Annotated in this window: 40 protein-coding genes (3 of these 40 cut by a window edge); 14 read left to right on the forward strand and 26 right to left on the reverse strand. The window is 72.0% G+C overall.

Annotated elements, in window-relative coordinates; genetic code table 11:
• A protein-coding gene (locus ABD366_RS09850; RefSeq protein WP_324775706.1) for a M1 family metallopeptidase crosses the window boundary here: on the reverse strand, positions 1-5 show its start. Its footprint begins 1,312 nt before the window's first position; 5 of the gene's 1,317 nt are visible here — the first part of the coding sequence; its start codon is at positions 3-5; the stop codon falls past the left edge of the window.
• Positions 1-3,927 carry the 5' portion of a Pls/PosA family non-ribosomal peptide synthetase gene (locus ABD366_RS09855; RefSeq protein ID WP_324775707.1) on the reverse strand. It extends 33 nt beyond the left edge of the window, so 3,927 of the gene's 3,960 nt are visible here — the first part of the coding sequence; it begins with the start codon at positions 3,925-3,927; its stop codon lies beyond the left edge, outside the window. Before ABD366_RS09855 ends, ABD366_RS09850 begins: the two co-directional genes overlap by 38 nt.
• 127 nt (positions 3,928-4,054) lie before the next feature.
• Positions 4,055-4,705 (reverse strand): response regulator transcription factor, encoded by a 651-nt coding sequence (locus ABD366_RS09860; protein ID WP_324775709.1) that lies wholly within the window; start codon positions 4,703-4,705, stop codon positions 4,055-4,057.
• Between the two features lie 4 nt (positions 4,706-4,709).
• On the reverse strand, positions 4,710-6,134 hold the full coding sequence (locus tag ABD366_RS09865) for a histidine kinase (protein ID WP_324775711.1): 1,425 nt from the start codon (positions 6,132-6,134) through the stop codon (positions 4,710-4,712).
• Between the two features lie 156 nt (positions 6,135-6,290).
• Entirely contained in the window at positions 6,291-7,553 is a 1,263-nt protein-coding gene (locus ABD366_RS09870) for a hypothetical protein (RefSeq protein WP_324775713.1), read from the reverse strand.
• A gap of 189 nt (positions 7,554-7,742) precedes the next feature.
• A complete protein-coding gene (locus ABD366_RS09875; RefSeq protein WP_344441495.1) occupies positions 7,743-14,693 on the reverse strand; it encodes a glycoside hydrolase domain-containing protein in 6,951 nt (2,316 codons plus the stop codon).
• Between the two features lie 184 nt (positions 14,694-14,877).
• Positions 14,878-16,527 (reverse strand): thiamine pyrophosphate-binding protein, encoded by a 1,650-nt coding sequence (locus tag ABD366_RS09880; protein ID WP_344441497.1) that lies wholly within the window; start codon positions 16,525-16,527, stop codon positions 14,878-14,880.
• Positions 16,524-17,360 (reverse strand): cyclase family protein, encoded by an 837-nt coding sequence (locus ABD366_RS09885; protein WP_324769417.1) that lies wholly within the window; start codon positions 17,358-17,360, stop codon positions 16,524-16,526. Before ABD366_RS09885 ends, ABD366_RS09880 begins: the two co-directional genes overlap by 4 nt.
• 165 nt (positions 17,361-17,525) lie before the next feature.
• On the opposite strand from ABD366_RS09885, the gene ABD366_RS09890 reads away from it, so the two are divergent.
• From ABD366_RS09890 to ABD366_RS09915, 6 genes are all read left to right on the forward strand, one after another.
• Positions 17,526-18,455 (forward strand): ABC transporter substrate-binding protein, encoded by a 930-nt coding sequence (locus tag ABD366_RS09890; protein WP_324769415.1) that lies wholly within the window; start codon positions 17,526-17,528, stop codon positions 18,453-18,455.
• 89 nt (positions 18,456-18,544) lie between these two features.
• Positions 18,545-19,237 carry an ABC transporter permease gene (locus ABD366_RS09895; protein ID WP_324769414.1) on the forward strand — a complete coding sequence of 231 codons (693 nt, stop codon included), beginning with the start codon at positions 18,545-18,547 and terminating at the stop codon, positions 19,235-19,237.
• Positions 19,234-20,124 (forward strand): ABC transporter permease, encoded by an 891-nt coding sequence (locus tag ABD366_RS09900; protein ID WP_411293714.1) that lies wholly within the window; start codon positions 19,234-19,236, stop codon positions 20,122-20,124. Before ABD366_RS09895 ends, ABD366_RS09900 begins: the two co-directional genes overlap by 4 nt.
• Positions 20,114-21,742 (forward strand): benzoylformate decarboxylase, encoded by a 1,629-nt coding sequence (mdlC, locus tag ABD366_RS09905; protein WP_324769413.1) that lies wholly within the window; start codon positions 20,114-20,116, stop codon positions 21,740-21,742. Before ABD366_RS09900 ends, mdlC begins: the two co-directional genes overlap by 11 nt.
• 8 nt (positions 21,743-21,750) lie before the next feature.
• Entirely contained in the window at positions 21,751-22,509 is a 759-nt protein-coding gene (locus tag ABD366_RS09910; RefSeq protein ID WP_324769421.1) for an ABC transporter ATP-binding protein, read from the forward strand.
• Positions 22,510-22,594: 85 nt separating this feature from the next.
• Positions 22,595-23,203 carry a mycothiol-dependent nitroreductase Rv2466c family protein gene (locus ABD366_RS09915; protein WP_324769412.1) on the forward strand — a complete coding sequence of 203 codons (609 nt, stop codon included), beginning with the start codon at positions 22,595-22,597 and terminating at the stop codon, positions 23,201-23,203.
• A 15-nt stretch (positions 23,204-23,218) separates the two neighbouring features.
• Here the strand turns inward: ABD366_RS09915 and ABD366_RS09920 are convergent, their stop codons facing one another.
• From ABD366_RS09920 to ABD366_RS09935, 4 genes are read right to left on the reverse strand one after another with little or no spacing between them, the layout of a single operon-like run.
• A complete protein-coding gene (locus tag ABD366_RS09920) occupies positions 23,219-24,382 on the reverse strand; it encodes an acyl-CoA dehydrogenase family protein (protein ID WP_324769411.1) in 1,164 nt (387 codons plus the stop codon).
• On the reverse strand, positions 24,382-25,443 hold the full coding sequence (locus ABD366_RS09925; protein ID WP_324769409.1) for an NAD(P)-dependent alcohol dehydrogenase: 1,062 nt from the start codon (positions 25,441-25,443) through the stop codon (positions 24,382-24,384). The genes ABD366_RS09920 and ABD366_RS09925 overlap by 1 nt, the downstream gene beginning before the upstream one ends.
• Positions 25,440-25,976 carry a DUF4334 domain-containing protein gene (locus tag ABD366_RS09930; protein WP_411293713.1) on the reverse strand — a complete coding sequence of 179 codons (537 nt, stop codon included), beginning with the start codon at positions 25,974-25,976 and terminating at the stop codon, positions 25,440-25,442. The genes ABD366_RS09925 and ABD366_RS09930 overlap by 4 nt, the downstream gene beginning before the upstream one ends.
• On the reverse strand, positions 25,973-27,604 hold the full coding sequence (locus ABD366_RS09935; RefSeq protein WP_344441502.1) for a succinic semialdehyde dehydrogenase: 1,632 nt from the start codon (positions 27,602-27,604) through the stop codon (positions 25,973-25,975). The genes ABD366_RS09930 and ABD366_RS09935 overlap by 4 nt, the downstream gene beginning before the upstream one ends.
• A gap of 265 nt (positions 27,605-27,869) precedes the next feature.
• Between ABD366_RS09935 and ABD366_RS09940 the strand changes: the two genes are divergently transcribed.
• Positions 27,870-29,078, forward strand: a complete 1,209-nt coding sequence (locus tag ABD366_RS09940; RefSeq protein WP_324772581.1) for an oxygenase MpaB family protein — start codon at positions 27,870-27,872, stop codon at positions 29,076-29,078.
• A gap of 36 nt (positions 29,079-29,114) precedes the next feature.
• Here the strand turns inward: ABD366_RS09940 and ABD366_RS09945 are convergent, their stop codons facing one another.
• Complete coding sequence (locus ABD366_RS09945) at positions 29,115-30,311, reverse strand: TetR/AcrR family transcriptional regulator (protein WP_324772579.1); 1,197 nt, start codon at positions 30,309-30,311, stop codon at positions 29,115-29,117.
• Positions 30,312-30,559: 248 nt separating this feature from the next.
• On the opposite strand from ABD366_RS09945, the gene ABD366_RS09950 reads away from it, so the two are divergent.
• Positions 30,560-32,116: a long-chain-fatty-acid--CoA ligase gene (locus tag ABD366_RS09950; RefSeq protein ID WP_324772577.1), complete on the forward strand. Its 1,557-nt coding sequence runs from the start codon at positions 30,560-30,562 to the stop codon at positions 32,114-32,116.
• Between the two features lie 109 nt (positions 32,117-32,225).
• Positions 32,226-33,458, forward strand: coding sequence for a cytochrome P450 family protein (locus ABD366_RS09955; RefSeq protein WP_324772575.1), 1,233 nt, complete (start codon positions 32,226-32,228; stop codon positions 33,456-33,458).
• A gap of 47 nt (positions 33,459-33,505) precedes the next feature.
• Here the strand turns inward: ABD366_RS09955 and ABD366_RS09960 are convergent, their stop codons facing one another.
• Together ABD366_RS09960 and ABD366_RS09965 are read right to left on the reverse strand one after the other, a co-directional pair.
• A complete protein-coding gene (locus ABD366_RS09960) occupies positions 33,506-36,820 on the reverse strand; it encodes a S8 family peptidase (protein WP_324772573.1) in 3,315 nt (1,104 codons plus the stop codon).
• A gap of 82 nt (positions 36,821-36,902) precedes the next feature.
• A complete protein-coding gene (locus ABD366_RS09965; RefSeq protein ID WP_324772571.1) occupies positions 36,903-39,197 on the reverse strand; it encodes a helix-turn-helix transcriptional regulator in 2,295 nt (764 codons plus the stop codon).
• A 237-nt stretch (positions 39,198-39,434) separates the two neighbouring features.
• Here ABD366_RS09965 and ABD366_RS09970 point away from each other — a divergent pair, with 237 nt between their 5' ends.
• A complete protein-coding gene (locus tag ABD366_RS09970; RefSeq protein ID WP_324772569.1) occupies positions 39,435-40,151 on the forward strand; it encodes a DUF4232 domain-containing protein in 717 nt (238 codons plus the stop codon).
• Positions 40,152-40,542: 391 nt separating this feature from the next.
• On the opposite strand, the gene ABD366_RS09975 is transcribed toward ABD366_RS09970, so the two are convergent.
• From ABD366_RS09975 to ABD366_RS10000, 6 genes are all read right to left on the reverse strand, one after another.
• Positions 40,543-41,778 carry a GNAT family N-acetyltransferase gene (locus ABD366_RS09975; protein WP_324772567.1) on the reverse strand — a complete coding sequence of 412 codons (1,236 nt, stop codon included), beginning with the start codon at positions 41,776-41,778 and terminating at the stop codon, positions 40,543-40,545.
• Positions 41,779-41,902: 124 nt separating this feature from the next.
• Positions 41,903-43,045 carry a peptidase C39 family protein gene (locus tag ABD366_RS09980; protein WP_324772565.1) on the reverse strand — a complete coding sequence of 381 codons (1,143 nt, stop codon included), beginning with the start codon at positions 43,043-43,045 and terminating at the stop codon, positions 41,903-41,905.
• A 68-nt stretch (positions 43,046-43,113) separates the two neighbouring features.
• Complete coding sequence (locus ABD366_RS09985) at positions 43,114-45,219, reverse strand: iron ABC transporter permease (protein ID WP_411293822.1); 2,106 nt, start codon at positions 45,217-45,219, stop codon at positions 43,114-43,116.
• Positions 45,216-46,292 carry an iron-siderophore ABC transporter substrate-binding protein gene (locus ABD366_RS09990; protein WP_324772563.1) on the reverse strand — a complete coding sequence of 359 codons (1,077 nt, stop codon included), beginning with the start codon at positions 46,290-46,292 and terminating at the stop codon, positions 45,216-45,218. The genes ABD366_RS09985 and ABD366_RS09990 overlap by 4 nt, the downstream gene beginning before the upstream one ends.
• A 70-nt stretch (positions 46,293-46,362) precedes the next feature.
• Complete coding sequence (locus ABD366_RS09995) at positions 46,363-47,238, reverse strand: ABC transporter ATP-binding protein (RefSeq protein ID WP_324772561.1); 876 nt, start codon at positions 47,236-47,238, stop codon at positions 46,363-46,365.
• A 233-nt stretch (positions 47,239-47,471) separates the two neighbouring features.
• Positions 47,472-48,344: a helix-turn-helix domain-containing protein gene (locus tag ABD366_RS10000; RefSeq protein ID WP_324772558.1), complete on the reverse strand. Its 873-nt coding sequence runs from the start codon at positions 48,342-48,344 to the stop codon at positions 47,472-47,474.
• Positions 48,345-48,547: 203 nt separating this feature from the next.
• Here ABD366_RS10000 and ABD366_RS10005 point away from each other — a divergent pair, with 203 nt between their 5' ends.
• On the forward strand, positions 48,548-48,820 hold the full coding sequence (locus ABD366_RS10005) for a hypothetical protein (protein WP_324772557.1): 273 nt from the start codon (positions 48,548-48,550) through the stop codon (positions 48,818-48,820).
• Positions 48,821-48,862: 42 nt separating this feature from the next.
• Here ABD366_RS10005 and ABD366_RS10010 read toward each other — a convergent pair whose 3' ends face one another.
• The 4 genes from ABD366_RS10010 to ABD366_RS10025 all read right to left on the reverse strand — a co-directional run bounded on the left by ABD366_RS10010 (position 48,863) and on the right by ABD366_RS10025 (position 53,130).
• The gene (locus ABD366_RS10010; protein WP_324772556.1) at positions 48,863-49,639 is read right to left on the reverse strand and encodes an ArsR/SmtB family transcription factor; all 777 of its coding nucleotides are present in this window, start codon (positions 49,637-49,639) and stop codon (positions 48,863-48,865) included.
• 709 nt (positions 49,640-50,348) lie between these two features.
• Positions 50,349-51,188 (reverse strand): SAM-dependent methyltransferase, encoded by an 840-nt coding sequence (locus ABD366_RS10015; RefSeq protein ID WP_324772555.1) that lies wholly within the window; start codon positions 51,186-51,188, stop codon positions 50,349-50,351.
• A 268-nt stretch (positions 51,189-51,456) separates the two neighbouring features.
• On the reverse strand, positions 51,457-52,581 hold the full coding sequence (locus tag ABD366_RS10020; RefSeq protein WP_324772554.1) for a macro domain-containing protein: 1,125 nt from the start codon (positions 52,579-52,581) through the stop codon (positions 51,457-51,459).
• Between the two features lie 96 nt (positions 52,582-52,677).
• Positions 52,678-53,130: a GbsR/MarR family transcriptional regulator gene (locus tag ABD366_RS10025; RefSeq protein ID WP_324772553.1), complete on the reverse strand. Its 453-nt coding sequence runs from the start codon at positions 53,128-53,130 to the stop codon at positions 52,678-52,680.
• A gap of 149 nt (positions 53,131-53,279) precedes the next feature.
• On the opposite strand from ABD366_RS10025, the gene ABD366_RS10030 reads away from it, so the two are divergent.
• Genes ABD366_RS10030 through ABD366_RS10040 form a run of 3 tightly spaced genes read left to right on the forward strand, consistent with a single transcriptional unit; the run spans position 53,280 to position 57,488 of the window.
• Positions 53,280-54,845, forward strand: coding sequence for a GMC family oxidoreductase (locus ABD366_RS10030; RefSeq protein ID WP_324772552.1), 1,566 nt, complete (start codon positions 53,280-53,282; stop codon positions 54,843-54,845).
• A 34-nt stretch (positions 54,846-54,879) separates the two neighbouring features.
• Positions 54,880-56,352, forward strand: coding sequence for an aldehyde dehydrogenase family protein (locus ABD366_RS10035; RefSeq protein WP_324772551.1), 1,473 nt, complete (start codon positions 54,880-54,882; stop codon positions 56,350-56,352).
• The gene (locus ABD366_RS10040) at positions 56,349-57,488 is read left to right on the forward strand and encodes a M20 family metallopeptidase (RefSeq protein WP_324772550.1); all 1,140 of its coding nucleotides are present in this window, start codon (positions 56,349-56,351) and stop codon (positions 57,486-57,488) included. The genes ABD366_RS10035 and ABD366_RS10040 overlap by 4 nt, the downstream gene beginning before the upstream one ends.
• A 20-nt stretch (positions 57,489-57,508) precedes the next feature.
• Here ABD366_RS10040 and ABD366_RS10045 read toward each other — a convergent pair whose 3' ends face one another.
• On the reverse strand, positions 57,509-57,671 hold the 3' portion of the coding sequence (locus tag ABD366_RS10045) for a hypothetical protein (protein WP_324772549.1). It continues 2,801 nt past the right edge of the window; 163 of the gene's 2,964 nt are visible here — the last part of the coding sequence; its start codon lies off the right edge, out of view; the stop codon is at positions 57,509-57,511.

Raw genomic sequence — 57,671 nt, forward strand, 5'->3', positions numbered from 1 at the left:
GCCATCCGATACCCGCTCCTTCCATGACGGCCCGCCGCCCCGGCAGCACCAGGCCTCGATCGGGTTGCCCAGCCAGCGGGTGTCCGCCGGTACCGATTCGCCGGCCATCACCAGGGACGCGGGTCCCAGGGTCGAACGGGCCCCGATCTCGCTGCCGGGCAGCACGATCCCGCCCGGACCCAGGGTGGCACCCTCACGCAGCATCACGGTATCCGTGCGCAGGATCCGGTCGTGGAAGAGATGGGTCTGCAGTACGCAGCCCCGGTTCACGCTCACCGCGGAGCCGAGCGTGACCAGGTCGGTCTCCGGCAGCCAGTAGCTCTCGCACCACACGCCCCGGCCGATGTGCGCGCCGAGCCCGCGCAGCCACAGCGTGAGGAGCGGGGTGCCGGGGACGGCTCCGGCGAGCCAGGGCACGGCGACCATCTCGACGAAGGTGTCGGCGAGTTCGTTGCGCCAGACGTATCCGCACCACAGGGGATGCTGTCCGGGGCGGTGCCTGCCGACCAGCAGCCACTTGGCGATCACGCAGACGCCGCAGCCGAGTGTTCCGGCGCCGAGCAGTACCGCGCCGGACACCAGGGCCGCGAGCCACCAGCCGTGCTCCGCGGCCGCGGCGAGCAGCGCGACCACGAGGACGACGAGGGCCGCCGAGCAGAACACCGGAACGATCCGGCACAGCTCGACCAGGGCGCGGGCCGGTTTCAGACGGGCGGGCGGCGCATAGGTGCGGCTGTCGTCGTGGGCGACGGCCGCGCGGGGCAGTTCGACCGGCGGGAGCCCCAGGTAGGAGCTGCCCTTTCTGGCCTTCTTGGGGGCGGCCGAGAGCACGCCGATCAGGCCCTCGTCGGGCACGGAGCGGCCGGGCGCGATCATGCCGGAGTTGCCGAGGAAGGCACGCCGGCCCAGCTCCGCACGCCCGATCCGGACCCAGCCGCCACCGAGTTCGTACGGGGCGGTCAGGGTGTCGTCGGCGAGGAAGGCGCCCTCCCCGACGGTGGTCAGGCCGGGCAGCGCGAGCACGGTGGACACCTCCGCGCCGCGCCCGACACGCATACCGAGCAGGCGCATCCAGACGGGGGTGACGAGACCCGCGTACAGCGGGAAGAGGACCTGCCGGGACAGGTCCATGAGCTGGGTGACGGTCCACGCCTGCCAGCCGGTACGGCTGTGGGTGGGGCGGGTGCCGGCGCGCAGACCGAGGCTGAGCAGCCGGACACCGGCGAGGACCAGCACGGCGTAGACGAGACCGAAGGCCAGGGTCGCGGGGACGAGCGCGAGCAGTGCCCCGCGGACGGTCTCGCCGAGCGCCGCCTCGGCGGACACGAAGGTACGCGCCACGCACAGCGCGGCCACGAGGGCGGCGACCGGGAGGAGCCCGAGAGCCGTGCCCGTCACGCCGTACATCGCCCGCCAGTGCGCCGCGCGCGGCGGTCGCTGCCGCGGCCAGTCGCGCCTGGCCTTGCCGAGCTTGACCGCGGGCGATCCCGCCCAGCGCTGACCGGTCGGGATCTGCCCGCGCACGGCCGAGCCGGGGGCGACCTCGGCGCGCTTGCCGATGCGGGCGCCCGGGAACAGGAGGCTGCGGGTGCCGACCACGGCCCCGGCGCCGACCTTGACGGCGCCTATCTCCAGGCGGTCGCCGTCCAGCCAGTGCCCGCACAGGTCCACCTCGGTCTCGACGGAGCAGCCGCGGCCGAGCTTGAGCAGACCGGTGACCGGGGGCAGCGAGTGCAGATCGACGTCGGGGCCGACCCTGGCGCCGAGCGCACGGGCGTACCGCTCCAGCCAGGAGCCGGTCAGGGAGGTGGCGCCGCTGCACTCGGCGAGGCGTTCCGCGGTCCACAGGCGCAGATGGACGGAGCCGCCGCGGGGGTGGCTGCCGGGTGCGACACCGTGCAGGAGCAGCCGGGCGCCGCCCGCCGCGATGAGCAGGCGTCCGGGCGGGCTGTGCAGGAGGAGGGCGCCGGCGGCGATCGGCCACCAGGAGGCGGACGGCAGCCACGGGTAGGCGCCGAAGGAGTGCAGGACGTTGCCGAGTGCGGCCAGCACGACGATCCAGCGCATCCCGACCAGGGTGAACAGCGGCAGCAGTATGGCGAGTTGGGCTGCCTGTGTGCGTAAGGGAACGGGGGCGACGCCTTCGGCCGCGCCGTCGTCCTGCACGGACTTCTCGAGCCGGCGGGCGAGCTTGCGCAGGACGGGCCGCTCGTAGATGTCGATGACGGCGGCGCCGGGGTAGCGCGTGCGCAGCCGGGTGGTGAGCCGGGCGGCGGCCAGACTGCTCCCGCCGCTCGCGAAGAAGTCGTCGGACGCGCTGGTCACCTGGGCGCCGAGGGTCGCGCTCCACTGCTCGGCGAGCCAGGCCTCGGTGCCGTACAGCTGCTCGGCGGCGCCGCCCGGGCCGAGGTCGGGCAGCGGCCAGGGCAGTGCGTCGCGGTCGACCTTGCCGGAGGTGCGGGTGGGCAGTTCGGCGACGGGTGCCAGCAACGGCACGAGGGCGGCGGGCAGTTCGGCGCGCAGCCTCGCGACGGCGGCCGTGTGGTCGAAGCCGTCCTGGGTGACGAGGTAGCCGACGAGCAGCTGGTTGCCGCCGCGGGCCGTGCGCACGGCGGTGGCCGCGCCTGCGACGCCGGGCAGCGCCCGCAGGGCGGCGTCGACCTCGCCGAGTTCGATGCGCCGCCCGCCGAGCTTGATCTGCTCGTCGCCGCGGCCGAGGAAGACGAGGCCCTCCGGGTCCGCCCTGACGAGGTCGCCGCTGCGGTACGCGCGCTGCCAGCCCACCGGTTCCAGCGGCGCGTACGTCTCGGCGTCCTTCTCGGCGTCGAGGTAGCGGGCGAGTCCCGCGCCGCCGATGACGAGCCGGCCGCTCCCGCCCATCGGCACGGGACGGCCGGTCCCGTCGACGACGACCAACTCCCAGCCCCTGAGCGGCAGTCCGATCCGGATCGGCTCCTCGCCGGTCAAGAGGGCGGCGCAGGTGACGACGGTGGCCTCGGTCGGGCCGTAGGTGTTCCACACCTCGCGTCCCTCGGTGACCAGGCGCCGGGCGAGCTCCGGCGGGCAGGCCTCGCCGCCGAGGATCAGCAGGCGTACGTCGTCGAGGGTCTCGGGCTCCCACAGGGCGGCGAGGGTAGGCACGGCGGAGATCACGGTGATCTCCTGCTCGATCAGCCACGGCCCGAGGTCGGTGCCGCTGCGCACCCGCGAGCGCTCCACCGGCACCAGGCAGGCGCCGTGGCGCCAGGCCAGCCACATCTCCTCGCAGGAGGCGTCGAACGCGACGGACAGTCCGGCCATGACTCGGTCGCCGGGGCCGATCGGCTCCTCGGTGAGGAACAGCGTCGCCTCGGCGTCGACGAACGCGGCGGCGCTGCGGTGGCCGACCGCGACGCCCTTGGGTTTGCCGGTCGAACCGGAGGTGAAGATGATCCACGCGTCGTCGTCGGGCCCGGGCCGCCCGGCCGGGATCTCGGCCGGCTTGTCGACGGTGAAGCCGTGACCGGCGCCGATGACCGTACGGACCTGAGCCTCACCGAAGATCAGGGCGGCGCGTTCGTCGGGGTCCTCCGCGTCGACCGGGACATAGGCGGCGCCGGCGGCGAGAACGGCCAGGATCGCGATGTACAGCTCGTTCGTCCCGCTCGGTATGCGCACCCCGACGCGGTCGCCCCGGCCGACTCCGGCGGCGTCGAGTGTGCGTCGTAGGTGTTCCACCTCCGCGGCCAGCACGCGGTACGTCAGCTGTCGGTGTCCGTCGTCGAGGGCGGGTTCGTCGGCGTACGACCGCACCGTCGCGTCGAGGATGTCATTGAGGGTGCGCGGCGGCGCCGCGCTGCCCGCGGTGTAGAAGGCAGAATCTCCGAACTGGTCGCTCATCTCCGCCTCGAGCAGGCTGAGCTCGGCGTTCGCGCGCGTGGCGTCCATCGGGTCCTCTCGTCGAGGGCCGCGCATCCCCGGGAGTCCGCCCTGCCGCCCCCGGTTTGCCCGAGACTGTCCGCTCCTGGAACCGGACAGCCGGCACAGCGTAGTCGGTCGCCCGGAGGTTCAGGGTTCAGCGTGGGGTCAGTCCGGCGTCGTGGGCGAGGACGGCGGCCTGGACGCGGTTGGCGCAGCCGGTGCGGGTGAGGATGCGGCTGATGTGCGCCTTGACCGTGCCGGCGCTCAGATACAGCTGCTCGGCGATCTCCGCGTTGGACAGACCGGTGCCGAGCAGTCGCAGGACATCGCGTTCGGCCGGGGTCAGCTCGTCGGTTCTGCGCACGGCGGCCTCGGTGCTTCGGCCGGACTCCACGTGCCGCTCCAGCAGCTGACGGGTGATCCGGGGTGCCAGCACCGGTTCGCCCTGCGCGGCGAGTCGGACGGCGCGGATCAGTTCGGCGGGGCCGGTGTCCTTGAGCAGGAAGCCGCTCGCCCCGGCCCGCAGGGCACGCGTCACGCTCGCTTCCTCGCCGAACGCGGTCAGCATCACGACGCAGGTGCGCGGGGAGATGCGGGCGATGTCCTCGGCGGCGGCGATCCCGTCCCTGACCGGCATCTGGATGTCGACCAGGGCGACATCGACGTCCTGTGCGCGGCATGCGGCGGCGGCCTCGCGACCGTCGCCCGCCTCGGCGACCACCTCGATGTCCTCGGCGTGTTCCAGGATCAGCCGGATTCCCGCGCGCATCAAGGTCTCGTCGTCGGCGATCAGGACTCGGATCATCGCCTCATGTTAGGACCTCGAAGATCAGCAGCGCGACGAGGGAGACGACCGTCACGAGGACGACGAACAGCGCCACGCAGCCGGATCCCAGGACACGCGGCCAGGTCAGTACCTCGTCCGGCAGAGGAGCATGTGCGCCTCGCTGTCCGATCAGGTCGGGGCCGCCGGCCGGGAAGCGAGGCGTCTCTGCGGAGGGGTGGGCACAAGGGTCGGGAGACGGATCGGCAGCGGCGTTGCCACGGGCGGGCAGCCACGCCGCCACCCGGAAACCGCCGTCGGCCAGGGCGCCGGCCCAGAACGTCCCGCCGAGCAGCGAGGTCCGCTCCTGGCAGCCGGCCAGACCACTGCGCGTCCCTCCCTGGGAGGGGCCCGTCGCGCGGGGTGCCGCGTTGGTGACGGACACCGCGATCCCGCCGTCCGCGCCGGTGATGTCCACCCTGGTGGGCGCTCCGGACGCGTGTTTCAGTACGTTCGTCAGCCCTTCGCGGACGATCCGGTGAAGGGCCTGGCGTGCGGGGGCTCCCACCTCGGTCTCGTCGGGAAGGGACCAGTACAGCTCGACAGTGCTGCCCGTCTGCCGGGATTCCGTCACGAGAGCACTGATGTCCTCGCGTGTTCCCCGCTCCTCCCGTTCCCGGTCCGTCGGGTCCGTCAGGTCGGTGAGGGACTCGCGCCGCAGGACGCCGAGGATCTCGCGCAGTTCCTCCATGGCCGTACCGGCCGTCGTACGGAGCAACTCGGCCTGGCCGACGAGGCCGGGTGCCTGCCGGGAGGCGGCGAGTTCGAGCGCCCCGGCGTGCACCGAGATGAGGCTCAGCCGGTGGCCCAGGAGGTCGTGCATCTCGCCCGCGACCCTGGTCCGTTCCTCCATGCGGGCCGCCGCGGCGGTCAGCGCGCGGGCCTGTTCCAGATAGGCGTTGCGCTCCCGGAGCAGCCGCACCAGCGGCCGTCGCCGCGCCAGCAGGGTTCCGGCCAAAGCGGGCAGGACGAGGAGCAAGACGGCCGAGACGGCGTTCCCGGCAAGCCGCACCGCCAGGGTCTCGATCCGGGGTGCGGCGAGGACGAGGGTCAGGACGCCGACGACGGCACAGGCCGCCCCGACGAGCTGCCACGCGCGCCGCGGCGGTGAGAGGCGACGGGTGGCGGAGAGCACGACCAGCGGCGCCACGGCCATCGTCCACACGTTCGCGCCTTCGACCAGCAGCGAGGCCCCCAGGACAGCGACGGCCGGGCGCCCACGCCGCGCCGGGACCAGGAGCGCCGCCCACAGCCCCTGCACCACGGCGAGCACCGGCCGGTGCGGGTTCACCAGCAGCAGCGGCACCAGGCAGAAGACGGCCGCCAGGGCACAGAGGATGGTCTCGGCAGTGACCGTACGGCGGTCGGCGGCACGCACAGCGGCCCAGGTGACGGCCGCCTCATGGCTCACCCACCGCCGCGCACCGGTCAGCAGGCGCCTCGGCCGTACGGGCGGGCGCGAAGGCCGTGCGTCTTCGCGCACCTGACTCGTCATGTCCCTCGTCTCGCTTCGTCTCGCTGCGATCAGTGCCAGGAGGAACGGTAATCACGGCGGCGGCCCGCGGTGTCATGCCCCCGACCGGCGGCTCAGCTCTGCCCGCAGCGCCGCCACGTCCACGCCCTCGGCCGCCAGCAGCCGTGCGACATCCTGCCCTGTGTCCGTGTCCGTCACCGCCGCCTCGTCGAGCAGCGCCGCCAGCAGATGGTTCGTACCGGTCGTCGGCGACCCGTGCTCGGCGGCGGTCAGCCGCGCCACCGCCATGGCCCGGTCCGCGGCGGCGGACAGTCGGAAGGTGTCGGCGCCAAAGACAGCGGCGGGCGGGACCGCGCGAGCGGCGCGGACCAGGGAGGACTGCCGGGCTCCGTGCCGGTACAGCAGGGCGGAGGCGGCGTTGGCGTCCGCCAGGTCCGCGGGCAGCGCACACCCGGCGACGGCCAGCGCCCGGTCCAGGGAGAGCATCCCCAGCACGAGGTCCACCGGTTCCGCCGCGGCGCGCCCGCCCCGTACCGCTTGCCGCATGGCCTCCGTGGATACCGCGGCCAGGACCGGCGACCCGTTCAAGGCGGTCCCGTAGGCCCACGAAGCCAGCCTGCGGGACAGGAAGTTGCCGCTCTTGCCCAGCGTTCCCGTCCGGCGAAGAAGGGTGACGCCGACGGAGTACGACGCCTCTTCCTCCGCCGGGGCGCTCGCGTCCAGCCGGTCGAGCGCGGCGGACGCGGCGGCCCGGTCGAGGCGCTCCAGCAGCAGAGCCTCCTGTGCCCTGGTGCCCGGCACATCGAGCAGGGCGCGGGCCACATGCCTGCAGCGAACCGAGACGGTCCCCTCGGCACGGGCGGCCCGCAGCGCGCGCAGCAGGCATGCGCGCACGGCCCCGGTCGTCCCGGGCAGCGCACGGCCCTTCTCCGTGTCCGGCCCCCGCGCACCGGACTCGCAGCGCCACCGTGCCTCACGCCAGACGGCATCGACCTCGAACTCGTCGGGTTCCTGATGGGTTCCGGCACAGTCCCCGGCGGCCGCGTCCAAGGAGGCATCACCCGGTACGGCGTCCACCTCGTCGTCGCTCACCCAGCCCCGGCCCGCCATGGCCTTGATGCGGCCGCCGAGCGCGCCGGCCCTCCGCATCCCCGGGGCGATCGCCGCCCCGGCCCCGGTGTCCCCCGAGACGAGCGCCTCCAGCAGGGTGTCCGTCCCCACGTCCGGCAGCTCGGCCCCGGCCGCACGGCGCAGTGACCGCACGAGCAGATCCAGGACGTCCGCCTCGAACTCCGTGGTCGCCCCGGTCACGGCCGTGTCGTCGGTGTCCGCTCGGCTCGTCCTCAGCTGATCCATCGTCATCCCCTCGACCTGCGGTGGCTTGGCGGGAACAACGCTAGGCGCGCGCCCCGCGCCGCCGCGTCGGCCGATCGGCCAGGTCCTCGGGCCGATCGGCTCAACGGCTGCTCGCCGGAGGCCCGAGGTGCGGAAAAAGGCCCTGCCGCGCCCCGAAGGGCACGGCAGGGCCGAGTGCGGAGCCGATGGTCAGTTCATGGCGCCTGCCCAGGATGTGCCCCGGGTCTGGGCCCACTCCCCGGCCGGGGACCAGAGTTCCGTCCCGCCGCCTCCGGAGCCGGAGTTGTGGCCCTGGCCGTTCCACGGAACGGAGGAGGTCCACCGGCCGGGTCCGCCCGTACCGGCGTCGTGGTCGTGGCCGCCGGCCGCGGTCGGCCGGTGGTCGCGGTCCGTGCGGTGGAAGCCGACCGTGTAGGTCCGGGTGACGGCGCCGTTGGCCGAGGTGACCTTGATCGTGCGGGCGGTGAAGCGCGCCCCCTTCGACGAGAGGACGTCGCTCCCCTCGGTCACCTTCACCCGAGCGCCCGACTCGGCCGTCACAGCGCCGACGGCCGGGATCCGCGCGTTCTTCGGCCAGTCCACGACGTACGTGGACACGTCCGGGTCGAACCCGTCGATCGCGGTGCCGCCCACGGTGAGGGCGGAGGCGTCGGCGGCGCTCGCCTTCGTGGCGTCCGGGAAGTCGGTCACCGTGACCGATCCGTCGGCGCCGACGCGCACGTCCGCCGCCATGGCCGCCGCCAGGTTGATCCGCTGCCAGCTCGCCTCGCCGCCGGCCGTGAGGTCGAGCGGGTACCCGGAGTCGGTCGCGGTCTGTTCCAGGATCTGCGTCCGCTGCTCGGTGCTGAGGCCGGGGAAGGCCGTGATGAGCAGCGCCGCCGCGTCGGCCGGTGTCTCGACGGCCTGACCTGCCTTGCCGGTCCGGGAGAACCCGTAGCTCAGGCGCTGCGTGTACGTGTCGATGTGCTGCGCCGTGCTCTGCCCGGCGTAGGGGTCGCCCGCGCAGTCGGTGAGGGTGGAGCCGTAGCCCTCCTTCTCGCACCGCGCGAGCAGCACGGTCTCCATCTCGGTGTGGGCCTGCGTCAGCAGCTTCTCGAAGTCGGGGTCAGCCCACCGGTGCGCGACGGTGGCCTGGGCGCCGATGCGGCCGCCCATGACGTCGAGCGGGTAGTGGAACCCGAGGATCAGGCGGTTGTTCCCGTACTCCGAGGTCCGCGCGAGGATCGAGGGTGCCAGCTCGGGCAGCAGCGTGGCGAGGACGGTCCCCGCCTCGTAGCCGCTGTAGGTGTGGCCGCTCGGGTAGGAGCCGCTGGTGGCGAGTCCGGCGTAGGAGCCGTCCTGCGACTCGTACACGCGGCCGCCGTCACCGACGAACCCGAGACGCACGTACGGGCGCGGGTAGTTGTAGTGCTCCTTGGCCGCGTCGTGGGTGTCGAGGTTCTTGGTGACTCGGGAGAAGAGGGCGCTGGTCTTGGGCAGGTCGCCGCCCTTGAGGGCGGTCAGGTAGATCTGGCCGAGCCGGGAACCGAGGCCGTCGCCCATCGTGTTGGTGGCGCTGTTGGTGGCGTCCGTCTCGGCGCGGTCGACCTCCTTCTGCGTCGCCGCGTTGTTGATGCCGAGGACGATCTCGTCGTTCTCCGCGGTGACCGGGGCGTCCTCGGGCAGCTTCGCGTCGGCGCCGAGGGTGGAGGCGCCGAGGTCGTCGAAACCGCTGAGCAGGTGGGTGAAGTAGTCGTCTCCGTCGTCGGTCCTGGGCCACGCGTCGGACGAGTAGGTCGCGTTGAGTACGTCGTCGGGGAACGGGGCCGGCTCGTACGTGGCCGGGTCTGCCGCGGCCGGGGCGGCGGCGGCCTCTGTGGCGGCCGAGGACGTCCCGGCCAGGGTCACCGCCGTCACGGTGGCGGTGTGGGTCTTCGCTGTGCTCCGGCCCCCGGTCGTGAGCAGCGCGGTGTCCATGGTGGCGGGCACGTGCGCGGTGGTGCCGTTGTCGAGCGTCACGGTGTAGCCGATGACGGGGAAGCCGCCGTCAGCGGCGGGCCGCCAGGCCACCCGGACCTGCTTGCCGTCGGTGACCACACGGGTCACGGTCGGCGCCTGCGGCCTGCTGTCGCCTGCGATCACGGGCTGGGTGGCGGCGCTGGGGGCCGAGGCACCACGGGTGTTCACGGCGCGGACGCGCGCCTTGTACGAGGTGCCTGCCTTCAGCATGGTGAAGGTGGTGCTGCGGCTGTCCGGATCATCGATCGTGACCTGGTGGCCGTCGCCGAGGGTGATCTCGTAGCCGGTGACCGGTGAGCCGCCGTCGTCCTTCGGGGCGGACCAGGCGACCGTCACGCTGGTGCCGGAGGAGGTCGCCGACACCGCGTCGGGCGCGGCGGGTACCGTCTTGCGCTTCAAGGTGAGCGCGGACCGGGCGCGGTCGAGGGTCTCGTACCGTGCGGTGAGGGTCTTGTCCGTCGCCGCGTCGTCCGCGACGGCGGTCTTCGCCTTGCTGAGCGCGTCGGTGAACTTCGCCCACGAGGCGTCCGTGTAGCGGCCCTTGTCGACGGCCGAAGCGGTGGTGACCAGGTTCTCCAGTCGCAGCCTCGGCAGAGGCGTCAGCTGCTTGGCGGCGAGGGTGAGGCTCCGGGTCCGTGTGTCGGCTTCGAGCTGGGTGGCGTCGTCGGCGGCGAGGAGGGCGCGGGCGGCGGCGAGTTCGCGCTGGTACACCGCGAAGTCGATGGTGCCGTACCGGTCCGCGTCGCCGGACAGGCCCTCGTAACTCTCAACGGCCTTGCGCAGGGCGGTCAGGTCCGTCTCGGCGGGGGCCTCGACGTGGCTGAAGGTGACTCGGCCCAGGTTGGCGACGTACGGGTGCGAGGAGTCCGCGGTCGTCGTCAGGCGCAGGTGGACGGCGTGCTTGCCGGTGACCGCCTTCGGCAGGGTCAGGCTGGTCGTCCCTCCTGAGCTCCAGGAGGAGCCGGTGACCGGCAGCGGGACGGTCGCGTACGGGGTTCCCGGCGTGTCCTTGTCGAAGCTGTCCAGGTAGACCTCGACGGCCGAACCGGTGCCGCAGCGCGCCGAGTTGTTGACGTAGGTGAGGGTGACGGTGTTCTTCGGCCGGATGCCGAAGTCGATGTCGCCGTAGTCGAGCCAGGCCTTGTCGTAGGTGCCGCCGAGCGAGGTGGCGGACCCGGCGTCGCTCCAGGCGGGCGTCTCGCTCTTGAGCCCGCCGCCGCTGTTCGCCCTCCAGGCCGTGGCGTCGAATCCCGCCGGGGTGTCGGCGCTGCGCGTCAGGGTCAGCGAGTGGACGTTGGCCACGTACGGCTGCGCGTCGGTCTGGGTGCTGGAGGCGAAGACGGCGTACACGTCCTGGGCGCCGGCGAAGACGCCCGGGTCGAGCGGCACACTCGTGGTGGCGACGGTTCCCCAGCCCGAACCGGTGTAGTCGAGGGGGATGTCGGCGACGGCCGGGCCGTCCTTCTTTCCGAGGCGCAGTTCGATGTGCGAGTCCGACGCCGCGCGGGAGCGGGGCTTGTCGTAGCTGATGGCGACGGTGTCGGCGCCGTCACCGAGAGCGGTGTTCCGCCACTCGGCCCACGCGCCATCGGTCACGTTCTCGAAGATGCCGTTCGAGAGCTTCAGCGCGGACGAACCGCCGCCGATCGTAGTGGTGTTGGGCGCGGTCAGGGTGGCGAGCGTCGTGGTCGTGCCGGACGACGGGAGGTCGTACGGCGAGAACTGGTACCAGTCGAAGTTCGACACCCACTGCTGCCCGGACGGGGCGTGGAACACCATCGTCGCGCCGCCCGCGTCGAGGAGCGCCTGCGCGTCGGTGACGGCGGCCTGAACGGTGGTGTAGTTCGACCAGGCGCCCGTTCCGGGGAGCTTGACGGTGGCGACGACGGGGCCGTCGGCGTCACCGGCGTGGATGTCGACGCTGCTGGGGGCGGCGGTCGCGGCCTGCGAGTTGGCGTAGCGCACGGAGACGCTGCGCGGGGTGACGCCGCCGAAGTCGAGGCCCGTGTACTGCTCCCAGGCCCCTTCGGTGACGCCGCCGAGGTCGCCGTCCGAGTAATAGGCCTCCTTCATCAGGCTGGGGCCCTCCATCCGGTCGGGGTCCTCGGCCTGGAGGACGGCGTAGCCGCCCTCGTCGAGGGTGAGCGCGTCGACGGCGGACCGCAGCGCGTCGTGCGCGGCCATGAGCGTGCCCGTGGCGGACGCGGTGTCCGCGAGGACGGTCCGCGCACGTTCGAGCGCCGCCTTGAACAGCCCGTACGAGCCGTCGGAGTAACTGCCAGGGCGCACCAACAAGGCTTGCTCGACCAGCGAGTTGAGCGTCGCCCGCTGTACTGCGGCGGCGGAGACGACGAACGGGTCGGTCACCGATATGCCGGTGCCGGTCACGGTGGAGGCCGGCACCTTGTGGGCGAAGGCCGCGTCGCGGAAGGTGAGTCCGAACCGTACGTCGGTCTTCGTGCTGCCCTTGAGCGTGAGCGTCGCCTTGCGTGAGCCGGCGACCTCGAGATCCGCGGTGACACCGTCCGGGAGGCCGGTGACGGTCGCGGCCCCGGTGCGGGTGAGGCTGGTGCCCCTGCGCGCGACGAACGACGCCTTGCCGGTCAGGGTGAGTGCGAGGGAGCCCTTGACGGTGCCGTCCGCGGCGGTGGCGACGGTGTCCGGGCGGGCCGAGAGAACCGTCTTGCTCTTGTCCGTGTCACCGCCGCCCGGGGTGCCCGTGTCGGTGTTCAGCGAGTAGGCGGGCTTCGTGTCGGCGCCCCACGACGAGGGCTTGGAGCCCATGGTGAAGTCGAGGGTGCCGCCACCGATGATCTGCGTGTAGTCGAGCCACGTGTTGCCGAACCGCTTGCCGTTGTAAGTGGCGTGCTGCACGTAGTAGTTGCTGGGCGACACCCCGTCGGCGTTCACCGAGAACGTGGTGCCGTTGGCGTAGGTGATGGTCGTGGACTCGAAGAACGGGCTGCCGATCTGGAACTGGCTCGATCCGGCGGTCACCGGGAACAGTCCGAGGGCGGCGGCGACGAACATGGTCGACATGGTGCCCGCGTCGTTGTCCATGGTCGGCAGGAAGCCGTCCGGGGCGAGCTTGTAGACCTTGGTCTTCACCGGCGGCCGGAACTCGCCACCGGAGCTGGGGACTTCACCCGTGGAACCCGTCGCGATGTACCGGTTCCAGGTCTCGCCCGTGTAGATGGAGCGCACCCACTTCTGCGTCAGGCTCGGCTCGCCGACGTAGTTGAAGAGGTAGGGGGCCTGTAGATCGATCTCGTTGGCGTTCGAGTGCAGCATGGTCGATCCATCGTCAGCGTCGGCGTCGGAGTCCTCGCCGAACATGTGCAGCACCGCTGCCTTGCCGGCCTTCTCGCCGCCCATGGCCTCGATGAGGCCGCCCATGTCGTAGGCGTCGTACCAGTGGTACTGCCAGAGGGTGCCCTGGTAGAGCTTGGCTTCTTCGAACTTCTCGTAGTCGACGCTCTGCCACTTGCCGTCGCCGTCGCGCGGGGTGAGCAGTCCGACCTCGGTCCCGTCGGCGGCGGTCCATGCACCGGACTTGACGAGGTTGTCGGTCGCCATGGTCGCCTGCTTGCGCAGTTCCTCGGCGTCCGCGTCCTTGCCGAGCGCGTCGGCGACGATGGACAGGGCCCACTGGTCGTAGCCGCGCTGGACGGTCGTGCCGGGGTCCCCCGCGATGTACCCCTGCCGCAGCTGCTCCCCGGTGTAGTGGCCGGTGTAGGACTTCAGCGCGGGGTACGCCTCGTCGAGCCGGTCGAAGCCGTCGTACCCCTTCGAGAGCGCGTCGGCGATCACGACGGGCAGGCGCTCCCAGCGCACGGTCGGCACCGAGTGCGTGAGGCTGCCGAGGCTCTTGCCGGAGGCGCGGGCGTCGGCGAAGAGGATGATGGCCGACTGGACCATGTCCCGGTAGGTGGCCGGGTCGATGTACGCCTCGACGGAGAACTTGCGGAAGTCGTCCCAGGACGACCAGCCGTCGTAGTAGGTGAAGCCGTTCGCCTTGTGCACCGCGCCGTCCACGCCGCGGTACGTCCCGCTGGTGCTGGTGGCGTTCACGGGCAGCGCGTACATGCGGTACAGGTGCGTGTAGAACTGCTTGACCAGCGTCGAGTCCGGGTCGGACTTCTTGGACGCCTTGACGGCGACGGCGCCGAGCGCGCGGTTCCAGTCGGCCCTGGTCTGCGCGCGTGCCTGGTCGAAGGTGAGGTCGCCGACCTCGTGGTCCTGGTCGGTCACGGCCTGTTCGGCGCTGATCGGCGACAGGGTGATCCGCAGTTCGATGTCGTCCCGGTCGGCCGCGTCGAACGCGAGGACGGCGCCGGTGTCGGTGCCGTCCTGCGTGGTCGCGTCGCTCAACTGCCCCTTGTCGCCCCAGGTCCGCAGTGAGGTCACCGGGACGTTCGTGGTGGCGTGGTAGTACATCCGGTACGAGGCGCCGTTGAACGACCCGGCGATGATCCCGCTGATCGCGGTGGTCCCGTCCGGCAGCTTCTTCGTTTCCAGGGTGGCGCGGGTGCGGCTGGTGAAGTTGTTGGCGAGGTCGAGGACGAGCTTCGGGTCGGATCCGGCGGGGAAGCGGTACCGCTCCAGCGCCGTACGCGTCGTCGCCGTCATCTCGGCGTCGATGGTCCCGGCGGGGGAAGCGAGACCCACCTGGTAGGAGCCGGGCGTCGCGGTCTCGTCGTCGTGGCTGTACGCGTGCGCGTAACTGCTGGTCGCGGGACGGCTGTCGTACGTCTGCGAGGTCGGGACGACGAGCAGGTCACCGCCGCCGCCCGAGCCGCCGACGCCGTCGAGGTTCGTGGCGGTGAACCCCGCGATGTGGTCCTCGTTGTAGTCATATCCGCTGTGGTTGCGGTCGGGCGTGGTCATCGGGTTGACCTTGGCCAGACTGTGCGGGGCCTGGGCGCCCGGCAGGTCGTTGCCGTCGTCGCCGGCGGTCGACACGAAGGGATCGACGAGCGCGGTGTAGTCCGTGCCGCCGGACGCCCCCGAGGACCGCTCCGCGACGGGCGCCGCCGCGGCGCTCCCGCCGCCGGCCGTCAGCGCGCCGAGGCCGAGCGCTCCGGCCAGCAGCACGGCGACGGCCGCGCGGGGTCTCGGTCTTCTACGTTTCGTCAGTCTCATGGGCACGGAATCTCTCCAGCGTCGCGGTACACGCGCACGGCTAGGCAGCCCACTGAAACCGACAACGTTGTCAGCCACCACCCGGACGATGCGCATTCGGGATCATCACATACGGAGAATTCGTACAACGGGCGAACGGGATCCGTACAGAGGGTGCGCACCAGAAAAGCAGGTCGGACACGCCCTAATGCCCCCGGAACGCCTCCTCCAGCCACCAGGAACCGTGCTCGCGCACCACCTTCGCGTCGATGAGCAGCGGCGCCGACCGCGCGCCCGCGACCCAGTCCTCCACGGCCTTGAGGTCCGCGGGTGTCCGTACAGTCACCGCTTCGAAGCCGTAGCCGCGGGCCACGGCGGCGATGTCGGTGGGCGGGAACTCGACCGTGCCGAGCGGGAATCCGTCGGGTCCGAAGTGGTGCACCTCCGCCCCGTACGCGTCGTCGTTGTAGACCACGATCACCATGGGCAGGCCGATCCGTCGCACCGTGTCGAGTTCGACGGCGCTCATCAGCATCCCGCCGTCGCCGAGCGCGGCCACCGCGAGGCGGTCCGGGCGGGCCAGGGCCGCGCCGATCGTGGTGGCGAGGCCGAGGCCGATCGACTGGAACGCCTGGGTGAAGCAGAGTCCCTGCTCGTCGGGGACGGACAGGTACATGGTCGGGTGACCCATGAAGTTGCCCGAGTCGACGCCGATGACGCGCTGCGCGGGCAGGATGGCGTCCAGGGCGATGCTGAGCGTGCGCGGGTCGATGCGGTCCCGGGTGCCGGTGTCGTCGTACGGGATGTCGCGCCACCGCAGGCGCGCGGCGAGGGCGTCGCCGGTCTCCGGCGTCCGGTGGCCGGGCCCGCCGCGGTCCCCGAGCACCGCGCGCGTCGCGTCCGCCGTGGTACGGACGTCGCCGGTGATCCCGAGGTCGACGGGGCGGTGCGCGCCGAGCGCCGCGGGGTCGTCGTCGACCTGGACGAGGCGTGTGCCGGGGCCGATGAGCCGGCCGTGCCGCGTCGTCCACATGGTGAGCGAGCAGCCCCAGGCGACGAGCACATCGGCGCCCTGCATCAACTCGGCCGCGAGCGGCGACGAGAAGCCGCCCGCCACATCGAGCGACCAGGGGTTGCCCTCGAACAGGCCGCGGGCCACCGCGGAGGTCGCGAGGAGCGCGCCGCAGCGTTCGGCGAGTGCCTCCAGCGACCGGCGGCAGTCGGGGCCGCGCGCGCCGCGTCCGGCGATGAAGACCGGGCGTTCGGCCCGCGCGAGGAGTTCGGCGAGCGCCGCGACGTCGGCCTCGGCGGGCTCGACGGCGGGCCGCGCGGCCGGCGGCGCGACGGCGGCCAGGGAGTGGACCGAGTCGGGCACCGATTCGGCCTGGACGTCCAGCGGGAGGTTGAGGACGACGGTGCGGCGTTCGTGGACGGCGATGCGCACGGCGGCGCACGCCTGGGCGACGGCGTCCGCCGCGGACGTCACGCGGGTGGTCCTGGCACCGACCGCCTGCGCCAACGCCGCCTGGTCGACAGCGAAGTTGGAGCGGGGCTGTGTGGCCTCCGCCGCGACGACGACGAGCGGCGTGCGGCTCTTGGCGGCCTCGCCGATGCCGGTGAGCGCGTTCGTGAACCCGCATCCCTGGTGCACGCTGACCGCGGCCACGTCGCCCCGCACCCTGCTGTACGCGTCGGCCATGGTGGCGGCGCCGCCTTCGTGGCGGGTCGCGACGAAGCTCGCTCCGGCCGCCACCATCGCGTTGGTGACATGGAAGTTGCCCGAGCCGACCACGCCGAACACCTGGCCGATCCCCGACGCGACGAGCGCCCGCCCGACCGCTTCGGCGACCTTCATGACGGCTCACCCGCCCGTTCGACGAGCGCGAGGACCCGGGCCGGTGCCCCCGAGCCCGAGACGATGGGCAGCGGCCCCGCGATCAGGACGGCTCCCGTCGGCGGCAGCTCGGCCAGGTTCTGCAACTGTGTCAGCCCGTACTTGCCGCTGCCCATCAGGTACGAGTGACAGGGGAACGCCGGCTCGAACGCGTGCGCCCGCCCTGCGTCGGTGCCCACCGTCTCCACCCCGAGCCCGATGACCGGCGTCTCCTCGGCCACCCAGCGGGCGCACTCGGCGGACAGGCCCGGCGTGTGCGGCCCGTCCTCGTCGGCGTTGAGGAACGGTTCCTGGGCGTACGACCTGCTGCTCCACCCCGTCCGCACCAGCAGCCACCCGCCGTCGGGCAGCGCCCCGTACCGGTGCTGCCAAGCCTGGATGTGCTCCACCTCGACGAGGAAGTTCGGGTCCTTGGCGGCCTCGTCGGTCACATCGAGCACCGCGGCGGGCGCCACGAGCCGGCGGGCGGGCACCGAGGCGACGTCGGCGAGATCCTTGCCGGTGAACCAGTGGTTGGGCGCGTCGAAGTGGGTGCCGGTGTGCTCGCCGCTGCGGAAGTTGTTCCAGTACCAGGCGGGCCCCCGCTCGTCGTACCGGCTGATCTCCTCCAGCTCGAACCGCGCGGTCTGCCCGAACGCGGGAGGCAGACGCAGCACCGGGGTGGCGGAGGACAGCGGCGCGGTGAGGTCGACGACATCGATCGCGCCGCTCTGCAACCCGGCCACCAGGGCGCCGAGAACGGACGCCGGCGAGGAACCGGACGCTGCTGCGGATGCTGACGTTGGCTCGGGCATGTTCGCATCCTGGGGGCAGCGCCGCGGTTCGCGCCACCATGGCTCCCCATTTTCTTGCAAGGATCCGCCAAGTATCCATCCAAGTGTGGCGATCACCCTCAAGTAGCTGCTAAGCACAGGGTTGTGACGTTACGTCAGGTACGGACCAGAACACGTGGGGCGGCGGTGGCCACAGCCGTGCTCGCCCTGCTGCTCACCGCGTGCGGGGACAATGAGCCGGAAAGTTCCGGCGGCGAGCACGACTCTCATGTCACCGTCGCCGCACTGCCGTTGACGGACTCCGCAGCGCTGTACATCGCCCGGGACCGCGGCCTGTTCGAGAAGGAGGGGCTGGAGGTGACCATCCAGCCCGTGCAGCAGAGTCTCCAGGCCCTGCCCGCGCTGGCCAAGGGCCAGGTCGACGTCATCGCGAGCGCCAACTACGTGACCTTCTTGCAGGCGTACGAGAAGAGAACCCTCGACGTACGCATCCTCGCGGAGGGGGTTCGGACCGCCCCGCACATGATGGATGTGCTGGTGCCGAAGGACTCCCCCATCAAGAGCCCGGCCGACCTCAAGGGGAAGAAGGTCGCGGTCAACATCCTCAACAACATCCAGACGCTGACCCTGAACGCGATCCTCGACGAGCAGGGCGTCGGCCGACCCGAGTACCGGCAGATCGCGTTCCCGCAGATGGGGCCCGCCCTCGAACGGGGCCAGACCGACGCGGTGCACGCCGTCGAGCCGTTCGACAGCGCGATCCAGGAGGATCTGCAGGCCCGGGTGCTCCTCGACGGAGGCGCGAGCCCCGTCCGGGCACTGCCCATCAGCGGATACGTCACCACGGCGCAGTACACGCAGAAGCATCCGGAGACCGCCGCCAAGTTCCGGCGCGCGATCGAGGCCGCGTCGAGGATCGCGGCCCGGGACCCGGCGGCCGTCCGCGCCGAGCTGCCGAAGTACACCAAGGTCACGGCCGCGCAGGCCACATCGATGGGCCTGCCCGCGTATCCGGCCGCCGCGGACCCTGGCCGGCTACGTCGGCTCACTGAACTCATGCGCGCGCAGGGGCTGTTGAAGAAGCCTCTCGATCCGTCGACGTTGCTGGTGAAGTGAGCCGGCGCGGCCGTCGGGACGTCGGGCAAGGCGTCCTCGGCGTGCTGCTGGCCTTCGGTGTGTGCGAGGCGGTTCCACGGTCGGGGATCGTGCGGCGCACCTATCTCCCGCCGGCCTCCGAGATCCTTGCCCGCGCCGTGGAACTGGCGGGCGACTCCGCGTTCCTCGACGGGGTCGCCGCCACCACCCGCTCCTGGGCGCTGGGCCTCGCCCTCGCGTGCGCGATCGCCGTCCCGGCGGGGCTGCTGCTCGGGAGCGTGCCCGTCGTCGACGCGGCGGTGCGCGCGATCGTGGAGTTCCTGCGGCCGTTGCCGTCCGTGGCGTTGATCCCGCTGGTGTCGCTGCTCCTCGGCTCCGGGACCGAGACCGAGGTCGCGCTGGTCACGTACGCCTCGGTGTGGCCGATCCTGTTCAACACGATGTACGGGCTCGGCGAGAGCGAGCCGCTGGCCAAGGACACGCTGCGTGCCTTCGGCTTCGGCCGGGCCGCGGTGCTGCTGCGCGTCGAACTGGTCGGCGCGGCACCGTTCATCGCCGCCGGCATCCGTATCTCGGCGGCCGTCGCGCTCGTCGTCGCCGTCGCCACGGAGCTGTTGTCCGGCTTCGGTGAGGGCCTCGGCATCTTCATCGCGCAGGCCCAACTGGCCACGGCAGGCAGCCGGGACGTCCTCGCGGGCGTGGTGTGGGCCGGCGCGCTCGGCCTGGTCATCAACGGTGTACTGGTGTGGACGGAGCGGCGCTTGTTCCCGTGGACACCCGAGCGGCAGGCGGCGCGCAGGTGACCGGGCCACCGGGGGACGCGAACGCACGCGGCGCGGAGGCGACTCGGTCGCCGAAGGACGGGAACGCGCACGGCGCGAAGGTGACCCGGTGGCCCAAGGCCGGGGACGCGCTCGGCGACCTGCTGCGCTGGCCGGTCCTCGCCCTTGCCCTGGGCGCCTGGGAGCTGGCGGCCCGCGCCCGCGACAGCGTCTTCTTCCCGCCGCCCTCGCGCATCGGGCGCCACGCCTACGACCTGTGGTTCAGCGGCCCGGGCGGCCGGCTGTTCCTCACGGACGCCGCGCTCGACACCATCGGCCCGAGCCTCGGCCGGATGGCGGCCGGGTTCCTGCTCGCCACCGCCGTCGGGATCGCGCTCGGCATCGCCATCGGCCGCTCCCGGCGGGCGTACGCGCTGTGCGACCCGGTGCTGCAGTTCGCGCGGGCCGTTCCGCCGCCCGCCCTGGTCCCCGTCTTCGTCGTGGTCCTCGACTTCGGGACGCCGATGCAGGTCACGTCGATCGTGTTCAGCGCCGTTTGGCCGGTGCTCATCAACACCGCCGAGGGCGCCCGCAACACCGATCCGCTGCGTCTGGAGGTCGCCGCCGTCCTGCGACTCACCCCGGCCGAACGGCTCGGATACGTGATCGTGCCGTCGGCGCTGCCCCGCATCTTCGCGGGGCTGCGGCTCAGCCTCTCCCTCGCACTGATCCTCATGGTCTTCTCGGAGCTGCTGCCGGGCACCGAGAACGGCATCGGCTTCACCCTCACCGACGCCCAGTCCCGCTCCGACCTGCTCACCGTGTGGGCGGCACTGGCCCTGCTCGGCGTCCTCGGTTACCTGCTCAACACCGGCCTGCTGGCAGTCGAGAGGCGCCTGCTGAACCCAGGGAGACGGCATGACCAGTAGGAAGAGGGCCACGACGACCACGGTCCGGGAAGCCGTCGTCCGGCTGCTGCGCTCCACCGGCATGACCACCGTCTTCGGCAACCCGGGCTCCACCGAGCTGTGCATGTTCCGCGACTGGCCGGACGACTTCACGTACATCCTCGGCCTTCAGGAGTCCACGGCCGTGGCCATGGCCGCGGGACACGCCCTGGGTACGGGCCGTGCCGCCGTCGTCAGCCTGCACTCCGCGGGCGGTGTCGGGCACGCGCTGGGCGCCGTCTTCAACGCGTACCGCGACCGCGTGCCGCTGGTGATCGTCGCCGGTCAGCAGGCGCGCTCCCTGCTCCAGCTGCGACCGTTCCTCGGCGCCGACGAGCCCGCGCAGTTCCCGCGCCCGTACGTCAAGTTCGCCCGGCAGCCCGAACGCGCCGCCGATGTCCCGGCCGTCCTCGCCGAGGCGCACCGCGTGGCGATGACGCATCCGCGCGGGCCAGTGTTCGTCTCCGTGCCCGAGGACGACTGGGACCGGCCGGCCGAACCGGTCGAACCCCGCGCCGTACACGCCGGATTCACCGCCGCCCCGGACGCCCTGGCCGCGCTCGCCACCCGCCTCGACACCTGCGCGCGCCCCGCCCTCGTGATCGGCCAGGGCGTGGAGGACGAAGCCGCGCTGCCCGAGGCGCTCGCGCTCGCCGAGCGGATCCGGGCCGGGGTCTGGATCAGCCCGCTCTCGGGCCGCTCCGGCTTCCCCGAGTCGCATCCGCTCTTCCAGGGCTTCCTGCCGCCGGTGGCGGGACAGTTGGCCGCGCGCCTCGCGCCGTACGACGTGGTGGTGGCGCTCGGGACGCCCGTGTTCACGTACCACGTGGCGGACGACAGCCCACCGCTGGCGCCGGGCACCGACCTCTTCCACCTGGACTGCGACCCGGCCCAGGCGGCGTGGCTCCCCACCGGTACGAGCCTGGTCACCACGGTGCGGCCCGCCCTGACCCAACTCATCGGCCTGGTACGCGCATCGGGCCGGACACCTCCGGCGCCCCGCAGACCACCGGAGGCGGTGAGCGCGGGCGACCACCTCACACCCGAACTCGTCCTTGACCGACTGCACCGGATCCTGCCCCGCGACCGGGTGCTCGTCGAGGAGGCCCCCAGCCACCGGGACGCACTGCACGCGCGCATGCCGGTCGATCTGCCGGGCGGGTTCCTGACCGCGGGCAGCGGCGCCCTCGGCTGGGGCCTGCCGCTGGCCGTCGGCCGCGCGCTCGCCGACATGCGGCGCGTGGTGTGCGTACTGGGTGACGGGTCGGCACTCTATTCGGTGCAGGCGCTGTGGACGGCGGCCCGGCACCGGGCCCCGGTCACCTTCGTGGTGCTCGACAACGGCGGCTACGGCGCGGTGAGCGCGCTCGGCCGGCGCCTCGGCATCGACCCGGTGCCCGGCACGGAACTCGGCGGCATCGAGTTCGCCCGGCTCGCCGAGGCGTTCGGCTGCGCGGCCGGCCACGCGGACCGGCCGGCCGACCTCGACAAGGCCCTGGACCGCGCGGTGACGCGGCCCGGCGACGACGACGGTCCCCACCTGCTGCACCTGCGTGTCACCGGCACCGAAGGCGTGCTGTACGAACCGTGGGCCGGGTGAGCCCCCGCATGCTGCGCATCGACTCCGTGAGCCAGTACTACGGCGACCACCACGTCCTGCACGAGGTGGACCTGGCCGTGCCGGACGGTCAACTCCTGTGCGTCGTCGGCCCGTCGGGCTGCGGCAAGTCCACGCTGCTGCGCACGATCGCCGGGCTGCTGCCCGCGCGCGCGGGCACGGTCACCGTCGACGGCACCCCGGTCACCGGCGTCCCGGAGCGGCTCGCGGTCGTCTTCCAGGACTACGGCCGCTCCCTGCTGCCGTGGCTCACGGTCCGCGACAACGTGGCGCTGCCGCTGCGCCGCCAGGGTCTGCGCCGGGCCGAACGGCGGGACGAGGCCGAACGCATCCTGGACCGGGTCGGCCTGCTCGACGCCGCGCGCCGCCACCCCTGGCAGCTCTCCGGCGGCATGCAGCAGCGGGTCGCCATCGCCCGCGCGCTGGTCGTCCGGCCCGCGCTGCTGCTGATGGACGAGCCGTTCGGCTCGCTGGACGCGCAGGCGCGCGAGGACCTGGAGGACCTCCTCCTGGACGTCCACCGCACCGACGGCACGACGATCGTGTTCGTCACGCACGACATCGACGAGAGCGTCTACGTCGGTGACCGCGTGGTCGTCCTCTCCCCCGGCCCCGGCTCCCGCGTCGCCCTCGACCTGCCGGTCGGACTCCCCCCGAAACGCGACCAGATCGCGACGCGCGGCCTGCCGGAGTTCGTCGCGCTGCGCGCCGAGGTGGGACGCGCGGTGCGGGCTCCAGGGCCGGAATGACCGCCTGCCCGGGTGTGAAGTGGCCCGTGAAGCCCGGGCGTGATTGGCCCGCAGCGACGGGCCATTGGCTGCCTAGCCTGAAGCCATGACCAAGACCCGAGTCGACTTCTACTTCGACCCCGTCTGCCCGTTCGCCTGGATCACCTCACGGTGGATCCTCGAGGTGGAGCCGCTGCGCGACCTCGACGTCCGCTTCCATGCCATGAGCCTCTACCTGCACAACGAGGGAAACGAACTGCCCGAGTGGTACCGCGATCTCGTCGACCGGTCGATCGGCCTGGTCCGCGTCGCCGTCGCCGCATCCGAGCAGCACTCCCCCGATGTGCTGCGCGACCTCTACACCGCCTTCGGCACCCGCATCCACACGCACGGCGAGAAGGACTTCGACGCGGTCGCCGCGGACGCTCCGGCCGAGCTCGGGCTGCCCGCGGCCCTGGCGGACGCGGCCGGCTCGACCGACCACGACGCCGCTCTGCGGCGCAGCCACGACGCGGGCAAGGATCCCGCGTCGGACCGCTACGTCGGCACGCCCACCCTGCACATCGACGGCACGGCCTTCTTCGGTCCTGTGCTCAACAGCATCCCCCGCGGCGAGCAGGCGGCCCGGCTCTTCGACGCCGTCCGCACGCTCGCCGGGCACCCGGACTTCTTCGAGTTCAAGCGGGAGCGGACCGGGAGCCTGCGCTTCGACTGAGCACAGCCGGCACGGCTACAGGCCCAGGTCGCGGGCGACGATCTCCTTCATGATCTCCGTGGTGCCCCCGTAGATGGTGGTGATACGCGAGTCGAGATAGTCGTGGGCGATGCGGTACTCGCGCATGTAGCCGTAGGCGCCGTGCAGTTGCAGACAGCGTCCGACGATGTCGACGTAGTGCTCCGTGGCCCAGAACTTCGCCGCCGCGGCGTCCACGGCGCTCAGTTCGCCGCGGGAGTGCCGGGCGAGCAGGTCGTCGAGGTAGGCACGGCCGACGCGGGCGGTGGTGACCATGTCGGCCAGCTCGAAACGCGTGTTCTGGAAGGAGCCGACGGTCCGTCCGAACGCCTTGCGCTCCCTGACGTACTCCACGGTCCGCTCGAGGACGCCCTCCATCGACGCCACGGCGTTGGCGGCGATCGAGATGCGCTCCTGCGGCAGATTGCGCATCAGGTCCTTGAAGCCGGCCCCCTCCTCGCCGAGCAGGTTGGCGGCCGGCACCCGGACGTCCTGGAAGAACAGTTCGCTGGTGTCCTGGGCGTGCAGGCCGACCTTCTCCAGGTTGCGGCCGCGCGCGAAGCCGGGCCGGTCGGCCTCGATGACCAGCAGGCTGAGCCCGCCGTGGCGGTCCGGGCCGGTGCGTACGGCGGTGACGACCAGGTCGGCGTTCTGGCCGTTGGAGATGAAGACCTTGCTGCCGTTGACGACGTAGTCGTCGCCGTCGCGGACCGCGGTGGTGGCGATGCCGGCGAGGTCGCTCCCGGTACCGGGCTCGGTCATCGCGACGGCGACGATCAGCGTCCCTGCCGCGATGCCGGGCAGCCAGCGGGCCTTCTGCGCGTCGTCGGTCAAGTCGGTGAAGTAGGGCACGACGATGTCGTTGGAGAGCCCCACCCCGGCGAGGCCGTCCGAGGCGGGATGGCGGGAGAACTCCTCGCCGATCACCGCGTTGAAGCGGAAGTCGGTGACACCGCCGCCGCCGTACTCCTCGGGGATGTTGAAGCCGAGGATCCCGGCCCGGGCGGCCTCCTGGAAGAGTTCGCGGTCGACCTTCCCCTCGGCCCGCCACCGCTCGGCGTGCGGCGCGGCGTGCTTGTCGGCGAAGGTGCGGACCGTCTCGCGCAGGAGTTCGTGGTCGTCCTCGTAGAGCGAGCGTTCGGCGGAGATCGTACGGGCCATCAGGACTCCGATCGGTTCGGGAGGAGTACGGGTTTCAGCGTCCGGCCGGACCGCTGGTCGGCGACCGCCTGCTCAAACTCGTCCAGGGCGTACGTGGTCACCAGCTCGTCGAGCGGCAGCCGCCCCTGTGCGTGACGGCGCATCAGTTCCGGTATGTGCAGAGTCGGTTCGGCATCTCCTTCGACGCAGCCGCGCAGCTGGAGCCCGCGCAGCATCAGGTCACGCACGTCGATGGCGGCCGTGGCGGGTCCGAGGCCGACGACGGCCAGCGTTCCGCGGGGGCGCAGCAGAGCCAGTGCGCGTGCCGGCACCTCGGGTCTGCCCGTGGTGTCGAGCGCATGGGTCACGGGCGCAAGGGGGTCGTCGAGGGAGGCGACGGCGCTCGCGCCGCAGCGGACGGCGAGTGCGCGGCGCGCGGCGACGGGCTCCGCCACCACGACCTCGGCGCCTTCGGACAGGGCGGTCAGGACGGCCGCGGTGCCGACCGCGCCGGCGCCCACCACGAGGAGCCGGTCGCCCGGGCCGGGCCGCAGGACGTTGAGGACCGCGCCCGCTCCGGTCAGGAATCCGCAGCCCAGCGGGGCGGCGACCTCCGGGGGCACGTCGCCGACCGGGACGCACGAGCGGGCGTCCGCCAGAGCGGCGGTGGCGAACGACGACTGCCCGAAGTAGGCGCCGAACACCGGGCTGCCGCCGACCCGGATCGTCGGTGACCCGTCGGGCCGTCGCCCCGATCCGTTGAGCGCGGTCGCCCGGTCGCAGTACGCGGGATGGCGGGCCCGGCACTGCTCGCAGCTGCCGCAGGACGCGAAGGAGATCACGACCCGGTCCCCCACACCGAGGGTGTCGACCGCGGTGCCCGATCGCTCCACGACGCCGCATCCCTCGTGGCCGAGCACGGCGGGCCGCTCCCCGAGCGCCTTCCGGGTGACGAGGTCGGTGTGGCAGACGCCGACCGCCTCGATCCGGACGATCACCTCGTGCGGGCGCGGATCGTCCAGTTCGGCCTCGACGATCTCGCTGTCTCCGGGGCCGCGGGAGAGGAGCACCGAGGCCCTCACCCCTGCACCGGACCGGACACGCCGCTCTCCGGCCCGGACTCACTCCCCGGCCCGGATTCGCGCTCCAGGCCGAAGTAGAAGTGACGGCCGCCCGCGAGCACGACCGCGGGTCTGCCGTTCATCACGCCCATGAGGGTGTCGTCGTCCACGCGCTTGAAGTGGTCGAGCACGGCCATGCCGTCGTAGACCATCGTGGCGGTCACCTCCCCGCGGAACTCGACGTTCCACAGCGTGGCCTCGCCGCGGCCCGCCTTGGTGTCGGAGTAGAGGCTGCCGTCCTCGGCCCGGCAGATCAGCGGTTTCGCGTCGTCGAGCGCGTCGAACCGCTTGCCGTGCCACCGGCTGGCCGCCAGCACCTTCTCGATGGGATGGCCGGTCAGGAAGGCGAAACCGCGCCAGGAGCCGAGGATCGACTCCGCGTCGACTGTCTCCAACTCCGCCCACAGGGCGTCGAGTTCACCGGTGTCGACCGGCCCCGGCGCCGCGCGCAGGGCGTTCCACCACTCGCCCACGGGCGAGGGGCCGCGGCTCACCGGACACCGAGCTTGCGGAGCAGGGCCAGCTGTCCGTTGGCGCGGCGGACGAAACTCCGTACGCCGCTCTCCCCCGGCTTCGTCGGTCCGAGCGGAAGGAGCCGCTGCGTGGCGACCGTCTGGCTCTCGGTGTACTTGCGGATCCCCTCCGCGCCGTGGCGTCTGCCGAGTCCGCTGTCGCCCATGCCGCCCATCCCGGCCTCGATGCTGCCGGCCGCCGCGGCGGCGCCGTCGTTGATGTTGACCGACCCGGCGCGGATCCGCGCCGCCATCCGGCCGGCTGCGCGGGTGTCCTTCGACCAGATCGACGCGGACAGCCCGTAGGTCCCCCGGTTGGCCAGGCCCAGGGCCTCCTCGTCGGTGCCGTAGGCGCACAGCGAGATCACCGGACCGAACGTCTCCTCGCCGCACACGGCCATGTCGTCCGTGACGCCTTCGAGGACGGTCGGTTCGTAGCAGAGCGGGCCGAGGTCCGGGCGGGCCCGGCCGCCCACGAGGACCGTCGCGCCCTTGGCCACCGCGCCGTCGACATGGGCTTCGACAGCGGCGAGTTGTGCCGCCGAGGTCAGTGATCCGACATCGGCCGCGTAGTCGTAGGACTGCCCGATCCGCAGCGCCCGCGTCGCCCGGACGAGCTCGGTGCGGAAGGCGTCGTGGATCCGCTCCTGCACATAGACGCGTTCGACGTGGATGCACATCTGCCCGGTGTTGGCGAAGGCCGCCGCCACCGTGCCGGCCGCCGCGGCGGCGAGGTCGGCGTCCGCGCGCACGATCAGCGGGTTCTTGCCGCCGAGTTCGAGGGAGGCCCCGACCAGTCGCCGGGCGGCCCGCTCGGCGACCGTGCGTCCGGTGGCGGTCGACCCCGTGAAGCAGACGAAGTCGACGGCGTCGACCAGGGCGGTCCCCACCACGGGCCCGGGGCCGGTCACGATCTGCCACAGATCGGCCGGCAGCCCGGCGTCGGCCATCAGGGCGCGGGTCCACAGCATGGTCAGCGTGGTCTGTGAATCCGCCTTGGAGACCACGGCGTTGCCGGCCAGGAGAGCCGGCAGCACATCGCCGACACCGAGGTAGAGGGGGTAGTTCCACGGGGAGATGATGCCGACGACGCCCTTCGGCACGCGCACCTCCCTGACCTTCGTCAGACCGGGCACCATGCCGCGCACGTGACGGGGCGCCAGGTAGTGCCGGGCCCGCCGTGCGTAGTGCCGGGCGATCGTCGCGACCTGCGCCACCTCCTGCCAGGCGTGGTAGCGCGCCTTGCCGGTCTCCCACTGGATCAGGTCGAGCACCTGGTCCTGCCGTTCCAGGAGCAGGTCGTGGAAGGCGAGTACGACGTCGGCGCGCCGCCCCGGCCGGGCCTGTGCCCACGTGGGCCGGGCGGCCCGGGCTCCGGCCACCGCCGCCGCGACGTCCTGCGCGGCGCAGGCGGGAACGGCCGCGACCGGCGCCAGGTCGAAGGGGGCGAGCGCGGTCACCGGCTCGGCGCTGTCGGGTCCGTGCCGCGTCGCGTCACGGCGCACCCACGTGCACCACTGCTCGATCGACTCGTCCGTCACCCAGGCGGGCCGGGAGCGCGCCGCCGCGGGGCCGGGAGGCGCGGGGGTCTGTTCCTGCTCCGTGCTCATACGGGCTCCTCGGTCACGTCGATGCCCTTCGCTGGATGCTTTCGCTCGACGCCTTCGTCGATGTCGATGTCGATGTCGCGCCTGTGCCTGTGCCTGTGCCTTTGCAGTCGCCCTTGTCCCTGCCCTTGTCCCCGCCGACGCACGTCGTTATGTTAATCAGAAATCACATCCCGGAACAAGATCTGAGCCAAGGGGTGGTACCGCGAACTCCAGTGCACGTCAGGCAAGTTGAGCCGCGTGATCCATCAGGAGAGCGAGTAGGTCAATGGAAAATCTCAGTCGCAGAAGAGTCCTGTCCCTGGGGGCCGCGCTGGGCCTCGTGGGCGCGGCCGGCACCACCGACGCGTGGGCGTGGTCGCCGGCGGGGTCGGTCGCCGGAGCCGGCGCGGGCACCGATCCGGAGTACGTGTGGGACGACGAGGTGGACCAGCTGGTCGCCTCGCTCTTCGCAGGCGGTCAGATCCCGGCGGTCAACACCGCGATGGCGTCGTGGGTGAACAACAACGACCCGCTGCCCAGCGGTCTGCCGGCCGACCTCACCGCGTATCTGCGGAAGGTCAACAAGCTGCCCTCGTGGGCGGACCCGGCGAAGCTGGCCCGCGCCGCCGACTTCAACCGGCGCAAGGACACGTACCTTTTCCTGCTGTACGGCCTCGGCAGCGGGATCATGAGCACCGTGATCCCGCGCGAGGCCAAGAGCGTCTACTGGTCCGCGGGCGGCGCCGACATGAAGGACCGCGCGGCCAAGACCTTCACGTTCGGCTACGACCTGGCGCAGCTGAAGGGCCTGGAGCCGACGGGCCAGTTCGTGGTCACCGCCAACAAGACGCGTCTGGTGCACGCCGCGGTACGCCATCTGCTGCCGCAGTCGCCCCACTGGACGGCGGTCGCGGACCAGTCCATCCCGATCAGCAACGCCGACATCCTGGTCACCTTCCACAGCCTGGGCACCTACGTGCGCAGGAAGCTGCTCGACTGGAAGGTCCCCTTCTCGGCCGCGGACCAGGACGCCTTCCTGCACAGCTGGCAGGTCGCCCTGCACCTGCTGGGCGTGCGGGACGAGTACATCCCCAAGACGTGGGCCGCCGCGGAGGCACAGTCGGGCCAGGTGCTCACCCCGATCCTCGCTCCGACGACCGAGGGCATCGAACTGGCCGAGGACCTGCTCGGACTGCCCTCCCAGGTCGACCTGGGCGTCACCCGCGGCTTCCTCAACGAGTTCGTGCGCTACGTCCTCAGCGACGAGATCGGCGACTGGCTGGGGCTGAAGCGCGACTACGCCTCGGCGACCCTGATCCGCACCGTATGGCCGGCCTTCATCCTGTTCCGCGAAGGGCTGTCACCGGTCGCGCCGGGCGCCTTCTATCTGTTCGACCAGTTCGTGCGCGCCCTGGCCATGGCGTTCTTGAACAACGGCGCCTCGGGGGCGACCACCCCCATCGTGATGCCGACGGGGAACAGGGCGGGTTCCTGAGCCGCCGTGCCGACACAGGGGTGCGGAAAGAGCCCCTCAGAGGCCCAGGGCGCGTACGACGAGGCCGGTCACGGCGGTGCGGCCCGCAGGACTGTCCTGCCACCGCAGTCGCCGCCCGGCCTCGACCACCACGCCGAACCCGGCGTGCACCAGGACCCTGGCCTGCCGCGGGTCCAGCTCCGGACGGACCAGCCGCAACTGCTGCTCCCAGACCGCGATGTGCTCACGCTGCGCGAGCAGCAAGGGGCGCTGCAGTTCGGCCGGCAGTCCGACGAACTCGGCTTCGGCGACGCTCGTCAGCGCGGTGTGCTCGAAGCTGTAGGCCACGTACGTCGCCGCCAGCGCCACGACGGCCTCGTAGGGGTCGGCCACGCCGTGCAGGCTCTGGTCCACCGCCTGCGCGAGGAGCCCCGCCGCCTGGAGGCACGCCGCCGCCAGGATGTCGACCTTGCCCGGGTAGTGGCGGTAGAGCGCGGACGGGGCGAGCCCCACCGCCTCCGCGATCTGGCCGTTGGTGACGCTGGTGAAACCGTCCCGGGCGAACAGCGGGACGGCGGCCGCGAGGATCTCCGCGCGCCGCGAGCGCGGCACCGGCAGGGCCGGCAGCTCGACGGTGCGCTCGCTCCCCGCCACCGGCTCCGGGCCGGCCGCGACCACGCGCAGGGCGCACGCCGACAGCAGTTCCTCGACTCGCCGTTGCGCGATGGAGGTGTGATGCATCGTGAGGGAGCCGATGGCGCCGAGAGCCGCCACGACCCGCAGTTCCACGTCGGCCGGCGGGCACGGCCGCTCGCCTCGCACCGCCTCGGCCACTCCCTCACGTCGGACCGCTTCGGTCACCCGCTCGGTGACGTGCGCGAACTTCGCCCTGAGCAGCCGTCGGTCCGCGCGGTCGAGGTACCTGGCCTCCCACCGGTACACGCCGCCCGACGCGCGGTGCGCCACGGTGACCCTGATGAGGGCGGTGAGCACGTCCGCCGGGGCGGCCTCGGCCGGCATCTCGTCGAGCGCGGCGACGAGCCGGTCCACCATGGCGTGCGCGCACTCGGCGAACAGGGCGTACTTGTTCGGGAAGTGCCGGTAGAGGGCCGCGGCGGTGATACCCACACCGGCGGCGATCTCCTCCATGGACGCCGCGTGATAACCGCGCTCGCTGAAGAGCCGGCCCGCCGCCTCGACGATGAGCTGCCTGCGGTTGCGGGGGCGCGTGGCCGCGATCGGCTCGACGGTCATGACCGGACGGAGGCATGCGGGAACGGGGCCATACGGCTCAGTCAATCACACGCCGGGCCCGGTCCCCGGTCCCCTTGCGAGCGGACGGCACGGCGGGCGGCCCGGCACGCCGTCCCACGTGATTCCCGATTAACAAAATACGCCACGACGCTTCTCCGGCAACGGGGTTGATGGGCACAATGCCGCAGCGAGCACCGATGCACCGGCGCCTCGGTGCACCGATCGAGACGACACCCGAGGAGTCGCCCATGCCGACCGACACGGCTCCCGCCTGGACCTTCCGGCACCACTGGATGTCCCAGGCGGCCACCCACGCGACGATGCGCCCCGACAAGCCCGCGCTGCGCTATCTCGGGACGACCACGACGTGGGCCCAGTTGTCGCGGCGGTCGCTGCAACTGGCTGCCGCGCTCGCCGGCCGGGGCGTGGCCGCGGGCGACCGCGTGGCCCTGCTGACACTGAACCATCCGTGGTGCGTGGAGAGTGTCTTCGCGGCGAACAGCCTGGGTGCCATGGCCGTACCCCTCAGCTTCCGGCTGGCGCCCCTGGAGCTCGACTACATCCTGGCCGACTGCACACCTTCGGCGATCGTCGTCGACGCACGCCTGCTGCCGCTGCTCAAGGCGGTGCCGAACGCCGCGTCGATCGGCACGGTCGTCGTCATCGGCGAACCGGGCGACAGCGAGGAGCATGTCGCGTACGAGGAGTTCCTGTCGGCGTACGAGCCGATGGAACTGCCCGACGTCAGCGAGGAGTCGACCGCGCTGATCATGTACACCTCGGGCACCACCGGGCGGCCGAAAGGCGTGATGCTGTCCCATCGCAACATGCAGGTGCAGGCGATCACCTGCATCCGCGCGATGGAGATCTTCGACGACTCCGACGTCGGCTTCCTGACCGCGCCCTTCTTCCACATCGCGGGGCTCGGTTCGGTCGTGGCGAACTTCGTGGTCGGCGGCACGGTCGTGATCCATCCGCTGGGTGCCTTCGACCCGGCAGCCGTTCTCGACGCGTACGAACGCGAGGGCGCCACCGTCGTGTTCAACGTGCCGCAGCAGTGGGACCTGATCTGCGCCGAGCCCGACATCGACAAGCGGGACCTGAAGCTGCGGATCATCAGCTGGGGCGCCGCCCCGGCGAGCGACGCGACCCTGCGTGCCATGGGCGAGAAGTTCCCCGGCGCGCTGAACGTGGCCGTGTTCGGCCAGACCGAGACCTCACCCATCACCTGCGTGCTCCGCGGGGAGGACTCGCTGCGCAAGCTCGGCTCGGTCGGCCGCCCGATCCCGAGCATCCAGCACCGCATCGTCGACGCGGAGATGAACGACGTCGCCGTGGGCGAGGTAGGCGAGATCGTCTACCGCGGGCCGACGCTGACGCGGGGATACTGGAACAAGCCGCAGGAGACCGCGGCGGCCTTCGAAGGAGGCTGGTTCCACTCCGGCGATCTGGTCAAGCGGGACGACGAAGGCTTCATCTGGGTGGTCGACCGCAAGAAGGACATGATCATCAGCGGCGGCGAGAACATCTACTGCGCCGAGCTGGAGAACGCCGTGGCCGCACACCCGTCCGTCCGTGAGGTCGCCGTGATCGGCCGGTCCGACGAGCGCTGGGGCCAGATACCCGTCGCCTTCGTCACCCTCGCCCCGGACACCGAACTGTCGCTGCGCGACCTGACCAAGTTCCTCGACGGAAGACTCGCCTCTTTCAAGAGGCCCAAGGACCTCGTGATCCTCCCCGAGCTTCCGCGCAACGCGGGAGGCAAGGTGGTCAAGCCGGCGCTTCGGGCGCGGGACGGAGGGTGACGGCGTCACAGATGCGGGTGGTGGGCGGTCAGTTGAACGAGGCCGACACGCAGACCGTCGGCTCGCCGGCCGGCCCGCGCCGGCGCCGTCGCTGTCGAAGGAGCTCATCGTGCCCGACCAGCCGACCCTGGTCCTGGACCCCGAAGCCACCGACCACCACGCCGAGGACCGGGCGCTGCGCAGCCACGGCCCTGCCACCCGCGTGGACATCCTCGGCCTGACCGTCTGGTCGGTCAGCGACCCTGCCCTCCTCAAGCAGCTGCTCACCAGCCCGCAGGTCTCCAAGAACGGGCGCGCCCACTGGCCGGACTTCGCCGACACCGTGGCCACCTGGCCCCTGGCCCTGTGGATCGCCGTGGAGAGCATGCTCAACGCCTACGGCAACGACCACCGAAGACTGCGCCGGATGGTCGCCCCGGCCCTCAGCGCCCGTCGTATCCAGGAGATGCGACCGGCGGTGGAGGCCATCGTCACCGCTCTCCTCGACGACCTCGACTCCCGGCCCGCCGGGGAGAGCGTGGACCTGCGCGAACACTTCGCCTATCCCCTGCCGATCGCGGTGCTCGGCCAGTTCATGGGCATTCCCGAGAGCCGGATCCAGGGCTTTCGCACCGTGGTCGACGGCGTCTTCGACACCACGGTCACCGCCGAGCAGGCCGCCGCGAACACCGCCTCCTTGTACAAAGCCCTCGACGAACTGATCGCGGCCAAACGCGCCGAGCCCGCCGACGACATGACCTCGCTCCTCATCGCCGCCCGCGACGACGAGGGCGACGGCGGCGGCTTCAGCGACAGCGAACTGCGCGACACGCTGCTCCTGATGCTCAGCGCCGGCTACGAGACCACCGTCAACGTCATCGACCAGGCGGTCACCGCCCTGCTGTCCGACCCCGAGCAGCTCGGGCACCTGCGCGCCGGCCGGGCCGAGTGGAGCGACGCCGTCGAGGAGACCCTGCGGTACGAACCCGCGATCAAGCACCTGCCGCTGCGCTACGCCCTCACCGACATCGCCCTGCCCGACGGACGGACGATCCCCCGGGGCGAAGCGATTCTCGCCTCCTACTCCGCCGCCAACCGCCACCCCGACTGGCACGGCCCGACCGCCGACGGCTTCGACGTCACCCGCCCCACGAAGGAACACCTCGCCTTCGGCCACGGCCTCCACTTCTGCCTGGGCGCACCCCTGGCCCGCCTCGAGGTCGCCACGGCCCTGCGCCTGCTCGTCGACCGCTTCCCCGACATCGAACTGGCGGCCCCTGCTTCGGAGTTGCGCTCCCTGCCCACACTCATCAGCAACGGCCACCTGACCCTGCCGGTACACCTGAGGCCGAAGACCCACTGACCCGCCGGATGCGGGCAGCGGGGCGACGTCACTTCCCGTGGTACGCGTTACTTCCCGTGGTACGCGTTGTGGATCGTCAGTGTCGACTTGTTGCCCTGCTTGTCCGTGACGTCGGCGTGGAAGGAGATGCTCTTGTCCTTCGCCGGGTTCCGCACGGAGATCCTGCCGCTCTGTACCTTCACGGGCTGCCAGGTCGTCCCGTCGTCGTAACTGACGGACACAGAAAGCGACTTGAGGTTCTTCCCGGCCGCCGAGCCCTGCACGCTCACCGGGATCCGGACCGATGTGTTCGCCGGGGCGCGTGACGCGAGGTCGACGGGCGCGGCGAAGCGGACCGTGGACACCGGCAGCACCGTGGTGGCCGCGACCTGCCGGGAGCGGAACGTGAAACCGACGTCGATACGGGTGGAGGCCGCGGCGACCTTCGCCGAGCGCTCGACGGAGGTCGTCAGCCGGTACTCGGCATCGCCGGAGTCGACCGTGAAGGGCTGGGCGCCGCTCAGCGGATCGTCGTTCTCGCCGACCTCGACACCGTCGCGGTACAGCGTCGACGTGGCCGAGGTGTACTCCGTAGGACCCACGTGGCCCTGGCCGTCGGCGAACAGCGGCACGGAGGCGACGATCTGCTGCTCACCCGTCGCCGGGTCGGGCGCGGTCCGGAAGACACCCCGGCCCGCGTCCAGAAGCGGGCCGAAGACTCCGGTGTTGAACGTCTCGCGGTAGGTACGGCCGGCCTCGTAGCGCTGCGGCGCGGTCATCGCGTAGGACCCGTCGAAGGAGGGGTAGCCCCACTCGTCGGGTTCGCCGAACTGGTCCGTCTTGGTCAGCCACTTGACGCCGTCGGCAGTGGATACGTAGAAGGTGCGCGTGCCCGGCACCGGCTGCTGCGCCGAGAACCCCGTGCCTTCCGGAGCGCCCGGCAGATGGGAGAACGGGGAGGCGAGAGCGGTCTTCCCGGCGGCGGACGCGCCGACGCCGACCTTGAGCGTCGCCAGTTCGTCGGCCTTCACGTGCTTGGTGTAACCGGTCGCGACCTGTTGCGCCGTGCCGCCGAAGGCCACCGAGTACTGGGTGGTGGCGTCCTTGAGGAAGTGCGCGTCCCAGGTCTGCAGGAGCGAGCCGTCCGTGACGGCCGGGCCCATGTGTGCGGTGCGGAAACCGGTGAACCCTCTGAGGACCCAGCCGTTGCCGACGGTGCCGCTGTCGGTCGTGAGGCCGTAGTACGTCCCTCCGTAGTCCACCGTGTCGAGGCCGGGAACGGTGATGTCCACCGGTTCCGTGGTGCGCGCGTCGACGGTGAGCGTGGTGTCGGCGGAGACGTCCAGCTTCGGCTGCGCGATCCAGTCGGTGCCCTCGGTGAAGTCCGACGGATTCTGGTAGACGGCCGTGTTGAGCATGTACGAGCCCTTGGGCACGCGGATCGTGTGCGCGCCCGGCTCGTTGTCGATCCGGGCCTGGAAGCCCTCGGCGGGGCCGGAGACGCCGACCAGGCTGCTGGAGAAGGTACGTGCGTCGCTGCCGTCGCGGTCGATGGTCCTGAGCGTGACGTCGTAGGACTCGGCCTCGCGGACGGCCGCCGCGGCGGTGCGGACGGACCGGCCCGCGCCGGTGGCGACGACGTAGGCCGAGTACGTGCCGTCGGCGTCGCCGACGCCGGTGTCGGCGGTCAGCTCGACCTCGGCCCTGCCGCCCGCGGGCACGGTCACCCGGGTGGCACCGAGCGCGAAGAACCCGGCCGGGGCCGGCTCGCCCGCCGGGTCGAGGGCGGACACCGCCAGGTCCAGGGTGACGTCGCTGGTCCCGAGGTTGCGGTAGCCGACCTTCTTGGTGAGGGGCCGGTCGTCGGTGTGCGGCCACCGGGCGACGCCGAAGCTCAGCGAGACCGGGTCGGCGATCACGCTCTGGTCCAGCGCCTTGTCGACCTGGACGCGCCCCGAACCCTGCTGGAAGACGGTCGAGCCGCCGTCCTTGGCGGACGCGGTCAGCGCACCCTTGAGCTCGGCCGCCTTCCAGGCCGGGTGGCGCTGCTTGAGGATCGCCGCCGCGCCCGCGACGTGCGGGGTGGCCATGGAGGTGCCGTCGAGTTGCAGGTAGCCGGGGGCTGGGTGCGGTGTACCGGGGCTGGTGTCGATCTCGCTGCCGGGTGCGGCGGCCGCGGTGATGGCGACGCCGGGCGCGGTCACGTCCGGTTTGACGGCGCCGTCGCCGACGCGCGGCCCGACGCTGGAGAAGGACGCGAGTCTGTCGTCCTTGTCGACGGCGCCGACGGTCAGCGCGGCGTCGGCGCTGCCCGGCGAGTCCACGGTCGACGCGCCCGACTCGCCCTCGTTGCCCGCCGCGACGGCGAACAGGACGCCCTTCTCTGCGGTCAGCTTGTCGACCTCGGCCTCCAGCGGGTCGACGTCCGGGGAGTCCGGGCCGCCCAGGCTGAGGTTGACCACGTCCGCGCCCTCGGCGACGGCCCACTCCATGCCCGCGATGATGGCGGAGTCGTCCCCGTATCCCCCGTCGTTCAGCACCTTGCCGCTGATCACCTCGGCGCCCGGCGCGACACCCTTGTACGTACCGCCCGACCTGGCACCGGTCCCGGCGGCGATCGAGGCGACGTGCGTGCCGTGCCCGACGCGGTCCACGGTGTCGGGCGAGTCGGAGAAGTTCTTCTCGGCGACGACCTGGCTTCTCAGGTCTTCGTGGGTGCTGTCGACGCCGGTGTCGAGGACGGCGATCCTGACGCCGGTGCCGTCGTACCCGGCCGCCCATGCCTGGTCGGCGCCGATCTGCTTGACGCTACGGTCCAGACTCGCCCGGCGCACCCCGTCCAGCCACACCTTGTCGATGCCGGGGGCGGCGGCGCGTACGCCGTCCTTCCGCTGCTCGGTCAGGGCCGCCCACACCTTGGCCGCGTCGTCCTGCGACGTGCGGAGGGCGTCGGCGTCGATCCGGGGGAACGTGCGCCGCAGTTGCGTGTCTCCGGCCGTACGCACCTCGGCCCTTGCGGCGCGGGCGGATCCGGCGTACCGCACGATCAGCTTGAGTCCGTCGCCGTGGCTCTTGCGCAGCAGCGGGTCGGTGAGCTCGCTGATGTCGAACAGCCGCTGGTCCAACTTGTGTGTGGCGATGAGGTGTTGGGCGTCGCTGGGCACCACGAGCGTGTGGCCGCCGATGCGCCGCACCTGCACGGGTATGCGCTCACGGCCCTTGGCGGCCTCGAAGCCCACCAGTTGGCCCTCGGCGCCGACCCGTACACGGTCGCCCGTGAGGAGCCGGATCCACTGGTCGCCGTCGGAGCGGGTGATGGTGCCCGGTGCGGTGGTCGGGGTGACCGTCGTATGCGCGGCGAGCGCTGTCGTGGGGCCGGTCATGCCTGCCACGAGAGCCACCGACGTGGCCGCTGTGACGGAACTGCGGCCTCCTACTTCTGCCGGGCGGCTCGGGACCCGCAGTTCACACCCCGGTGGCGGCCTCGTCGAGCTCGGCGAGCGCGGCTGCGGCCTCGGCCTGACGTGGGCTGCGCAGCACGGTGAGGGCGTCGCGGGCGGCAAGCAGCGTGGCCCGGGCGTCCGGGTGGCCCATGGCGCCGAGTACGCGGCCCAGGTCGAGCCGGGCCTGTTCGGCCCAGGCCTGCGTCTGTGCAGCTTCGAAGGCGGCGAGGGCCTGGCGGAGCTGCGGCTCGGCCTCGTCCCAGCGTTCCAGGGCCGCCAGGTCGTTGCCGAGGTGCTGGCGGGCGGACGCGTGGTACAGCGCGATCAGCTCGTCCGGCCGGTCCGGCACACCCGCCCGGCAGATCTGTTCGCTGCGGCGGTGGATCTCCAGGGCTTCCGCCGCCCGGCCGGTCTGGCGCAGCAGGGTGCCGAGGGTGTTGAGGGTCGTCAGCTCGGCCAGCCTCGCCATCGGGGAGTTCTGCGCGGCGAGACAGCGGACGGCGTCGCGCAGCCGCGTATGGGCCTCCTCCGTGCGGCCCAGCCGGTTGAGCGCTGTGGCGCCGTAGTTGAGCGCCCAGCCCTGCTGGAGCCCGTCCGCACTGTCGCGGGCCGCCACGAGCGCGGCGTCGGCGGACTCCAGGGCGGCCGGGTGGTCGTGGACGCAGGCGTTGTAGGCCCAGGCGAGGTAGTTGAGGTGGACGGCCTCCTCCCGTCTGCTGCCGAGTGCGCGGGCGGATTCGGCGGCGCGCCGGAACACCTCCACCCACTGCTCCCAGTGCAGGTTGAGGTCGGAGAACCAGTGCATGGCCTCCGCCGTGTCCAGGACCTGCCGGTGCCGGCCGGTGTCGTGGGCACGGCGCAGCGCGGCGAGCCACTGGGGCTGTTCGGCCTCCAGCCAGGCCCGCGCCTCCTCCCGGCCGGTGGGCGCGGTGTCCGGGTCCGGGTCGCCGGAGGGCGCGGTCCGCTCGTGGTCGGCGTCGAAGTGCAGCGCGGCGGCGGCGGCCCGGTCCAGCATCCAGCACGCGGTCCGGTCGAGGGCCGCGTCGCGGACGGCGGGGCCGTCCTCGGCGGTGACCTGCTCGGCCGCGTAGAGCCTGAGCAGGTCGTGGAACCGGTAGCGCTCGGCGGCGGGTTCGCTCTGGAGGAGGCCGGCGTCGGTCAGCTCCTCGGCGCAGTCGACCGCTTCGTCGTAGGAGAGCCCGGCGAGGAGTGCGCCGGTCTCCGGGCTGAAGTCCGCCCCGGCGGCCAGCGAGGCGCGGCGCAGGAACGTCGCGGTGTCCGCGGGCAGTTGCCGGTAGGAGAGGGCGAAGGCGGCGCGCACTCCCAGGTTTCCGGCCTGGAGTCCGTCGAGGCGCCGCCCTTCGGCGGCGAGGCGGGCGACGAGCTTGCCGAGGCGTTCGTGCGGCCGGCTGGAGAGCCGTTGCCCGGCGATCCTCACGGCCAGGGGCAGATGCCCGCACAGGTCGGCGAGATCGCGCGCGGCCTGCGCCTCCGCCCGCACCCGTTCCGGGCCGACGATGCGGGTCAGCAGTTCCACCGCCTCCTCGCGCCGCAGCAGCGCCAGATCGCAGCGGTGGACGGACGGCAGGCCCGCCAGGGCCTGCCGGCTGGTGACGAGGGTCAGTGACGGTCCGGTGCCGGGCAGCAGCGGGCCGACCTGGGACTCGTCGGCGGCGTTGTCGAGGAGCAGGAGCAGCCGCCGGTCGCCGGCGAGGGAGCGCCACAGGCCCGCGCGGTCGTCGGTGCCGGCGGGTATCGCGGAGTCGGCGATCCCCATGGCGCCCAGCAGCCGGGCCAGCGCGTCCCGGGCGGTCGTCGGCTCGGCGTCCATGCCGTGCAGGTCGAGGGCGAGCTGCCCGTCCGGGAAGTACGGCGCGAGACGGTGCGCGGCGTGCACCGCGAACGACGTCTTGCCGAGGCCGGGCTGCCCGGCGATCACGGCGACCTCCGGCCGGTCCGGGCCGGTGTCCTGCGCCAGGTCGAGGAGCCGGGCGAGAGCCCCGTCACGGGCGGTGAAGTCCTGGATGTCGCGCGGCAGGGCCAGGGTGAGGGACGCGGCCGGGCCCGCGGCCGTCCGAAGGCGCGGACGTCCAGACGCGGCGGCCTCCTCCAAGCCCGCCGCCTCGTCCGCGTCGAGGCCGAGCGCTTCGGCGAGCGCCTGCACCGTACGGCGCTGCGGCCCTCGCGTACGCCCGCGTTCCATGTCCGCCAGCGCTCTGACGCTCACCCCCGCGGCATGCGACAGCGCCTCCTGGCTCAGCGCTGTACCGGTCCGCAGACGGCGCAGCCGCTGCCCGAAATCCTCCGTGGAAGGCATGCCATCGCGCACCGTCGACGTCCCCGATCATCATGCTCGACCGAACGCGAGCCCCGGCAGAAGTATGGCGGACGTCATTCCTGCCGGTAGAACCGCCTGGGATGCGCGGCCCGTCGGTGATCGACTGAGGTCAGACGGGGAACGCCGCTCCTACGGCGTCGACTGACCACCGCACCACGACCCTTCCGGCCCGCGGCACCGAGCCGCGGCCCGGCATCACTCACGGGGGAACTCTCCATGAAGAATCTGCGTCACCGCTCCACGCTGCTCGCCCTCGCCGGCACGGCCCTTGCGCTGTCCCTCACCGCCTGCCAGGGCGACACGGACACCAAGTCGGCCCCCGCGGCCTCCTCCTCGGCGACGGGGAAGGCCGCCGACAACGCGGCGGACGGCAAGCACAGCGACACGTCCGACGCGTCGGACACGACCGGCACCGCCGATTCGGCACACTCGACGGCTTCGAAGGGCTCTACGGGCTCCGCAAAGAAGAGCGGCTCCACGGGCACCACCGGCGAGCAGGCGTCCGCCGCGACCCGTCTCTGCACCGCGCGGGACGTCACCATCACCGCCGCGACCCAGGACGGTCCTCCCTACACCCACCTCGTCCTCACGGCGAAGAACAAGTCCGGCCGCTCCTGCCGGCTGGCGGGCGCGCCGCACATCCAGCTCCTGGAGAGCCACAAGCAGGACGTCCCGGCCGTCGCCAAGAGTAAGCCGGCCTCGCCGGTCGTCCTCACGGCGGGAGCCCCTGCCTACGCCCTGGTGAAGGTGTCGGACGGCGGGGTCGACGAGGACAACGAGCCCGTGTCGGCGTTCTCCGTCACGCTGGAGGGCGACGACTCCACGGTCATCGCCGTCACCGCGCCCGGCAAGGGCGGCATCGCCGCCGACCCGGCGAAGGCCCTCACCGGCTACTGGACGCCCGAACTCCGCAACGGCGCGGACGATTTCTGAGAGACCGGTCTGCACTGAGGCCGCTGCCATGGAGCGGCTCCACTGAAGCGGGAAGGCGACCCCGTGCTCGTCCGCGGGCCGGGGTCGTCGTGCTACTGGGCGTTGATCGCCCGCAGCATGTCCAGCCGGGTCGCCCGCCGCGCGGGCCAGACCGCCGCCAGGACCCCCGCTGCCAGGGCGAGCAGGAGGAACAGCGAGCAGCAGTGCACCGTGGACCGATGCGTACAGGTCTCGCACGATCCTCTACGTGAGGACCAACAGCAGCCCGCTACCGGTCACTTCGGCGAGCGCGCGCCACGCTCCCCGGCGCCGCTCCCCGGGGCCGCGTTAGGACCGCGGGAGGTGTGGATCGTCGGTCAATTGTGGGGGACGAGGATCGGGCGGCCGCCGCTCAGAACCAGTGCAGGCAGTGCGGGGCGCGTTCCGTACGGAAAAGCGCGTCCGCGAGGGCGGCGGCGCCCGGGTGGTGGGCCCGGACGTGTCCCGCGCGTACGAGCGTGCTCGGGGCGATGCCGCCCAGGTAGAGCGAGCTCAGGTCGCGCACGTCCGACGACAGGTCGGGCTGCCGGTCCGTGGGGACGCAGACGGCCTTGCCGTCACGGACCGTCAGCAGGTAGCGGCCGTGCTCGTCGAGGAACGGGTCGTCGACATCGAGGACGAGCTCACCGTCCGTGCACCAGCCGCGCGCTGCCAGGGCACGCGGGACATCGAGCAGGCGCACCCACAGCCAGTCCGAGTCCTCGCCGACCTCGCCGGCGCGCAGGTCGGCGAGTTGCCAGCGCAGCGGGTGCGCGGGCGGGACGTGCCGGAACACGACCCGAGAGACGAGGTCGTGTCCGAGTACGAACCGGGCCAGGGCCGTGAAGACCGCGTCCTCGGTGGCGATGGTCTCGTCGACCGTCAGGGTGGAGGGGTCGCCGCCGAGGGAGTAGCTGGCGTACCCGTCCGCCACGCCGTCGGCGTCCCGGTGGACAGCGATGTAGCGCGGAGCCGGAGAGACCGGCGACTGCCCCGCTCTCGTGGCCCACCAGCGGTGCGGCCGGGAGAGCGCGCCGGGCTGGGCGCGGCGGTACCGGTCGTAGACCTGCTCGAGGATCTCGCCGCACTCGGCACGCCGCAGCACCTCGACCGACCCGGTATCCGCCCCGCTGTCTGCCCCGCTGTCCGGGCCGGTCGCCCGGGGGGCCGCGAATGCTGCCCGGTGGCGCGGCACCGTCAGCCGGCCGGTGAAGGTCGCCGGTCCGTACCCGAACCTGCCGTAGATCGGGGCCTCGGACGCCAGCAGCACCGAGAGGAACTCGCCCCGGGCCCGCACCTCGGCGAGCTGGCGCCGCATCAGCGCGCTGAGCACGCCCCGCCGCCGGTGCGAGGGCAGGACGCCGACACCGGTCACCCCGGCGACCGGAACGAGGGCCCGACCGGGCAGGGTGAGTTCGAAGGAGTACGCGGCTGCGGTGCCCATGGGCCGCCCGTCCGCTGCCAGGGCGAGCAGGCCGCGGTCCATCTCGAGCGCCGACCACCAACGCCCGCCGCCCGCGATCGGGGTCTCCGGGAAGAGCCCGAACGCCGTGTGGACAGTGTCGACGAAGAGGTCCAGGTCCTCATCGGTCGTGGAACGTATCTCCATCGCTTGGGCTTCCCTCTCGAAGTGGCGAAGTGGCGAAGTGGCGAAGTGGCGAAGTGACCGAGACGCTGAGTCACGGTGTCAGGATCGGTGGCGGACGCGTATCGCGCCTACGGATTCGGGTGCCCTACGGGTTCGGCTGCGGGTTCGGGTGGCCGATGGTCACCGCTCCGCGGAAGCCCTCCGCCGAGACGACCGACATCGTGTCGAGCGCCGCGTCGGGGACCGGCAGCAGATGCGCGTCGACCCAGGTGTCCCCCGTCGCCGCGTTGGCCCAGGGATCCTCGATGACGACGGCGCCGGGTACGACGCCGTGGCAGAGCACCCAGTGCGGTACGTCGAACCCCTGCATCCCGGCGAGCGAGAGCAGGAGCAGTACATGCTCGCGCCGGCCGATCGCGTCCCGGATCGCGGTCAGGGAGAGGCGGCGCGGGTCGACGGGGACGCCGACGCGTTCCGCCTCCGTGCGGGAGGCGCGCTGGAGCAGGGCACGCCACTCCTGGTCGCTGTCCGGAAGGTGGTCGAGCATGACCGGCCGGTCCGTGTCGAGGTGGACCGTGACGGGGGAAGCCGGCCAGGCGCGGTGCAGGGCGACGCCCAGCCCGACGGGCTCGCACGCGAGGAAGTTGGTGGCGTCGCGCCACAGCGTCAGCTCCGCCTGCCGGTCGAGCGCCTCCCGCGGCAGCGTCCCCGCGTGCGCCTGCGCGACCAGGGCGGTGACGGCGCCGCAGGTGAAGTGCGTGGTCTGCCCGTAGTAAGGAGGTTCGGACAGCTCAGAAAACGCAGACAGCTCGGATGGTTCGGACGACTCAAGCGGCTCGGACGGCTCAAGCGGCTCCGACGGCCCGGTCGTCGGCACGCCGTCGCACAGCCAGCGGACGTAGCCGGCAGCAGGCCCGGTCGCCCCCTCCGACAGCGACAGCGGAGCGCTCAACGCGGTGAAACCGGCGGCAGCGGCCTCCTCGGGGTCTGCCGTCCACCCTTCCCACTTGAGCTGTGCGAGCCCTCGGCGGCGGGCGTGGGCTTCGACGGCTCGCAGGGCTGCTGCCACGTCGCCGACGGCGTCGACGATCTTCAGATAGGCCGTGTTCGGGCGTGCCGTCACGAGCGCGGCGGCGATCCACTCCTCGCCCCCCTCGACGGCTGCGGCCACAAGGTGCGGGGCGTGTGCGGAGCGGTCGACCGCGCGCCAGCGCTCCGACACCTCGTCAGGTACGAGCCGCGCCAACTGGATCGGCGGGGCATCGGGCTCGTAGGGGACGACGAACATTTCTGGGCTCCTGGTGGCGCGGAGGCGGGAAGAGGAGGACGGGACGAGGGGCGGCACCGGCCCCGGGGTCATGCGCGGGACCGTCGCATCACCCACACGAAATACGGCGCCCCGACCAGCGCGATCATGAGCCCCGCCGGTACCTGCGCGGGCGCGACGACCGTACGGCCCAGCGCGTCCGCCACGCACACCAGTACTCCGCCGAGCAGCATCGCGACCGGGATCGCGCGGCCGTGCCGGGTCCCCACCAGGGAGCGGGCGAGGTGCGGGGCGACGAGCCCCACGAAACCGACGACACCGATGGCGATCACGCTGAGCGCCGCGAGCACCGCCGCGATCGCCAGGGCGGTGATCCGGGTACGTTCCACCCGGACGCCGACGATGCGCGGGGTGTCCTCGTCGACGGCGAGCAGGTCGAGCCGGCTCCGCATGGACAGCAGTAGGGGAAGGGCGAGAGCCAGGGCCACCGCGACCGGGACGACGTCGGAGAACGTGCGCCCGTAGGTCGTGCCGGAGAGCCAGGTGAAGATTCGCGGCGTGTTGTACGGGTCGGCCCGCAGCAGGAGGAAGGTGGTGACGGAGCTGATGCCGTACCCCATGCCGATGCCGATCAGCACGAACCGGTCGGGCAGGAAGCCGCCTCGCCAGGACAGCAGGGCGATCACCGCGAACGTGGCGAGCCCCGCCACGACCGCGACCGCGACGAGCACGGTCTGTCCGCCGGGCAGGCCCGACGTGACGACGGCCGCCGCACCGAGCCCGGCGCCCGCCGTGATGCCGAGCACCCCCGGTTCCGCCAGCGGATTTCGTACGGAGCCCTGTACGACGCATCCGGCGAGGCCGAGCGCCGCCCCGGCGAGGATCGCGGCGGTCACCCGGGGCACCCGGTCGTCGAGCGCGGCGCCGATCAGGTCCGGGGCCGCGCCCTGGGCCCACAGCACGAGGTCCCCCGTACGCAGCCAGAGGCTCCCCGCGAGGACACCGACAAGGGCCGCCACGGCCAGCAGTGCGGCCGCACCGGACGTGACGAGGAGGAAGGCGCGGCGTGAGCGTACGGCGACCCGCGCGCGCGGCGGCTGCCGGAGCTGACCGGTGTCCCGCAGCCGCAGCGCGAGGACCACGATCACCACGGCCCCGAGGAGCGCGGTCGGTACGCCGGTGGGGATGGAGGCGGCCCCGTCCGCGCCCTGGATCGCGCGCAGGGACGCGTCCGCGAGCAGGACGAGGAGCGCGCCGAGCAGTCCGGCGGCAGGCACCAGGAAGAGGTGCCGGCGCAGCGCGCCGACCCGGCCCGCGATGAGGCGGGCCAGGACGGGCGCGCCGAGTCCGACGAACCCGATGGGGCCCGCGAGGGTCACCGCCGTGCTGGTCAGGAGCACCGCGCAGAGCACGGCGGCCACACGGGTGGAGCGGATCGGCACGCCGAGGGTGGCCGCGGTGTCGTCGCCGAGGTTCATCACGTCCAGGCGCCGGGACAGGGCCAGAGCCGCGCCCAGGACCACGACGATGAGGGGGATGGCGCGTATCGACGCGTCGATGTTCAGCTGCGCGAGCGAGCCGCTCCCCCAGGCGTAGAGGCCGGTCGTGTTCTGGTTGAACAGGATGAGGAGCATGCCGGTCGCCGCGTCCAGGGCCAGCGCCGTCGCCGATCCGGCGAGGATGAGGCGGGTGCCCGCGGTGCCGGCGGCCCGGCCCGCGAGGAGCAGGACGAGCGCTGCCGCGACCAGGCCACCCGCGAAGGCGACGGCGCCCGACGCCCACAGCGGGACGGAGAGGCCGAAGGCGGCGACGAGCGTGAGGGTGAAGTAGGCCCCGGCCGTGACCGCGAGGGTGTCCGGCGAGGCGAGCGTGTTGTGGGTGACGGACTGGAGCAGCGTGCCCGCGCAGCCGAGGGCGAAGCCCACGGCGACGCCCGCGAACAGGCGCGGCAGGCGCGAGCCGGTGAGGATCTCACCGACCGGCGCCCCGCCGGCGCTCTCCTGTCCCCCGGCGAGATGGCGCACGAGATCGCCGACGCCGACACCCGACGTCCCCTGCGTCAGGTGCCACATGCCCACCAGGACGGTCGTGACGAGGAGCAGTCCGAGGACGGCCGCCCCGGCGGGACCGCCGCCGCGCTCGGCGCGCGGCAGCGGTCCCTGTTCGGCTGCCACCGTGGTAGGTGCGGTGCTCACTTCTTGTCGAGAACGTCGACGTAGGCGTCGATCGCCTGGGCGCAGGAGCGGGGGCCGCCGGCGCCCCAGACCCGTGCCGGGAAGGAGTGGGCGCGGCCTTCCTTCACCGCGGGGAGCTTCTTCCAGATCGGGTTCTTGGCGAGCGCCGCGACGTACCCGCCGGCGCCCTCGTCGTTCGCGTAGAAGAGGTTGGCGTCGCCCACCGCGGTGAGTCCCTCGACGTCGGTCTGCGCGAGGCCGTAGGCGGGGTCGACGCCTCCGTCACCGTGCTTCTTGTTGACGTCGTTGGTCCAGGCCGGGTTCATGCCGAGTTCCTTGCCTATCTCGGTGAACAGGGCGCCGTCGCTGTAGGGACGGACGGTGAGGTTGCCGCCCTCGAGCCAGCCGTCGAAGAAGAGGAAGTCCTTCGTCGGCAGGTCGGCGTCGGTGACCTGCTGCTTCGCCGTCGCGAGGTGCTCGTCGAACTCCTTGAGCACCTGGTCGGCCCGCTCGGTGCGGCCCGTCGCCTGGCCGATCATGCTGAAGACGTCCCGCATGTTGCCGATCGGGTCCTTCGGGTCGGCGCCGCGTGTGGCCATCACTGGGACGCCGCGCTTCTCCAGCTTCTTGATCATGTCGTCCTTGGCGTCGAACGCCTCCACGACGATGAGGTCGGGCTTGGCCGCGTACAGGGTGTCGAGGTCGGGCTCCTCACGGGTGCCGATGTCGGTGACGCCCTTGGGCAGCTTCTCCGCGCTGACCCACGTGCTGTATCCCTTGGCGTCGGAGACGGCGGTGGGGGTGACGCACAGCGTCAGCGCGTCCTCGACCTGCTGCCATTCCAGGACCGCGATCCGCTCGGCGGGCTTGTCGAGCTTCACGGTGCGGCCGACGCCGTCCTTGAAGGAGACCGGCTTCGTCGAGGTGGCCGTGGTGTCCGCGGCGCAGTCCTTCGACGCGGGCGACGCACTGGCGCCGGCGCTGCCGCCGGCCGTGGCCTTGTCGACATCGGTCGTCCCGCAGGCCGTTGCGGCGAGCAGGGCGAGCCCCATCGAGGCCGACGCCGCCAGGCGACGGGCACGGGCACGGTTCATCGAGGGTCCTCTTTCGGGTTTCTCAGGGGGTTGCGTGGGGTGGCCCGTGGGAGCGGGCCGGATGTGGCGTTCAGGACAGGTGGCGTCCGACCGGATCGATGCGGACACGGCCCGTCCGCGGGTCGACGTCCACCTCGACGCGGATGTCGTAGACCTCGCCGATGTTCGCGGCGGTGAGGACCTCGGCAGGCGTGCCGGCCGCGTACACCCGGCCGGAGCGCATGAGGACGAGCGTGTCCGCGACGCGGGAGGCCTGGTCGAGGTCGTGCAGCACGATGCCGACCGCGATGCCGTGTTCCTCGACGAGGTCCCGTACGAGGTCGAGCGTCTCGAACTGGTAGCGCAGGTCCAGGTGGTTAGTCGGCTCGTCCAGGAGTACGACGCCGGTGTCCTGGGCCAGGCAGGAGGCGAGCCAGACGCGTTGCATCTCGCCGCCGGAGAGTTCTCCGACCTGCCGGCCGGCCATGTCCCGTACGCCGGTGACTTTCATGGCGTGGTCGACGGCGGTCCGGTCCTCGGCGGTGGGTCCGGCGAAGCCGCGCCGGTAGGGATGGCGTCCGAACGCGACGACCTCCGCGACCGTCAGCCCCTGGGGCGCGGGCCTCGACTGGGAGAACAGTGTGACTTCGCGGGCGAACTGACGGGGGCCGAGCAGGGCCGCGTCACGCTCGGGCTGTGTGTCGGGGGCACCGAGGGTGACCCGGCCGCCGTCCAGCCGATGCAGTCGGGAGAGCGCGCGCAGCAGCGTGGACTTCCCGCTGCCGTTCGGTCCTACGAGGGCGGTCGCGCGGCCGGGTTCCAGGGCGACCGAGACACCGTGGACGACGGGCTTGCCGCCGTAGCGCAGCACCAGGTCGTGCCCGTTGAGCGCGGCCACGGGGGCGGCCGCCGGAGCGCCGGGGTCGGCCTCGGGTCTTCCGGTCTGCCGGAAGGGGCTTGTGAACATGAAGGGGTCCGGACAATCGGAGGGGCGAGGACGGCGGCACCCTCCGTGCGGCCTGCACCGGCCGCCGTGCCCGGCACTCTCCCGCGAACGGACGGACAGCTGAACCGACAGCTGAACGAACAGAGGGACGGACAGCTGAACGGACAGCCGAAGGGACAGCTCCGTTCGCGGCAAGCACCAACTAAGGGTTACCTAACTCCGAGAAGGTTATATTCCGCTTGCCACGTCGACAATCAGGAGTTCTGGTCACTCGATACGGGATTCCGGACATCCCCGGGCAGGCCGCCCGCCGCGGCGAAGAACGCACCCGGCGTGGTGCCCGCGACCCGCCGGAAGGCGGCGATGAAGGAGCTGGGCTGCGCGTAGCCGAGCACTTCGGAGATCGTCGTCACGTCGAAGCCCTCGGAGAGCAGCAGCAGTGCCCGGTGCACGCGCAGCATCTGGCGCCACTGGGCGAAGGAGAGACCGGTCGCCTGGCGGAAGGCGCGGGTGATGGTGCGGTCGCTGGTCCCGAGGTGTCGCGCCCACTCCTCCAGGGAGCGGTTGTCGGCGGGGTCGCCCAGCAGGGCCTCGGCGATCGCGTCGATCCGCGGGTCCCCCGGCAACTGCAACGCGAACTGCCGCTCCGAGGGCTGGATCACATCGAAGACGACCGCTTCCGCCCGCGCCCTGGCCTCCGCGTCCAGATCCGTACGGGACAGATGGGTCAGCAGTGACTCCAGCAGCGGCGTCATGGCGATCGCCTTGGGTTCCTCGAACGCGATCGGCGTGCGATCAGGGGCGAAGAAGGCGTCGGAGAACTCCGCGCCCGCCGTCGCCCGGCCCGCGTGCACCACCCCGGCGGGCATCCACAGCCCGTGCCCCTCGACCACGGTCAGGACGCGGTCCCCGACCCGGGACGTCAGGGTCCCCCCGCGCACCCAGACGAGCTCGTGCAGGGGATGCGAGTGCGGCGACCACTCCGTGGGATCACGCACTATCCGGAACCCGGCGAGGATGGCTCCCGCCCCCGCCTGCACCGGCAGCGCTTCGGCCCGGCGCACCACGGTCCCCGCCTCACGCCGCCACATCCCGGGGGTCACCTCACCACGGGACGCTCGAACCATGCGCAGAAGTCTATCGGTGCTGGTGAGCGCGACTGCGGCGGCCACCGCCGCACCCTTTTGGCCAGGACTGAAAGGCATGGCGACCGCGTGCCGATCCCGGCAGGCTCTCTCTCACCGGCTCCTCCCGCCACTCATGGCAGAGGGAACACCGGAAGTTCCGTGTCATCACCAACGCACCCCGACAGCGATCTCGAAGGAGCATCATGCGCACTCGTACATGGTTGGCCGGTCTCGCGGTGGGAGCCGCTGTGCTGGCCGTCGGTCCGGTCGCCTCCGCGCAGGCGGTCCCCGCGTCACACCAGTCCGGCGGGGCCACGGCCGGCGCCGTGGCGTTGGAGGACTGGGTCGACGTCGGCACCTACAAGACCTACGGCGCCTGCATGTCGGACGGGGCAAATTCCATCTACTCCCGCTACAAGTGCAAGGTGAGCACCACCACGACCAACTGGCACCTCTGGGTCGACCTGGACTCGTAGATTCAGACCGGCCCGGGCAGTGGGTGGGGGCCGCTGCCCGGGTCATCCGCTCGCGCGATCGCTCCGCAGGAGGGCTTCGCCGAGCGGGGTGAGGGTGTGCAGAACCGCTGTGCCGGTGCGCGTCGTGGTGATGAGACCGGCGTTGCGCAGGACGGTGGCGTGCTGGCTGGCCGAGGGCAGGGAGATGCCGACCCGGTCGGCTGTCGCGGTGGTGGTCGCCGGATGGCGCAGCGAGGCGAGGATCGCGGAGCGGGTACGCCCGAGCAGCGGCCCCAGGGCGTCGGCGGCGCCGGCCGGATGTTCGCCTGCGTGCACCGGGTAGCACAGCATCGGGGGCTCACCGTCGCGGTGCCCGTACAGCGGGCTGTACGCGAAATAGGACGGGATGAGAAGCAGGCCGGCGCCGTCGAGGTGTACGTCGATGTCGTGGGCGCACGGCGCATTTATGTGCCAGGTCGGGGGCTGCCAGCGCCAGCCGGGCACAAGGCCGGCCAGCAGGGCGTCGACGCCGCCCCGTAACAGGGACTCCGCGCGTAAAGCCCGGTCGGTGACGGCGACGGCCTGCAACTGGGGCCATATAGGCGCCAGACAGGAGTTGAAGTAGCGCACCGCGTTGTCGGCGAAGATGCGGCGGCCTTTGTCCGTGCCCTCAGCGAGTTCCCGTAGCGCGGGGTTCTCGCGTGAGGCGCGAGGAAGGAGAGCGATCTCGTCCGCCAACTCGCGGGTCGGCGTCCGGACAGCGACGTCGAGACCCTCCCTCAGGTCCGGGGTAAGAGGTTGAACGAAGAATTCCGGTACGCCCCCGTCCGGAGAATTCATGTCCATGAGGGTGCGCACGTGGGGCAGTGTGCTGCCCGCCATCCATCGACGCCACCGTCTTATCCCGTCATGCGGACGGAAAAAAGGCGAATTGCCACGTAAATGGTACTGGCTGAGTGTTATTTCGAGTAGTGCGTTCGGAACCGCCGCAACAGTAATTCGACGCAGGTCGGCCTCGGTGAAATGGATGCGCAGCATAGGAATGATCGTCCAGGCATCGGGCCCATCTGACCACAGCCGAAAAGAAAGCGGCCGAAATCATGCGCAGGCTGCCGCCTCCGCCGGTGCGGCGTGCTGCGCTATTTCCGCGGCTCCAGTGATGCACACAGCTTCGCCGGGAAGGACGGTTCGACGCTTCGTACGTCGACGCAGCCTCCCTTCGAGCTGTGGGCGACCGACGCCCAGCCGGTTTTCTTCGCGCGGTGTCGGTGACGACTGCTTTGAGGTCCCGGTAGCAGCGTCGGGAGCCACCGTTCGGCACCGTGGCGGTGACGGTCAGCGTCCGCTGGTCCTCGGCGAGGCGGGCGGCGGTGACGTCGGAGGGGGCGTAGGTCTGCCGTGGGGTCGGGGCGGTCGCCGTCCCGGCCGCTCCCCCGGCTGTCGTCCCGTCACCGGTGGCCGCGTTCTGCGTACCGCACGCACTCGACAGGAGCGCTGCCGCGACACCCCGCGACCACCGCGCCGATGGATCTGCCGGCTCTCCTCATGCTCACCGCTTGCGTCCGACTCCGCCGAACATCGCCACTTCCTCCGGCTCCTCGCCGGCGGGGCCGTCCACGCGCCAGCGTGAGCAGGAGACCACGCCGGGCTCAAGAAGCTCCAGGCCGTCGAAGAAGCGCTCCACCTGCTGGGGTGTGCGCTGGTTCAGCCGCGGGGTGCCGTTCTCGTTCCAGAACGCGACGGCGGCGTCGACGTCCGGCATGGCCGGGCTGGTGATCGTGTGGGACAGCACGAGATGGCTGCCGGAGGGCAGCGCGTCGAGCAGGTTCCGGACGATGCCGTACGGGTCCTCGTCGTCGCCGACGAAGATGACCACGCCGAGCAGGATGAGGGCCACGGGCCGGCTGAGGTCCAGCGTCCTGGCGGCGTGGTCCAGGATCTGTTCGACGTTGCGGAGATCGGCGTCGATGTAGTCGGTCGCGCCCTCGGGTGTGCTGGTGAGCAGCGCCTGGGCGTGGCACAGGACGAGGGGGTCGTTGTCGACGTAGACGATTCTCGACTCGGGGGCGACCCGCTGGGCGACCTCATGGGTGTTGTCGACGGTGGGCAGGCCCGTACCGATGTCCAGGAACTGGCGTATCCCCACCTCGTCGGTCAGATACCGCACGGCGCGCCCCAGGAACGCCCGGTCGGCGCGTGCGTAGTCGACGATGCCCGGGTGCAACTGCCGGATCTGCTCGCCCGCAGCTTCGTCGACGGGGTAGTTGTCCTTGCCGCCCAGCCAGCAGTTCCAGATGCGCGCCGTGTGCGGCCGGCTGGTGTCGATCCTGTCGCGGAAGTCCTCGGTACGGGCTTCGGTGTGTGCGTCAGTATGTGCGTCGCGTTTCACGGGGCCACTCCTCACGTCTGCCGATCACGAATTCGCCCTCACGATAGACAGGTTCGCCGCCGGATGGTCTTGATGGGTGAACGCGGCCTCCAGCGGCCCCATAGCGGTCGCGCCGCTCCCCTGTACCGGCGCGACCGCTGAGACGGCCTACCGCACCACGGCGCGTGACACGACGGTGGATCCGGCAACCCGAACTGCGCCGAGTCCTGGCCTGGTGACGCGCCCGAAGCACGTACCGGAAGGAGCGGCGTCCTTCCATTTCAGCGGGTCAGCCGGTTGCGGGCCGGGCGCGGTCCGGGCGGATACCGGCCGGAACTCGCTCCACCAAGGCCGCCGCCTCCGGTGTGCGCACCACGAAGTGGACGTCCCACGACGCCCCGCGCGCCAACTCCGCCTCGATGGCCGCCCAGACGGCGCCCAGGCTCACGTGGTACGGCAGTCCGCCGCGGCCGGATCCGAGCAGCGGGAAGCACACCGACCGCAGCGGCGGAGTACTGCGGCCGGACTCCTCGGCGAGCAGGGCGAAGACCCGGGACACCGCTCTCGTGACGTCGGCCGGGAGCACGTGATAGTCGTTGGTGCCCGCCCGGGGCACGGCGATCGCGGCGTGGTAGACCCGCCGCACCCCCTGGGCCGCCATGGCGCCCGAGCCGGTGACCGCCACTGTGCCGGGCAGCACTGCGCGGCCCGAAGTGCCGTGCCGGGACGCCCACTTGCGCAGTTCGTCGTGGAGCGGGTCGTCCAGCACGTCGCCGGTCACCCCGCGCACGGTCGCCGCCCGCCGCAGCGACGCCGCGACCGAGGACTTGTAGGGCTCGGGCAGCGCCAGGTGCACATTGGCGGGAGAGACGACGACGTCCACGTCCCGCAGCAGATCCACGGGGTGCAGGTGCACGGTGAGCGCCGCCTGTCTGCCGCCGGCGAGTATGCGGACCGTCCGGTGCGTGACGACACCCCACTCCCCCGTGCCACCCAACGGGGCGCCCGCCGCGGCCCCTTGTTCGTCCCGCGCCGCCACAAGGCGCACGACATGCTCGGCGACCTGTCCCAGGACCATCACCTCGTGGTCCTTGCGGAAACGTTCGACGCTCACGCCGTACAACGACGCGGCCCTCGCCCGCCGCGAGGAGGCCGGCCAGTCCCGGGTGCCCTGCGCGAGACCCAGGGTGTATTCCGCGGCAGTACGCAGGGTGCCCGCGTCCAGGAGCGACACGGCACGCCGCAGCAGCGCCTCGACGGTCGCCCCCCGGATGCGGGAGCCTTCTTCGGCCACCGCTGTCGCCGCCGACTCCAGGTGCGGCAGCGAGCGTCCCCTCAGTCGCACCAGACCGATGCGTCGAACTTTCCTGATCTCACTGAGAACTGACGCATGGTCAGGAACAGGCGTTGCCATGCGCTCACCATGGCATCACGCCTCCCCGTCGACAAGCGAGCCCGCGAGCGCCGGAGTCGAGTCCCGGTTACGGAGACGCGCTCGACCGTCCCGGGATCATCCGGCATGCAGCTGCTGGTATTCGTCGAGCAGGCGTCGCAGCTGCCCCACCATGAAGTCGTAATAGGTGTACATGTCCCGCAGCCGCGCCTGCTGCGCCTCCGGCATGCCAAGCCCTCGCTCCCGCGCGGTCCGTGCGAGTTCGAGCAACTGCTCGGTCTGGTGGAGCTGGTGCTGGAGGCATCCACTCCATGCGTCGTCGCGCCATACGTAACCGGCCTGACGCACGCCGGGCACCTTGACCCGTTCGACCGTGCCGTTCGCGATGAGCAGGCGGGTCATCTCCGACGCCGAACCCTTGCTGGCCCCCAGGGTCGCCTGCAGTTCCGAAAGGGTCATGGGGGCCGGGCTGAGCATCAGGACTCCTGCCAGCCGTCCGGCCATGGGCGGCCACCCCATCGCGCGCCCGATCCGCTGACCGAAGTCCTCGACCAGCGGCCCGTCATCCATGGCTGAGCTGTTGTCGGCGGCTGGCGACACCGATCCCCCTGTACGGAAAAAAATGAATATTCAGTCTTGACTGAACTTTCCTGGTGCATCAGATTACCAGCATCCCGCAGGAGTCACCGGCGCGGGCCGCTCCCGCATCAGGAGTAGAGATGGCACAGCACGATCGCGACCTGATCGTCGTCGGCGCGGGCTCCGCGGGTGCGGCGCTCGCAGCCCGCGCCGCCGCCCGCGGCCGACGGGTCCTCCTGCTGGAGGCGGGCCCCGACTACCGCTCGGCGCAGATGCCGGAGGCGTGGCGCTCGCCCAATCCCGTGGTGGCCCTCATGGATCCCGCGGCCTCGCAGCACCTTGTGTGGACGGGCCTGAACTCCTCGCGCACCGAGAAGCAGCCGCAGGCCCCGTACTGGCGCGGCCGGGGTGTGGGCGGCAGTTCGTCCGTCAACGGCCAGATCGCCATTCGTCCGCCGGTGGACGACTTCGAGGAATGGGCCCGGCTCGGCTGCACCGGGTGGACGCCGCAGGACGTGCTGCCCTACTTCGTCAAGCTGGAGGACGACACCGAATTCGGCGACCGGCCCTTCCACGGCCGCGGCGGTCCGACCCCGATCCACCGCACCCCACGGACCGACTGGGGAAGCATCGACCGGGCCCTCGCCGCCTCGGCCCTGGCGGCGGGCTTCGGCTGGGCGCCCGATGTCAACGCCCCCAACGCCACAGGGGTTTCCCCTTACCCGATCAACTCCCGTGACTCCCGCCGCGTCAGCGTCAACGACGCCTACCTCGAACCCGCACGCCGACTGCCCGGCCTCACCGTCCGCGGCGACGCGCTGGTGGACACCGTCATCTTCGACAACGACCGCGCGATCGGTGTCCGTGCGGTGATCGACGGCTCCGTCGTCACCGAGTACGCGGACGAGGTGGTCCTCAGCGCGGGGGTGATCCACTCACCGGCGATCCTGCTCCGCTCGGGCATCGGCCCCGCCGGTCGACTGCGGGCGCTGGGCATCGAGGTCCGCCAGGACCTGCCGGTCGGTCTCGGTATGCAGGACCACGCGATGACCGTGCTCTCGCTGCCGTTGCGGGCCGAGGCCGCCATCAAGTCGCCGCACGAGCGGCACACCAACGTCTGCGTGCGCTGGTCCAGCGAGGCGGGTACGCACTCCGACGACCTCATGTTCGTCTCGCTCAACCAGAACGTGCTGGCCATGGCCACGGCGAACACCCAGTCGCACGCCGGTGCGTTCGGAGTCTGGCTGAACCGGACCCACTCGCGCGGTGAGCTCACCCTCGTCTCCACCGACCCCTCGGTGCACCCGTACGTCGCCCAGCGGATGCTGTCCGACGAGCGCGATCTCGCCCCCATGCGGGAAGGCGTGCGCGCCCTCGTCGAGTTGAGCGGCAGCGCCGCGACAGCCGCCGTCCTCGGCGGACCGGTCGAGGAGGCGAACCGTCCGCTGTTCGCCGCCCTGGCGAACGACAGCGACCTCGACGACCATCTGCTCTCCACGGTCATCGACGCCCAGCACGGCACGAGCACCTGCCGGATGGGCGCTCCCGGCGCCGCCGAGACGGTCGTCGACCCGGCCTGCCGGGTGCAGGGTGTCCGGGGCCTGCGGGTCGTGGACGCCTCGGTCTTCCCTTCCGTGCCCCGGGCCAACACCAATCTCGCCGCCATCATGACCGGCGAACTCATGGCCGACCGCCTCGACGCCTGACTCCGCCCCGTACCGAACAGAAACGGTCAGCACCATGGAAACCCTGCAGAACTTCATCGGCGGCCGGTGGGAAGAGGCAGTCGGCGAGGATGTCGTCGCCGTGGTCAACCCCGCCACCGAGGAGGCCTTCGCGCAGTTTCGCGCGGGCAGCGCCGACGACGTCGACCGCGCCGTGGCCGCGGCGGGCGCGGCACAGCCCGAGTGGGCCGCGCTCACCGTGGCGCGCCGCGTGGAACTCCTGCACGCCTGGGCCGACACGATCGCCGCACACGCCGACGAACTGGCCGAACTGGAATGCCGGGAGATGGGCAAACCGGTCGGCATCGGGCGCACTTTCGTAGCGGGGGCCGTGGCGGGGTTGAAGGCCGCCGCTGACCAGGCGCTGACGTACCCGTTCAGCGAGACGGTGACCGGTCCGGCGTCGGGGTCGGAGGCGGGGTCGGACCCGGCGCGAGAGCGGACCGACATCGTCCGCCACCCGCTCGGCGTCACCGCCGTCATCACCCCGTGGAACTTCCCCGTCGTCATGGTCCTCGGCGCGCTGGGCCCGCTGCTCGCCGCCGGGAACACCGTCGTGGTCAAGCCCTCCGAGCGGTCCCCGGTCTCCTCGGCCCGGCTGGTCGAACTGGCCGCGTCCTCCGGGCTGCCCGCGGGCGTACTGAACCTGGTCCTCGGCGACAGCCGTACCGGCGCGGCGGTGACGGAACACCAAGAGGTACGGCTCGTCCACTTCACCGGCTCGGTCGGGGCCGGCCGCGCCGTGGGGACAGCGACCGGAAGGCGCCTTGCCCGCAGCGTGCTCGAACTCGGCGGCAAGGACGCCGTCGTGGTCGACGCCGGAGTCGATCCGGTGGCCACCGCGCAGGCCGTCGCGTTCGGCGCGTTCATCAACACCGGCCAGATCTGCACCTCCATGGAACGCGTCTACGTCCATGAGGGCATCGCCGACGAGTTCATCAGGGCACTCACCACGGCAGCCCGGACCTTCACCATCGGCGACGGTCTCGACCCCGCCACGGTGCTCGGGCCGCTCGTGGACGCGCGGCAACGCGACACCGTACGCCGCCATGTGGACGACGCCGTGCACAAGGGAGCCACCGTGCGGGCGGGCGGAGCCGTACCGGAGCGTCCCGGCTACTTCTATCCGGCGACCGTGCTCACCGGAGTGGACGACACCATGCTCGTGATGACCGAGGAGACGTTCGGCCCCGTGGCGCCCGTGACCGTGGTGTCGAGCTTCGAGGAGGGCCTCACCCGCGCGGCGGCCTCCCGCTACGGCCTCGCCGCCACCGTGTACACCGACGACCCCGACCACATCGCGGCCGCCGCCCGGCTGCCCGTGGGTGTCGTCTGGGTCAACCAGTGGCAGGGCGGCGGCCCGGAGCGGCTGTACGAGCCGGCCCGCGACAGCGGCATGGGCGCCACCGGGGCGCGTGCCGCCTACGACGCGGCGACCCGGCCCGCCGCCGTACACATCGCCGCCGCCGACCCGGCGGTCGCCCGGTGACCGCCGCCAAGGAGACCGCGGCACGGCACGTCCGCGCCGCGGCGGACGACCTGATCGCCCTGTCCCACCGCATCCACGCCCACCCCGAGTTGGCCTTCGAGGAACATCTCGCCAGCCGCTGGGTCGCCGACGCCCTGAGCGACGCGGGCTTCGAGGTCAAGCACGGCTACTGCGATCTGCCGACCGCCGTGGAAGCGACGATCGGCAGCGGGCCGACCCACATCGCGATCTGCGCGGAGTACGACGCCCTGCCCGACATCGGACACGCCTGCGGCCACAACATCATCGCCGCCGCGGCGGTCGGCGCCGGTATCGGACTCGCCTCCTTGGCGGACGAACTCGGCCTGACGGTACGGGTATTGGGCACTCCCGCCGAGGAGGGCGGGGGCGGCAAGGTGCTGATGCTGGAGAAGGGCGCCTTCGACGGAGTGCACGCGGCCATGATGGTGCACCCGGCCGCGGTCGAGATGGCAGCGATGCCCGGCCTGGCCGTCACCCAGTTCGACGTGACCTACAAAGGCAGAGCGGCGCACGCCGGTGCCTATCCCGAGCTGGGCGTCAACGCGGCGGACGCCATGACCCTCGCCCAGGTGGGCATCGGCCTGCTGCGCCAGCAGACCACCGCCTCCGACCGCATCCACGGCATCGTCACCCAGGCCGGCTCCGCCGCCAACGTCGTCCCCGACACCAGCCGCGGCCACTGGATCGTGCGCAGCGACACCCTGGACGCCCTGCAACCGCTGGCCGAGCGGGTGCACCACTGCTTCGAGGCGGGCGCGCTTGCCACCGGCTGCGACCTGTCCACCGCGCAGGTCGGCCCCGACTACGCCGACCTGCGACCGGACCAGGGCCTCCTCGACCTGTGGGTCGCCAACGCGACGGCGCTCGGCCGCAGTTTCCCCGAACTGCCCAACAGCGTCGCGGGCGCCGCCACCGACATGGGAAACGTCTCCCATGTCGTGCCGGCCATCCACCCCATGCTCGGCCTCGACTGCGCCCCCGCCGTCAACCACCAACCGGAATTCACCGCTGCCTGCGTCACGCAGGCAGCGGACCGGGCCGTGATCGACGGGGCGACCGGCATGGCCTGGACGGCCATCGACGTCGCCCTCGCGGCCGCGCTCACCCGCCGCTGAGGGGGCCGGGAGCCACGGCGTCACTCGTCGCGCAGGCGGGCCGCCAGTTCGGTCAGTGGAGCACGTTCCTCGGGGCGGTCCAGCGCGGTGAGGTGGCGGATCGCCGCGTCGAGGCGGGTGAGGGCGGCGGCGGTGCGCTTCAGGTAGATGCCCTCGACGACGCCCGTGAGGCGGACGGCCTCG

This window comes from Streptomyces kunmingensis, from assembly GCF_039533535.1.
Classification (GTDB): Bacteria; Actinomycetota; Actinomycetes; order Streptomycetales; family Streptomycetaceae; genus Streptomyces; species Streptomyces kunmingensis.

What these genes read in the sequence shown, in the direction of transcription:
- ABD366_RS09995 (WP_324772561.1), bottom strand. Translation starts at nt 47,238, where the DNA reads ATGTTCACAAGCCCCTTCCGGCAGACCGGAAGACCCGAGGCCGACCCC.
- ABD366_RS09910 (WP_324769421.1), top strand. Translation starts at nt 21,751, where the DNA reads ATGCTGCGCATCGACTCCGTGAGCCAGTACTACGGCGACCACCACGTC.
- ABD366_RS09860 (WP_324775709.1), bottom strand. Translation starts at nt 4,705, where the DNA reads ATGATCCGAGTCCTGATCGCCGACGACGAGACCTTGATGCGCGCGGGA.
- ABD366_RS09990 (WP_324772563.1), bottom strand. Translation starts at nt 46,292, where the DNA reads ATGAACCGTGCCCGTGCCCGTCGCCTGGCGGCGTCGGCCTCGATGGGG.
- ABD366_RS09945 (WP_324772579.1), bottom strand. Translation starts at nt 30,311, where the DNA reads ATGACCGTCGAGCCGATCGCGGCCACGCGCCCCCGCAACCGCAGGCAG.
- ABD366_RS09960 (WP_324772573.1), bottom strand. Translation starts at nt 36,820, where the DNA reads ATGACCGGCCCCACGACAGCGCTCGCCGCGCATACGACGGTCACCCCG.
- ABD366_RS09965 (WP_324772571.1), bottom strand. Translation starts at nt 39,197, where the DNA reads ATGCCTTCCACGGAGGATTTCGGGCAGCGGCTGCGCCGTCTGCGGACC.
- ABD366_RS10020 (WP_324772554.1), bottom strand. Translation starts at nt 52,581, where the DNA reads ATGGCAACGCCTGTTCCTGACCATGCGTCAGTTCTCAGTGAGATCAGG.
- ABD366_RS09975 (WP_324772567.1), bottom strand. Translation starts at nt 41,778, where the DNA reads ATGGAGATACGTTCCACGACCGATGAGGACCTGGACCTCTTCGTCGAC.
- ABD366_RS09885 (WP_324769417.1), bottom strand. Translation starts at nt 17,360, where the DNA reads ATGCCCGAGCCAACGTCAGCATCCGCAGCAGCGTCCGGTTCCTCGCCG.
- ABD366_RS09970 (WP_324772569.1), top strand. Translation starts at nt 39,435, where the DNA reads ATGAAGAATCTGCGTCACCGCTCCACGCTGCTCGCCCTCGCCGGCACG.
- ABD366_RS09880 (WP_344441497.1), bottom strand. Translation starts at nt 16,527, where the DNA reads ATGAAGGTCGCCGAAGCGGTCGGGCGGGCGCTCGTCGCGTCGGGGATC.
- ABD366_RS09980 (WP_324772565.1), bottom strand. Translation starts at nt 43,045, where the DNA reads ATGTTCGTCGTCCCCTACGAGCCCGATGCCCCGCCGATCCAGTTGGCG.
- mdlC (WP_324769413.1), top strand. Translation starts at nt 20,114, where the DNA reads ATGACCAGTAGGAAGAGGGCCACGACGACCACGGTCCGGGAAGCCGTC.
- ABD366_RS09950 (WP_324772577.1), top strand. Translation starts at nt 30,560, where the DNA reads ATGCCGACCGACACGGCTCCCGCCTGGACCTTCCGGCACCACTGGATG.
- ABD366_RS10035 (WP_324772551.1), top strand. Translation starts at nt 54,880, where the DNA reads ATGGAAACCCTGCAGAACTTCATCGGCGGCCGGTGGGAAGAGGCAGTC.
- ABD366_RS09915 (WP_324769412.1), top strand. Translation starts at nt 22,595, where the DNA reads ATGACCAAGACCCGAGTCGACTTCTACTTCGACCCCGTCTGCCCGTTC.
- ABD366_RS10010 (WP_324772556.1), bottom strand. Translation starts at nt 49,639, where the DNA reads ATGAATTCTCCGGACGGGGGCGTACCGGAATTCTTCGTTCAACCTCTT.
- ABD366_RS09920 (WP_324769411.1), bottom strand. Translation starts at nt 24,382, where the DNA reads ATGGCCCGTACGATCTCCGCCGAACGCTCGCTCTACGAGGACGACCAC.
- ABD366_RS09935 (WP_344441502.1), bottom strand. Translation starts at nt 27,604, where the DNA reads ATGAGCACGGAGCAGGAACAGACCCCCGCGCCTCCCGGCCCCGCGGCG.
- ABD366_RS10030 (WP_324772552.1), top strand. Translation starts at nt 53,280, where the DNA reads ATGGCACAGCACGATCGCGACCTGATCGTCGTCGGCGCGGGCTCCGCG.
- ABD366_RS09870 (WP_324775713.1), bottom strand. Translation starts at nt 7,553, where the DNA reads ATGGATCAGCTGAGGACGAGCCGAGCGGACACCGACGACACGGCCGTG.
- ABD366_RS10025 (WP_324772553.1), bottom strand. Translation starts at nt 53,130, where the DNA reads ATGGATGACGGGCCGCTGGTCGAGGACTTCGGTCAGCGGATCGGGCGC.
- ABD366_RS09875 (WP_344441495.1), bottom strand. Translation starts at nt 14,693, where the DNA reads ATGAGACTGACGAAACGTAGAAGACCGAGACCCCGCGCGGCCGTCGCC.
- ABD366_RS09940 (WP_324772581.1), top strand. Translation starts at nt 27,870, where the DNA reads ATGGAAAATCTCAGTCGCAGAAGAGTCCTGTCCCTGGGGGCCGCGCTG.
- ABD366_RS10005 (WP_324772557.1), top strand. Translation starts at nt 48,548, where the DNA reads ATGCGCACTCGTACATGGTTGGCCGGTCTCGCGGTGGGAGCCGCTGTG.
- ABD366_RS10000 (WP_324772558.1), bottom strand. Translation starts at nt 48,344, where the DNA reads ATGGTTCGAGCGTCCCGTGGTGAGGTGACCCCCGGGATGTGGCGGCGT.